Below are 57,547 nucleotides of genomic sequence, written 5' to 3'. Positions count from 1 at the left end.
GCTCGACCTCCTGCGCTTCCGGCGGCTGGCCGCCCACGCCCGGCAGGCCGCCGCGCGCGGCGACCACGACTCCGAGTCCGCGGCCCTGCGCCAGGCCCTGGCGCTGTGGAGCGTGCCCGTCCTGCCCGAGATCCGCTCCGAGGCGCTGCGGCGCGACCTCGTCGCGCGCGTCACCGAGGAGTGGCTGCCGGTGCGCGAGCGCGCCCACGAACTCGCCCTGGCCCGCGGCCGCCACGACCCCCTGATCGCCGAACTCCGCGACCTCGTGCGGCAGTTCCCCTTCCACGAGGGCTTCTGGCGCCAGTTGGTCCTGGCCCTCTACCGCGCCGGCCGGCGGGTCGAGGCGCTTGAGACCTACGCCGAACTCAGCGCGCGCCTGCGCGAGGAGACCGGCATGGACCCCTGCCCCGAGTCGCGCGACCTCCACCTCGCCGTGCTGCGCGGCGATCCCGGCCTCGCCACCGCGGCCGGCGCCCCGGCCACGGTCCCCGCCGCCCGAACCGGGCAGACCGGGGCACTGCCGGAGAAAAGCGGAATCGAGCAGTGAACCAATCGGGAGAATGGTGCTTTTCCGGGAATGCGGGTGGCCCTGCGATGCGGCAAATGAAAGAAGTAAGTAAGACGAATGAAAGGGTCCGGTGGCGGCCTTTCGTCTATGCTCCTATATGGCTGGAGCGGATCCGCGGAAAAACCAGTCGGCCGCCATGTCCGGGACCTCGTGGCGGGTCGCTCGAAACCGCACATCGCCTCCGCCGGATCTCCGCGGCCACGCTCGCACAGCCTCCCACGGGCCACTCCAGGAAGGTTCGCCGATGAGCGCAAAAGAACCGACCATTTACGAAGGCGTCGACACCATCCGCCGCATCCAGCAGTTGGTGGTCCTGTGCTCCCTGCTGCCGCCCGACGGCAAACTCCGCGAACTCCTCCAGACCGCCCTCGCCGTGCACGAGGAGCCCCTGCTGGCCCACGTCAAACCCGTCCCCGACCTCCACCCCCACGCCGTCAAGGGGTGGCTGGAGTCCTTCTGGCTCCGCGACGACATCACGCCCCAGGAGAGGCAGGTGGTCGACTGGCAGAGCGACAGCGACAACATGGGCGCCGCCATGCGGGAACTCGCCAACGTCGAGCAGCAGACCGGCATGCGTCTCACCGCCGAGAAGTCCGAGTGAACCACCGGGGCCCGCCGGGGCCGCCCGGTCCATCACCACCTCACGCAATCGGCACATCGCCACACCACCGAAGGAGAACACATGTCCACCACCACGCTGATGCACCAGGCCGCCGTTGACGCCGAGTTCCGCGCCGCGGTCCTCGCCGACCCCGCCGCCTTCGGCCTCACCGCCGACGCGCTTCCCACCGCGGTCGAGCAGGCCGACCAGGCGGCCGTCGACTCCTGGACCGACGGCATCGTCAGCAGCGAGATCTTCGCGTGCAGCACCAGTTGCAGTTGGGGCCCCTTCACCGTCGTGTGTGACGGCTCCACCAAGTAGCAGTCCCTGAGAGCGGCCGGGCGGGGCGGGTCCCCGCCCGGACCCGTGGCGGGCCGGCGCCGCCGGCCCGCCCGGCCACCGGCGGCCCCGCGCCGCCCCTTCGACGGCAGGAGCCGACTGGACCATGGGAAACCCCTACCCCGCCGACATCGCGGCCCGTGCGTGCAACCTCGCGGAGCGCATCCGGATCGTCGACGCGCTGGGCGACCCCCGTCCGGGCGCGGCCGCCGAACTCGACCCCTTCGACACCTGGAAGATCGAGCGCACCTCGGCCAAGCTCGCCGACCGGCTGCGGCGCCAGCCCCAACCCGGCTCCGCCGCCGCGCCCGCCGGCCTCGACCAGGCCGACTACACCCGCATCCTCACCGCCTACCGCCTGCACGAACTCCACCTGCCCCACGCCGACGACTCCGTCCGGCGGGTCTTCACCGACCTCCACGCCGACTGGCTGCCCACCTACCAGGCCGCCCTGGACACCTACGACCACGCCCCCGCCGCCGACCCCGACGCCCCCTGGCGCGCACCCGACACCTACTACGGCCGCCTGGCCACCGCCTGCGAACCCTTCCTCCTCGAACTCGGCCGCCGCCTGGAGTCCGCCCGCGACCGCAACCCCGCGGCCCGCTCCGGGCTCGTCGACCGCCGCGTCGTGGCCGACCTCCAGAACCACCTGCTCGACCGCTTCGACCTCCACCTCGCCTGGGCGGTCGAGGCCGAGGGCAACGTCCACTGTGCGCGGACCGGCCTCGACAAGGCCGCCGCCACCGAGGCCGACTACCTCGCCTTCCTCGACACCGCCTTCGCCGACGGCGCCGCCTACCACTCCTTCTACCTCCGCTACCCCGTGCTGGGCCGGTGGCTGGCCCACGTCACCCGCCTGCTCGCCGACTACGGCGCCCACCTCATCGACCGCCTCTGCGCCGACGCCGCCGACCTCTCCGCCGCGTTCTTCGAGAGCCCGATCACCCGGTTCCGCGCCCTCACCCTGGGGCACTCCGACCCCCACGCCGGCGCGCAGCAGGTGGCGTTCGTCCAGGTCGACCTCGACAACGGCCGCACCGGCAGCCTGGTCTACAAGCCCCGCAGCATCGCCGCCGAGGCCGCCGTCCAGGACCTGCTCACCCGCATCCGCGAATCCGGCGCCGTCGACTTCGCCACCCGCGCCGTCCTCGACCGCGGCGCCTACGGCTACGAGGCCGCCATCCCCGCCGGACGCAACCGCGTGGGCGCCACCGCCGACGTCGACCGCGTCTACCGCCAGCTCGGCGGCTACCTCGCCCTGTTCTACGTGCTGGGCGGCGGCGACCTCCACTTCGAGAACATCCTCGTCGCCGACGGCAACGCCTACGTCTGCGACTGCGAGACCGTGCTCGGCGCCCGCCCCGAGGGCCAGATCGAGGGCTCGGGCACCCTGTTGGACTCCGTCTTCAACACCGGCCTGCTCGAATGGCCCCGGCCCGCCGTGGGCGCCGACGGCGCCGCCGCCATGAACATCAGCGGCTACGCCGGCGGCACCGCCTACGAGATGCCCATCGCCGTCCCGCGCGTCAGCGGCCCCCGCATGACCTTCGCCGCCTCGGTCACCCACGAAGAAGGCGTCCGCGTCGCCCCCACCCCGGCCAACCGCGTCTTCCTGGGCGACCACCTGGTCGACCCCGGCGACCACGCCGACGCCATCACCACCGGGTTCAGCCGGGTCTACGACTGGTTCCGCCAGTGGCCCGACCGCACCGCCCAGCACGTCGCCGACGCCTTCTCCGGCGCCACCCTGCGGTTCATCAACCGGGCCACCCAGGTCTACGCCCAGGCCCTGCTGTCCGCCCGCCACCCCAAGGCGCTGGCCGACCCCCTCGAGGTCGACCTCCTCGCCCGGGTGGTGCGCGCCGCGCCCCGGGTGTGGGACACCCACGGCGTCCTGGCCGAATGCGAACTCCAGTCCCTGTGGCGCATGGACATCCCGCTGTTCACCGTGGGCGCCCACGACCGCCGCCTGGTCCACGACCACACCACCGCCGTGGCGTCCTACCTCGCGCAGTCGCCGGTGCAGGGCGCGGCCGAACGCATCCGCCGGCTCTCGCCCGAGAACCGCACCCAGCAGCGGCACTACATCGCCGCCGGGCTCTCCGCCGGCGAGATCTCCAGCCCCTCCTTCGTCACCGCCGCGCGCGGCCAGGCCGAACGCATCGGCCTGCGGCTCTGCGACCAGTTGCGCGACCCCGGCGCCCCCGCGCCCTGGACCTCCTACCGGCTCGACAACGGCACCCCCGTCGAAGCCGACATCGAGGCCGACCTCTACCTCGGCTCCGCGGGCATCGCGCTGTTCCTGGCCTACCTCGACCACCTCACCCCCGACCCCCGGGTCCGCGCCGCGGCCGAACGCGCGCTGCACCACGCCCTCGCCCACGCCGACGACCACCGGCGCATCGGCGCCTTCACCGGCACCGGCGGACTGGTCTACCTGCTCACCCACCTGCACCACCTCTGGGGCGACCCCGCGCTGCTCGACCGCGCGGTGCGGCTCACCGCCGGCCTGGGCGACCGCATCGAGGCCGACCCCCACCTCGACATCCTCGGCGGCGCCGCCGGGCTCATCCCGGTCCTGCTGGGGCTGGCCGCCGCGGCCGACGGCGCCGGCCTCACCGAGGCCGTGCGCTGCGCCGACCACCTGCTGCGCCGCGCCCGCGACAACGGCGACACCCTGAGCTGGCCCCAGCAGGGCGCCGACCCCACCCAGCTCGACCTCACCGGGTTCACCCACGGCGCCGCCGGCATGGGCTGGGCGCTCATCCAGTTGGGGGTGCGCATCGACCGCCCCGACTACATCGCCGCCGGCCGCCGGGCGTTCGCCTACGAGTCCTACCACTTCGACCCCACCGCCCAGGACTGGTACGACCTGCGCACCTTCGGCGGGGGAGTCGTCCGCGAGAACCGCCACTACGCCAACGCCTGGTGCAACGGCGCCGCCGGGATCGGGCTCAGCCGCATCAGCGCCTGGGACCTCCTCGGCCGCGACGACGACCTCCTGCTGCGCGAGGCCGGGATCGCCCTGGCCGCCACCGTGCGCAACTTCCCGCGCCTGATGAACGACACCCTCTGCCACGGCCGGTCCGGCAACGCCGAACTCCTGCTGCGCTACGGCCGCCTGCACGACGACCCCGCCTTCCAGTTGGAGGCCAACGTGCAGGTGCAGAACCAGTGGCGCACCTTCGACGAGGCCCGCCACGGCATCACCGGCGACAGCACCGACTTCTTCCCCGGGCTCATGCTCGGCATCTCCGGTATGGGCATGCACTTCCTGCGGCTGGCCGCCCCCGACCGCGTGCCCTCGGTGCTGCTCCTCGACCCGCCCGCCACCGACTCCGCGAAGGGGTAACGATGTCCATCGAGTCCTGCACGCAGTTCCTGCGCACGGTCTACTCCTCGCGGGAGCTGACCGCCCAACTCCGCGCCATGACCGCCGCCCGCGAGATGGTCGCGCTGGGCCGCCGGCACGGCTTCGACTTCCAGCTCACCGACCTCGCCGCGGCCTCCTCGGCGTTCGTGCCGCCCGAGGGCGAGGCCCCCGGCCCGCCGCCCGCCCCCGAGCCGGCCGCCGCCGACCCCGGCCGCACGTCCTTCTACCACCACGAGTACTCACTCACCGACCTCCCCGGGTTCGAGCCCGTGCTCAGCGAGATCCCGCGACTGGCCATCAAGCCGCCCACCGTCGACCTCGACGCCTTCGCCCGGCGCCACCGCTCCGACGACCTCCGCACCACCGACCTCGCCCCCGGGAGCCCCGAGTACCGCGCCTGGGAGGCCGGCGTCCAGCGCGCCGCCGAGGCCGAGGGCCGCCCCGGCCCTCCCGACAGCAACGAGCGCGAGTTCCACGTCATCAACCTGGACGAGCACGTGGACCACCCCGGCTACCTCGACTACCTCGCGGCCAAGGGGCGCACCATCGCCGCCCTCGAAGACCTCTTCGGCTGCGAGATCCGCTTCTCCGGCAGCATGTGGTACCCGCCCAACAGCTACCGGCTCTGGCACACCAACGAGAGCCAGCCCGGCTGGCGCATGTACATCATCGAGGTCGACCCGCCGTTCGCCTCCGCCGAGACCTCGTTCTTCCGGTACATGCACCCCGACACCGGCGAACTCGTCACCCTGACCGAGCGGCCCAAGATCGTGCGGTTCTTCAAGGTCGAGCAGGACCCCGACCGCCTCTTCTGGCACTGCATCGTCAACCCCACCGCCTCCGACCGCTGGAGTTTCGGGTTCGTCGTGCCCGACGGTTGGCAGCGGCGCCTCGGCCTGGACGGCTGACCCGCGCGCCGCTCCACCCCCGCCAGCGGCCAGCACCGCGGAAAGGACCCCGTTGTTCCCACTCCGGCTCCGCCCCGGGGCGCGGCCCGGCCCCGGGGCGTCCGGCCCCGATCCGGCCGCCGCCCCGGCCAGCCGCGCCGTCGGCGGGCCCACGTCCACGGGTGTGGTCGCGGCGGTGCGCGGCCTCGACCTCACCGTGGCCCAGGGCGAGATGTTCGGCTTCCTCGGCCCCAACGGCTGCGGCAAGACCACCACCATCGCCATGCTGTGCACGCTGGTGCCGCCCACCGCCGGCCGGGCCGAGGTCTGCGGCCACGACACCCGCACCGCGCCCGGCGCCGTGCGCCGCGGCATCGGCCTGGTGTTCCAGGAGTCCACCCTCGACCCCGAACTCACCGTCGAGGAGAACCTCCGCTTCCACGGCGACCTCTACGGCCTGCCCCGCGCCGGCCTGCCGCACCGCGTCGGGGAGGTCCTCGACCTCGTGGAGCTCTCCGGCCACCGCGCCCACCTCGTGCGCACCCTGTCCGGCGGCATGCGCCGCCGCCTGGAGATCGCCCGGGGCATCCTGCACCGGCCGCGCGTGCTGTTCCTGGACGAACCCGCCATCGGGCTCGACCCCCACGCCCGCGCGCGCGTCTGGGCGCACCTGCGCGACATCAGCCGGCACGAGGGCACCACCCTGTTCCTCACCACCCACTACCTGGACGAAGCCGACCACTGCGACCGCGTCGCCATCGTCGACTCCGGCCGGATCGTGACCCAGGGCGCCCCCGCCGAGCTGAAGGCGGTCCTGGGCGCCGACCGGGTCGAGCTGCGCACCGCCGACAACCCCGCCGCGGCCCGCGTCCTGCGCGACCGCTTCGGGCTGGCCGCCTCGGCGGCGGGCGACACCCTGACCCTGCGCGCCCGGAACGCCGCCGGCCTGGTGCCGCGCCTGTGCGCCGACCTCGGCGTGGCCGTCCACGCGGTCAGCGTCGCCCGCCCCACGCTGGACGACGTCTTCATGCACCACACCGGCCACCCCGCCACCGCCGCCGGCGGGGCCGCACCCGCGCCGGGCGGCGCGCCGTGACCCCCGCCGCGCCGGCCGCCCCCGCCGCGCCCACGGCCGGCGCCGCGCTGGAGTTGCGGGCCGGCGCCATGGTGTGGCGCCGCGAGATGCTGCACTACCTCCGCGACCCCGCCCGCGCCGCCGTGTCGCTGTTCCAGCCGATGCTGTTCCTGTTCATCCTGGGGGTGGGCCTGGCCCGCCTACTCGCGGAGTCCGGCGCCGACGGCTCGGCGGGCGACGCCTACCTGCGGTTCCTCTTCCCCGGGGTGCTGGTCATGGCCGCGCAGGCGCCGGCGGTCTCGGCGGGAGCCTCGATCGTCTGGGACCGCGAGAGCGGCTTCTTGCGCGAGATGCTGGTGGCGCCGGTGCGCCGCTCCACCCTGGTGCTGGCCAAGTGCCTGGGCGGCGCCACCGTGGCCACCTGCAACGCGGTGGTGGTGCTGGCCTGCGCGGGGCTGGTGGGGATCCCCTACCACCCGGGCCTGCTGGCCGCGCTGCTGGCCCAACTGGGCCTGACAGCCCTGGCCATGACCGCGCTGGGAGCGGCGGTGGCGGTGTCCATCCGCCGGATACAGACCTTCCACACCGTGCTGGGGGTGCTGATGACCCCGCTGCTGTTCCTGTCGGGGATGATGTTCCCGCTCAGCGCCATGCCCGGGTGGATGGCGGCGGTGGCCCTGGCCAACCCGCTGACCTACGCCGTCGATGCCCAGCGCCGCACCATCGCCGCCGTGGGCGGCGCCGACCCCGCCGAGTCCGCCGCCTTTCTGTCCACGGTGGAGTGGGGCGGCTGGCAGCCGCCGGTGGCCCTCGAACTCCTGCTGGTCGCCGCGTGCACCGCCGCCGCCCTGGCCTGGACCTCCCGCCGCTTCGCCCGCCCGCGGTGATCCGGCGCGCCGCGCGGCGGCTCGTCCCGGGCGGGACGGTGCGCCGGCGGCTACTTCTCCTCGCGCTCGGCGCGCTCGGCCAGCGCCGCCTCGTGCCGGGCGCCGGGGTCCCAACCGCGCTCCACCACCCGTTTCTGCACCATGATCGCCGCCGCCAGCAGCACGCCCGCCACCACCAGGGCGATCACCACGCCGATGCCGTCGCCGGCGCGGAACCCGTACCCGATCGCCATCCCGAACCACCCGAAGTCGGCGTCGCCGAAGGTGGTGTTGGCGCTGCCGAAGTCGCCCAGCACCCCCAGCAGCAGCGCGGGCAGCAGGGTGATCAGCACGCCGTTGACGAACGCCCCCGCCACCGCGCCCCGGCGCCCGCCGGTGGCGTTGCCGTAGACCCCGGCGGCGCCGCCGGTGAAGAAGTGGGGGACCAGGCCGGGCAGGATCAGCGCCAGCCCGAACACCGGGTTGATCGCCAGCGCCATCACCGCCAGGGTCGCCAGCCCGCCCACGAAGCTGGAGATGAACCCGATCAGCACGGCGTTCTGCGCGAAGGGGAACACGATGGGGGCGTCCAGCGCGGGCACCGCCCCGGGCACGATCCGTTCGGCGATCCCCTGGAACGCCGGTACCAGTTCGCCCAGGATGGTCCGCACGCCGTAGAGGATCACCGCCACGCCGATCCCGAACTGGAGGCCCTGCATCACCGACTGCATGAGGAAGTGGCCGATGGTGGGGTCGAGCCCCTGGGCCGGCTCGAACATCTCCAGCGCCGCCGCGGTGCCCTGGCGCGCCCAGTACACCAGCGCCACGACCAGGTAGATCAGCACCATCGACAGCGCCGTGGCCACCATGGAGTCGCGCAGGAAGCGCAGCCCCTCGGGCAGCTTCATCTCCTCGGTGCTGCGGCTGGTGCGCCCCACCAGTTGCCCGGTGGCGCCGGCCGCCACATAGCCCAGCGTGCCGAAGTGGCCGATGGCGATCTTGCCGTCGCCGCCCACCCGCCGGGTCCAGGGCTGGGCCAGCGCCGGCAGCGACACCATGACCACGGCCAGCAGCACCGCGCCCAGCGCCACCGTCACCACGGTGGGCAGGTCGGTGGTGGCCAGCACCATGGTCAGCAGGGTGGCCATGAACAGCGTGTGGTGGCCGGTGAGGAACACGTAGTGCAGCGGGGTGAACCGCGCCAGCACCAGGCTGAGCGCGAACCCGGCGATCATGATCCAGGCCACCTGGGCGCCGAACCTGTCCTGGGCGATGGCGACGATCGCCTCGTTGGTGGGCACCACGCCCTGGGCGCCGGCGGCGCCCTGGATCATCACGCCCAGCGGGTCGAGCGCGGCCACCACCAGGTCGGCGCCGGCGCCGATCAGCAGGAAGCCCAGCACGGCCTTGATCCCGCCGCCCACCACCTGCCCGACCGAGCGGCGCAGCGCGATCAGGCCGACCGCGGTGATCAGGCCCACCATGTAGGCGGGGATGCTCAGGATCTCGTTGACGACGAACTGCGCTACCGCGACGAGCCACTGCATGGGACCGCTCCTGCACTAACCGTGGGACCGACAACGACCAGGGCGGGGGAGGCGGCGCCGGGGGAAGGGCCGGGCCCCGGCGCGGGGTCAGCCGTTGACCGCCGCGGCGAGCTTGTCGCGCACCTCGGTGCCGTCCACGAAGTTGTCGATGACCACGACCGGCACGCTGAGGTCGCCCAGTTCGGCGGCCAGCTCGCCCGAGGTCAGCACGATGTCGGCCGTGGCGGCGGCGCCGCGCGCCGTGCCGATGTCGGCGACCTCCACGTCGGCGTCCAGCCCCAGCTCCTGGGCGGCGCGCTCGGCGTTGCTCTTGAGCAGGACGCTGGTACCGATACCCATTCCGCAAACCGCGAGGATCTTCATTCGTCGGCGCTCGATTCGTACTCGGAGATGGTGGTGTGGATCTCTTCGGCGCTGGTGGAGCGGGAGAGCCGGTCGAGCCGGGCGGGGTCGGCCAGCAGCCGCGCGAGCCGCGACAGCGCCGAGGAGTGGCCGTCGTGGTCCACCGCGGCGAGCCCGACCACCAGGCGCACGGGGTCGTTGGTGCTGTGGCCGAACTCCACGGGCTCTTGCAGGCCCGCCCACGACAGGCCGGTGCGCAGCACCGCCGGCGAGGGGCGGGCGTGGGCCAGGGCCAGGCCGGGGGCGATCACGATGTAGGGGCCGTACTCGTCGACGGCGCTCTGCATCTGCTCGATGTAGTCGGCGGTGGTGGCGCCCGTGGCGACCAGCAGTTCACCGGCGGCCCTGATGGCCGAGCGCCAGCCGTCGACCTGGATGCCGGTGACGATCGCGTCGACCGGCAGGAGTTGCGACAGGGACGGTTCGCGCATGCATGTCCTCCCGATGGTGCACCCGGCTCGCGGAGTTCGCGCACGTGGCTGGAGCCGCGTTATCACGCTAGGGCGTGATCGCACGAATGTAACGTAAGGTCCGGTCTGGTGTCGTGCCCGGTAGGGTCGCACGCGCCGCCCGGTGCGCGCCAGGGCGGTGGCGGCTTTGCCGGCGCCGCCACCGGGGAGAACGCCGACGACACACGGGGAGGCGCGGTGCCGCAGAACCTGATCTTCGACGCCGACGACACGCTGTGGGAGTGCACGGTGCTGTTCGAGCGCGCGGTCGAGACCTTCGTCGACTACGTGGACCACCCCACGCTGTCGCGGGCCGAAGTCCGGGCGGCGCTGACCGAGGTCGAACGCGAGAACACCGCCGCCCACGGCTACGGCGCCCGCGTCTTCGAGCGCAGCCTGGGCGACTGCCTGGCGCGGCTGCGCCCCGACCGGCCGGTGGGCCCCGCCGACCGCGCGTTCCTGCACCGGCTGTGCGCGGCACTGGTGGAGGGCGAGCTGGTGCTGCTGGAGGGCGCGCTGGAGACCCTGCACACGCTCCGCCGGCGGCACCGGCTGTACCTGCTGACCAAGGGCGACCCCGAGCACCAGCGGGCCAAGATCGCCGCCTCGGGCATGGCGCCGCTGTTCAAGGGCGTGGGCATCGTGCGCGAGAAGGACCCGGCCGCCTACGAGGCGTTCGGCCGCGACCACGGCCTCGACCCCGGCGCGACCTGGATGATCGGCAACTCGGTGCGCTCGGACATCCTGCCCGCGCTGGCGGCCGGCATGGGCGCGGTGCTGGTGCCCCACCCCGCCACCTGGGTCCTGGAGCACGCGGAACCGCCCGCCGGGCACGCCCGCTTCCGCGAGGTGGACCCGATCGGGCGGCTGGTCGAGATCTTCTAGTCCTTTGGTGCCGGAGCCCCGAGGGGGTCAGAAGACCCGCTTGGCCCCGGGGACGGCGCGCAGCAGCGCGGCGGCGCCCCAGCACAGCGGCAGGGACAGCGCCCCCACCACCGCGAACTTGGCGATCGCCGGCGCGTCCCACCAGGCGAACGCGTAGCCGAGGCCCACCAGCACCACCGCGTGCAGGAAGTAGACGGCGTAGGCGTTGGCGGAGAGGAACCGGCCGAGGGCGCGCTGGCTGTTGAAGCGGTGCTGGAACAGGCACAGCAGGACGATGATGACCGACACGGCGAACACGCCCTCGGCCGTGGTGTAGAGCAGCGACGACCAGTGCAGCGGGGCGGCCGCGGTGCCGCCGATGACGGCCCCGACCCCCACGCCGACGGCACCGGCGAGGGCGACCGGCAGGGCGGCCCACCCCGCGGCGGCGGGGATGCGGTCGAACCAGCCGCGCCGGTAGGCCAGGGCGCCGACCGCGAACAGCAGCACGTACTGCGGCATGTAGGCGGGCGTGGCCACGCCGATGATCGGCCAGTAGGAGCCGACGGGCACCAGCACGCGCCACAGGGCGGTCAGCACGATGAGCGCGGCGGTGAACCCGGCCACCGCGAGCGGGCCGGGCATGCGGCCGGCGGTCCGCGCGGTGGCGGCGGCGGGAGCGGCGCGGCGGTCGCCCACGCGCCGCAGGAGCGCGTAGACCAGGCAGAACACCAGCAGGGTCTCCACGAACCACAGCGGTCCGGGGTCCCAGGACACCAGGTAGAAGAGCCAGTAGGGCAGTTGGTCGGCGTAGTCCTGGAACACCCCCAGGGTGGCGACGGGCCGCAGGAGCAGCAGGAACGCCAGCAGCGGGATGCCCAGGCGCACCAGCCGGCCGCGCAGGAAGCCGCGCCCGCCCTTGCGGTCGTGGGAGCCGGGGACGAAGAACCCGGACACCAGGAAGAAGAACCCCATGAAGAACGCCTGGTTGAGCACTGCCAGGAGGTCGAGCAGGCCGCCGGTGGGGTCCTGGGCGGACTCGACGTAGTACCACACCGGGATGTTGCCGTAGGTGACCGCCACGTGGTGCAGCACCACCAGCACGGTCAGCGCCACGCGCAGGTTGTCGAGGTAGTGCAGCCGGGGGCGGGGGGCCGCGCCTGCGGCGTCCGCCGGGGCGGCGGGGGAGGCGGCGGAGGGCGAGGCGGAGGGCGGGGGAGCGTGGGGGGCCGAGCCGGCCGGGGGCGACTCCAGGGACATCAGGGACTCCGAGCGCGAAGGAGGAACCATACGGTTGGCCGGATTTTTGGCCACGTGGTCAGTTTTCAGGACGTGCGGACAGAACGCAATCCCGGTGGACCCTGAGATGCCACGGAGAAGCCCCCTGGAGGAACCCCGGGGAAGACCCGGAGCGGCGGGTGAATCCGCCGTTCAGCGCCCTAGAGGGCCCCCGGCGGGACCCGGGGGCGGCCGGAAGCGGACGCGTGTCACACGCCCCGCACGCCCCGCTGGGCGGGCGAACGGGCGGGCGCCGCTCGCGGGTGAGAGGGCCGGTTCGCGGTCCACGGGGCGGGCGGCCGCGCCGGTGCGGGACCGGCCGGGACCGGCTACGCCTGCGGCGGGTCGGCGCGGGTGGCGCGGTCCATGGCCTCGGCGAGTTCCTCGGCGTGCCGCTCCAGGTCGTGGTCGGGGTAGGCGGCCCAGTAGCCGAACATGCCGTCGATGGCGGCCTGGAGGTTCACCGCCATCATCCGGGGGTCGAACGCGCGGAACAGCCCTTCCCGCTGGCCGTCGCGGAAGAGGGCCTCGATGCCCTGGTAGATGGGCTCGGAGCCGGCCGCCCCGTACTTGGACCTGCCCTCGGGGGTGAGCGAGCCCGTGAAGATCGCGCCCAGGGCCAGCAGTTGCTCGCGGTGGCCGCGCATGTACTCGGCCACCGTGCGGATGTGGGTCCGCAGGCCGGCGCGGGCGTCGGGCTCGGCCATGATGCGCGGCCCCACGTACTCGGCGATCGCGGTGTAGACCTGGATGACCACCTGCTCCATCAGCTCGTCCTTGCTGGAGAAGTGGTAGGAGATCACGCCCTTGCTGATCCCGGCCCGCTGGGCGATGCGCGCCAGCGAGGAGTTGGCGAAGCCGGCCTCGGCGATGGTCTGGATGGCGGCCTCGATGATCTGCGCGCGGCGCGCCTCCTCGATGAAGGAGCGCTTCTTCCGACCGCCCTGACTGCTTTCTGGCCGCATGGACGAGAAATTACCAGCCGCCGCCGGAGCCCCCGCGAGCACCGGGCGGCCGGGTGATGTGCGCGGCCGTGCGCTCGCGGTGCGCCAGGGCGTCGCTGGTGGTGGGCGCCTGGGCGCGCATCAGCCGCCGGGCGTCGTCGGCGGCCGCCCGCGCGGTCTCGGGGGAGGCGGCGCGGCGGTGGTCGGCGGGCTCCTCGGCGGGCAGCCCCAGCCCCTCGGGCAGGCCGACGCGCCCCACGATGCGCAACTGGGCGCCCTCCTGCGACACCGAGGGCCGGATGTCCCCGCGCGGCGACTTCCACCCGCGCAGCCGGTGCTGGAGCCACTCGATGCCTTCATACCCCTCGCCGCGCGGCCACGGTGCGCCGTCGTAGCGGTTGGCCAGCGCGTGCAGCAGGTCGTTGACCGTCCACCCGGCCGAGAAGAACCGGGCGGCCTCGTCGCGCAGGTCGGCGAAGTCCACCCCGCGCAGCGACGGGTCGCTGCGGCGCAGGGTCTCGCACGCCCGGTGGACGTCGCTGCGGGTGTGCACGGGGACGTTCATCGGGTCGGGTCCGGCCGAGCGCGCGAGCAGCGCGTCGTCCACGGTGACGACGACGTCGCCGCCGCCCCGGTTCTCCCAGATGCCGACCTGGTCGCGCGGCCAGCCCTGGGACTCCACCAGGTCGGCGGCCAGCCGCTTCAGGTCCAGGACGCCGTCCTCGGAGGTGATCCGGAACTCCGCCATTGCCCCTCCTGTCGTGCTGCCCGCCCTCGCGGGAGCGCGCGTGCCGTGAGCCGGGCGGTCCCTCCCGCCTCCGGCTCCCCATGATGCCCGATGCCCCCGCCCGGCCGCCCTCGCCCCGCGCCCGCGCCGCCGGCCCGCGCGCCCGCGCCACCCCCTTTCACCAGCGGCGACGCCCCTCACGCCCGGGGCTGCGCGCGGCGGGCCGCAGGCGGTGATTTGTCCGATCGTGGCACTATGGTGGCGGTGATCACCGGTGCCGCGGCCTCCGCGCGCGCCGCCAGCGACAGCCGTGAGGTGCCACGTGACCGATACCGCTCCACCGCCCGGCGCGGCGGCCCCGAGCCCGCTGCCGCCGGACGCCGCCGTGTCCAACGCCGCGCTGCGGGCGCTGCTGCACGGCCTGCCCGGTGTCGACGAGGTCGGTGTCCAGGCGCGCGCGGCCGACCTCGCCACCCGCAGCGTCAAGACCACCGCCAAGGCGCGGGCCATCGACCTCGCCATCAGCATGGTCGACCTCACCACCCTTGAGGGCGCCGACACCCCCGGCAAGGTCCGCGCGCTGTGCGCCAAGGCCGTGCGCCCCGACCCCGCCGACCGCGCCGTCCCCTCGGTCGCCGCCGTCTGCGTCTACCCCGACCTCGCCCGTACCGCCGCCGACGCCCTGGCGGGCAGCGGCGTGGCGGTGGCGTCGGTGGCCACCGCGTTCCCCTCGGGCCGGGCGCCGCTGGAGGCCAAGCTGGCCGACACCCGCCGCGCCGTGGCCGACGGCGCCGCCGAGATCGACATGGTCATCGACCGGGGGGCGTTCCTGGCCGGCGACTACCGCGCCGTCTACGACCAGATCCTGGCGGTCAAGGAGGCGTGCGGGCCGGCCCACCTCAAGGTCATCCTCGAAACCGGCGAACTCGCCACCTACGACAACGTCCGCCGCGCCTCGTGGCTGGCCATCCACGCCGGCGCCGACTTCATCAAGACCTCCACCGGCAAGGTCGCGCCCGCCGCCACCCTGCCCGTCACGCTGATCATGCTGGAGGCCGTGCGCGACCACCACGCCGCCACCGGCCGCCGGGTCGGCGTCAAGCCCGCCGGCGGCATCCGCACCACCAAGGACGCGCTGCGCAACCTGGTCCTGGTCAACGAGGTCGCCGGCCCCGGCTGGCTCGACCCCGCCCACTTCCGCCTTGGCGCCTCCAGCCTGCTCAACGACCTGCTGATGCAGCGCACCCGGCTGTCCACCGGCAGCTACCCCGGCCCCGACTACTACACCCTGGACTGAAAGGCCGACCCGTGGCAGAACAGCCCGACCGGGCCGATCCCGCCGCCGGCACCGAGCGCGCCGCCCGCCCCGGCGGCCCGCACGGCACCGGCCCCGCACCCCTGGGCCTGGAGTACGCCCCCGCGCCGGAGTCGCGCGCGGTGGTGTCGCTGCGCCCCTCCTACGAGCTGTTCATCGACGGCGAGTTCACCCCCGCCGCCGGCGGCGGGGAGCTGACCACCCTCAACCCCGCCGACGAGGAGCCCCTGGCCCGGGTGGCGGTGGCCGGCGCCGCCGACATCGACCGCGCCGTGGCCGCCGCCCGCCGCGCCTACGAGGGCGTGTGGGGCCGCATGCCCGGAGCCGAACGCGGGCAGTACCTGTTCCGGATCGCCCGGATCATCCAGGAGCGCTCGCGCGAACTGGCCGTGCTGGAGACCCTCGACAACGGCAAGCCCATCAAGGAGACCCGCGACGTCGACCTCCCCCTGGTCGCCGCGCACTTCTTCTACCACGCCGGATGGGCCGACAAGCTCGCCCACGCCGGCCTGGGGCCGGCGCCGCGCCCGCTGGGGGTCGCCGCCCAGGTCATCCCGTGGAACTTCCCGCTGCTCATGCTGGCCTGGAAGATCGCGCCCGCGCTGGCCACCGGCAACACCGTGGTCCTCAAGCCCGCCGAGACCACCCCGCTGACCGCGCTGGCCTTCGCCGAGATCTGCCAGGAGGCCGACCTCCCGCCCGGGGTCGTCAACATCGTCACCGGCGCGGGCGACACCGGCCGCGCGCTGGTGGCCCACCCCGGCACCGACAAGGTCGCCTTCACCGGCTCCACCGAGGTCGGCCGCGAGATCGCCCGCGCGGTCGCCGGCACCCCCAAGCGCCTCACCCTCGAACTCGGCGGCAAGGGCGCCAACATCGTCTACGACGACGCCGCGCTGGACCAGGCCGTCGAGGGCGTCGTCTCCGGCATCTTCTTCAACCAGGGCCACGTCTGCTGCGCGGGCTCCCGGCTGCTGGTCCAGGAGTCGGTCGCCGACGACCTGCTGCCGCGCCTGCGCGCCCGCATCGAGCGGCTGCGCCTGGGCGACCCGCTCGACAAGAACACCGACATCGGCGCGATCAACTCCGCCGCCCAACTCGACCGCGTCCGCGAACTCGCCCGCGCCGGCGCCGACGAGGGCGCCGAGTCCTGGTCGCCCGCCTGCCCCCTGCCCGAACGCGGCTACTGGTTCCCGCCCACCGTCCTCACCGGTGTAACCCAGGCCCACCGGGTGGCCCGCGAGGAGATCTTCGGCCCGGTGCTGTCGGTGCTGACCTTCCGCACCCCCGAGGAGGCCGTGGCCAAGGCCAACAACACCCCCTACGGCCTGTCGGCCGGCATCTGGACCGAGAAGGGCTCGCGCATGCTGTGGACCGCCGAGCGGCTGCGCGCCGGGGTGGTGTGGTCCAACACGTTCAACAAGTTCGACCCGGCCAGTCCGTTCGGCGGGTACAAGGAATCCGGCTACGGCCGCGAGGGCGGCCGCCACGGACTGGAGGGCTACCTTGTCCACGCCTGAGCGGCCCGCCGCCGACACCCCCGACGCCCAGCCCCACCTGGCGGCCGCGCCCGAGCCCGGCGGCCCCGCGCCCGACCGCCTGCCCGCCGGCGCCGGCCCCGCCCGCCTGGCCGTCCGCAAGACCTACAAGCTCTACGTCGGCGGGGCCTTCCCCCGCTCGGAGTCAGGCAGGTGCTACCCCGTGACCGGTGCCCACGGCGGCCACCTCGCCAACGCCGCGCTCGCCTCACGCAAGGACGCCCGCGACGCGGTGGTGGCCGCGCGCGCGGCGTTCGCCGGCTGGGCGGGCCGCACCGCCTACAACCGCGGCCAAATCCTCTACCGCGTCGCCGAGATGATGGAGGGCCGCCGCGCCCAGTACGCCGCCGAGATCGCCGAGGCCGACGGCATCGCCGCCGACCACGCCGACCGGCTGGTCTGCGCCGCCGTGGACCGCTGGGTGCACTACGCCGGCTGGCCCGACAAGATCGCCCAGGTCGTGGGCGGGGCCAACCCGGTCTCGGGCCCCTACTTCAACCTCTCCACGCCCGAGCCCACCGGCGTGGTCGCCGTCCTGGCGCCCCAGCGCGCCCCGCTGCTGGGGCTGGTGTCGGTCATCGCGCCGGTCATCGCCACCGGCAACACCTGCGTGGTGGTGGCGGCCGAGCGCGCGCCGCTGCCCGCGCTCACCCTGGCCGAGGCGCTGGCGGTCTCCGACCTGCCCGGCGGGGTCGTCAACATCCTCACCGGCCGCACCGCCGAGATCGCGCCGCACCTGGCCGCCCACGCCGACGTCAACGGCCTCGACCTCACTGGCGCCGCGCCCGAGGAGGCCGCCGAACTGGAGCGGGCCGCCGCCGGCACCCTCAAGCGGGTGCTGCGCCCCCGCCCCGACGAGGACTGGACCGCCGACCCCGGCCTGGCGCGCATGACCGCGTTCCTGGAGACCAAGACCGTCTGGCATCCCGTCGGCAGGTGACCCCCACCGCGCCCCGGGCGTCCGGGGCGCCCTGTGCGATATTGGGCATTTGGGCGCGCGGTGCCCGCACCGCGCGCCCCGGTTCCGCACGGCGGGACCGGCCGGCAGAAAGGTGGCGCGAGGTGGCCGACCCCCCCGACGCTCCCGGCGCCGGCGATCCCGCCGCCGGAGTGCGGCTGCTGCGGCTGGACCTTCGCGGCGAAGGCGAGGTCGACCGGGTGCGCGCCGCCGTGCTGCGGCTGCGCGTGGCCCCGGGGCAGCGGCGGCTGGTCACCGAGGCCGTCGAGACCCTGCCGCGCGCCGACGCCGACCCCGACCGCTTCCCCTTCGCCGTCATGCGCGCCGACACCCCGGTGGGCTTCGGGATCATCGAGCGGGGCGGCGCCGTCAGCCGGCTGGCGCTGCTGCTGGGCGAGGCGGCCCCCACCGCCGTGGGCGACCCGCGCGCGGCCGTGCTGCTGCGCGCCTTCTACCTGGCGCCGGAGTGGCAGAACCGGCGGATCGGCCGCACCGCCTGCGCCCGCCTCGACGCCCTGGTGCGCGCGGTGCACCCCGGTGCCCGTGCCGTCCTCGTCGCCGTCGCCGAGACCAACCGCCCGGCCGTGCGCGCCTACCTCGCCGGCGGGTTCGCCCCCACCGGCCACCAGGTCCCCCTCACCGCGACCGCCGGCCCCCAGGCCCTGCTGCGCAGGCCGGTGCGGTGAGCCGCCGCGCCCCGCGCCCCCGCCCGGCCGCCGGCCCGGCCGCGAACCCGCGCGCCGCGCCGGGCGGTACGTCGTTGCCCGGACCCGCAGCGACGGGACAAGATCACTGAGCGGCCCCGTGTCCGCGCCGACCGCGTCCCCGTGCCAAAGGAGAGAGCACCCGTGACCACCGACCCCGTGATCACCGCCCGCAAGGCGGCCGACGAACTGCGCGCGCGCACCGGAGTGGACTCCTACGACGTGGCCCTGGTGATGGGCTCGGGATGGGTGCCCGCCGCCGACGCCCTCGGCGGGCCCGGCGGCGAGTTCGCCGTCAGCGAGTTGCCCGGGTTCGTCCCGCCGGGCGTGGAGGGCCACCGGGGCACGGTGCGCAGCCTCAGCGCCGGCGGGCGCGACCTGCTGGTCTTCCTGGGCCGCACCCACCTCTACGAGGGCCACGGCACCGACCCGGTCGTGCACGGCGTGCGCACCGCCGTCGCCGCCGGCGCCTCCACCGTCGTCCTCACCAACGCCGCCGGGTCGCTGCGCCCGGACATGCCCGTGGGCTCCCCGGTGCTCATCGCCGACCACATCAACCTCACCGCCCGCTCCCCGCTGCGAGGCGCCGCGTTCGTCGACCTCACCGACACCTACTCCCCGGTACTGCGGGCGCTGGCCAAGGAGGCCGACCCCGCGCTGCGCGAAGGCGTCTACGCCGCCATGCCCGGCCCCCACTTCGAGACCCCCGCCGAGATCCGGATGCTGCGCGCCATCGGCGCCGACCTGGTGGGCATGTCCACCGCGCTGGAGGCGATCGCCGCGCGCGAGGCCGGCGCCGCCGTCCTGGGGATCTCCCTGGTCACCAACGTCGCCGCCGGGCTCACCGGCCAGCCGCTGGACCACGAGGAGGTGCTGGCCACCGGCCGCGACGTCGCCGCCGACGTCGGCGCGCTGCTCGCCGCGATCGTGGCCCGCCTGGACACCCCGGCCGCCGACTCCCAGGGCGACTAGGGCGTGTTTTATGGATGCCGCCCGTAGCGAGCGGCGCACTCGCGTGCGCCCCGCGCCAGGCGCGAAGCGCCCCCGCGCGGGGCGCCGGATAGGGACCAGTGCCGCTCTCGCAAGGCCGAGGAGGGAGTCAGGGTGGTTCCCTGTCGACCGACGAGAACGCAGCGAGAGTGGTGCTGGGGCGCCGCGCAGTAGGGCGAGTATCCATAAAACACGCCCTAGCGGCCGAGGGCGGTGCGGCGCCGCCGGGCGGCGGGTTCGAAGCGACAACGGAAAGGGACGACGCGGACCATGGGCGACTCCTACCGCGCCCAGGCGCTGGCCTGGCGCGAGCACGACCCCGACCCTGCGACCCGGGCGGAGGTGACCGCGCTGCTGGAGGCCGGCGACGACGACGCGCTGGCCGACCGGTTCGGCGCCCGCCTGGAGTTCGGCACCGCCGGCCTGCGCGGCGAACTGGGCGCCGGCCCCAACCGGATGAACCGGGTGACCGTCATGCGCGCCGCCGCCGGGGTGGCGCGCTGGGCCGGCGCCGGGGCCACCGTGGTCATCGGCTACGACGCCCGCCACCGCTCCGCCGACTTCGCCCGCGACTCCGCCGCCGTGCTCACCGGCGCCGGGTGCACCGCCCTGCTGCTGCCCCGGCCGCTGCCCACGCCGGTGCTGGCCCACGCCGTGCGCGACCTGGCCGCCGACGCCGGGATCATGGTGACCGCCAGCCACAACCCGCCCCGCGACAACGGCTACAAGGTCTACGTCGGCGGGACCGGCCCCGACGCCGGCGCCCAGATCGTGCCGCCCGCCGACACCGAGATCTCCGCCGCCGTCGACGCCGTGCAGTACGCCGACACGCTGCCGCTGGGCACCGGCTGGCGGGTGCTGGGCGAGGAGGTGGTCGACCGCTACCTCACCGCCGTGGGCCGACTGCCGCTCGGCGGCGAGCGCGACGTCACCACCGCCTACACGCCGCTGCACGGGGTGGGCGGCGCCACCCTGGCCACCGCGTTCGCCCGCGCCGGGTTCCCCGCGCCCGCCGTCGTGCTGGAGCAGGCCGAGCCCGACCCCGACTTCCCCACGGTGGAGTTCCCCAACCCCGAGGAGCCCGGCGCGATGGACCTCGCGCTGGCGCTGGGCCGCGACGCCGGAACCGACATCGTGCTGGCCAACGACCCCGACGCCGACCGGCTGGCCGTGGGCGTGCCCGGCCACGGGCTGCTCACCGGAGACCAGGTGGGCGGCCTGCTCGCCGAGTACGTGCTGGAGCGCACCCGCGGCGCGGACCGGATGGTGGCCACCACGATCGTCTCGGCCGGGCTGCTGCCCAAGATCGCCGCCGCCCACGGGGTGCGCTGCGCCGAGACCCTGACCGGCTTCAAGTGGCTGGCGCGGGCCGCCGGGCCGGGGGAGCGGTGCGTGTTCGCCTACGAGGAGGCGCTGGGCTACTGCCTGGCCGGCGACGGCGGCCGCCCGGTCGCCGACAAGGACGGCATCGGCGCGGCGCTGGCCGTCGCCGCGATGGCGGCCGAGGCCAAGCGCGCCGGCCGCACCCTGCTGGACCTGCTCGACGACCAGGCCCGCCGCTGCGGCCTGCACGCCACCGCCCAGGAGTCGCTGCGGGTGGCCGACCTCGCGCTCATCGGCGAGGCCATGCGCGGGCTGCGCGCCCGCCCGCCCCGCGCCTTCGGCGACCTGGAGGTGGAGGGCGTCGAGGACTTCGCCGAGGGGCTGGGCGGGCTGCCCGCCACCGACGCCCTGCGCTACCGCCTCGGCGGACCGGCGCGCGGCCGGGTCACCCTGCGGCCCTCGGGCACCGAACCCAAGCTCAAGGCGTACCTGGAGATCGTGCTGCCGGTGGAGGCCGGCGGCCCCGCCGCCGCCCGCGCCCGCGCCGACGGCCACCTCGCCGGCCTGCGCGCGGCCGTGCGGGCGCTGTTCCCCGCCCCCGCCTGAGGACCCGCCCGACCCCCGCCCCTCCCGCCCGCCCCGCGTCCCCCGGGGCGGCGCTGGCCGGGCGGAGCGGACGGGACGGGCCGGCTCAGCCGACGCGGTCCAGCACCAGCGGCAGGCGCTCCTGTGGTCCGTCGACCGCGAACGCGTCGGCCAGAGCCTCGGCCGCGCGGTCGAACCGGGCGGGGTCGTCGGTGAGCAGCGTCAGCAGCGGGCGGCCCGCCCGCACCGGGTCGCCCGGCTTGGCGTGCAGCAGCACGCCCGCGCCGGGCGAGACACGGTCCTCCTTGCGGGCGCGCCCGGCGCCCAGCCGCCAGGCGGCCACGCCCACCGCGCGGGCGTCCAGCCGGGTGAGCGTGCCCGTGGCCGGCGCCAGCACGTCGCGGCTCTCGGCGGCGGCGGGCAGCGGCGCGTCGGGGTCGCCGCCCTGGGCGGCGACCATGCGCCGCCACACGTCCATGGCCGCGCCGCCGCGCAGCGCGGCGGCGGGGTCGGCCGCCACCCCGGCCGCCTCCAGCATCTCGCGGGCCAGCGCCAGGGTCAGCTCCACCACGTCGGGCGGGCCGCCGCCGGCCAGCACCTCCACCGCCTCGGCGACCTCGACGGCGTTGCCCACGGCGCGGCCCAGCGGGGCGTCCATCGCGGTGAGCAGGGCCCGGGTGCGCACCCCGTGGTCGGCGCCGATGGCCACCATGGTCTCGGCCAGCTCCCGGGCCGACGCGGCGTCCTTCATGAACGCGCCCGAGCCGACCTTGACGTCGAGCACCAGCGAGGCCGTGCCCTCGGCCAGCTTCTTGGACATGATCGAGGCCGCGATGAGCGGGATGGACTCCACGGTGCCGGTGACGTCGCGCAGCGCGTAGAGGCGGCGGTCGGCCGGCGCCAGGCCCGGCCCGGCCGCGCACACCACCGCGCCCGTCTCGGCCAGGACCTCGCGCATCCGCGCGGGGGAAAGGTCGCCCCGCCAGCCCGGCACGGCCTCCAGCTTGTCCAGCGTGCCGCCGGTGTGGCCCAGGCCGCGCCCCGAGAGCTGCGGAACGGCCGCACCGCAGGCCGCCACCAGCGGGGTGAGCACCAGGGTGATCTTGTCGCCGACCCCGCCGGTGGAGTGCTTGTCGGTGGTGGGCCGGCCCAGGCCGGTGAAGTCCAGCCGCTCGCCGGAGCGCAGCATCGCCTCGGTCCAGGCGCTGACCTCGGCGCGGGTCATGCCGCGCCAGACCACCGCCATGCACAGGGCGGACATCTGCTCCTCGGCGACCTCGCCCCGGGTGTAGGCGTCGACCACCCACGCGATCTGCGCGGCGCTCAGCTCGCGCCCGTCGCGCTTGGCGGCGATGACCTCGACGGCGTCCATACCGGTCCTCCTCGTCCGCGGGCCGGCCGCGCGGCGCGGCCGGCCCGGCTCCTCACCTCGGCGCCGGCGACCCGCCTACGCCGGACCGCGCGCCAGGTCGTCGGGCCCGAACGCCTGCGGCAGCACCGCGCTCAGCGGCAGGATCCCCTCGGGGGTGTCCACCAGCAGGCCGGGGCCGCCGTGCTCCAGCAGCAGTTGGCGGCAGCGCCCGCAGGGCATCAGCGCCCGCCCGGCGGCGTCCACGCAGGCGAACGCCGTCAGCCGGCCCCCGCCCGAGGCGTGCAGGGCCGACACCAGGCCGCACTCGGCGCACAGCGACAGCCCGTAGGAGGCGTTCTCCACGTTGCAGCCCGCCACCGTGCGGCCGTCGTCCACCAGCGCCGCCGCGCCCACCGCGAACCCCGAGTAGGGGGCGTAGGCCCGGCGCATGGCGGCCGCGGCCGCCGCGCGCAGCGCCGGCCAGTCCACCTCGGCGCCCGCCGCGCTCACGACCGGCTCCGGCGCCACTGCCGGCCCACGCCCGCCGGCGCCCGCAGCCGCTGCGAGGCCAGCGCCAGCACCAGCAGCGTCGCCATCTGCGGGCTGTAGGTGACCAACTGCCCCGGGAGGGTGTCGGTGCCCAGGAACCACACGAGCACCAGGACCCCGGCCACCACGGACACCACGGCCGCGACCGGGCCGCGCGCCGTCCACGCGCCCACGCCCACCGCGGCCGCCAGGCCCACCCCGGCCAGCGCCCACCACCACGCACCGCCCAGCGTCAGCGCCACCACGCCGGCGACCAGCGCCACCAGCGCCCCGGCGGCGAACACCACGACCGGCAGCCGCCGCGTGCGCCACAGCGCCCGCGCCAGCAGCACCAGCCCGGCGGCGATCAGCGCCACCGCGATGAGCAGCAGCAGCGCGTGCACCGCGCCGCCGCCCCCGCGCACCTGGAGCGCGTCGGTGAACCCGAACAGCCCGGCGCCCATGGCCAGGCCGCCCGGCCGCCAGTTGCCGAAGATCATCGCCGCCAGGCCGATGTAGCCGCGCCCGCCGGTCTGGCCCTCCTGGTAGACCGAGGACGCCACCATCGCCAGGAACACCCCGCCCATGCCGGCGAACCCGCCCGACAGCAGCACGGCGGTGAACTTGTAGGTGTAGACGGGCACGCCCAGCGACTCCGCGGCGTCGGGGTTCTCGCCGCACGAGCGCAGCCGCAGCCCGAAGGGGGTGCGCCACAGCACCACGAACGTCGCCGGCGCCAGCAGCAGCGCCAGCAGCGTCAGCACCGAGATCTGGGTGGTCAGCCCTACCACCAGCCCGGCCAGGTCGGCGGCCAGGAACACTCCCGACTCCTGCGCCGGCGCCAGCAGGTCGGCCACGAACGGCAGCCCCACCTGCGGGAACTCCGGCAGCGGCGGCGACTGCGAGGCGCCGCCGCCGGGGGTGTCCACGAAGAACAGCAGCGACAGGTAGCGCATGGCGCCCACCGCCAGGATGTTGATCGCCACACCCGAGATGATGTGGTCCACCCCGAACGTCACGGTGGCCAGCGCGTGCACCAGCCCCCCGGCCATGCCGCCCAGCACGCCGGCGACCAGGCCCGCCCACGGGCTGCCGGTGCTGAAGGCGAAGTAGGCGCCGAACCAGGTGCCCAGCACCATCATGCCTTCCAGGCCGATGTTGATGATCCCGGCCCGCTCGGCCCACAGCCCGCCCAGCCCGGCCAGGCCGATGGGCACCGCGAACGCCAGCGCCGCCTGGAACGTGCCCGAACTGGTGAGCATGGGCTGGCCGGTGATGGCGCGCACCCCGGCCAGCGCCACGAACGCCGCCACCACGATGCTGACGATCCGCAGCCGGTTCCAGGCGCGCGGGCGCCCCTCGGCGGCGGGCCGGCCCGGGGCCGGCGCGGCGAGTGTCATCTCCTGGCTCATCGCGCCTCCGCCCCCTCGCGCGCGAGTTCCCGGCCGACCTGCTGCTGCTGGTAGCGCAGACCCCAGCGGTGCACGACCTCGTACACCACGACCACGGTCAGCACGATGGTGGCCTGGGTGACCACGGCGATCTCCTTGGGGATGCCCTCGAAGTCGAGGATTTGGGCGGACTGGTCGAGGAAGGCCCAGAACAGGGCGGCGAACGCGATGCCCGCCGGGTGGTTGCGGCCCAGCAGCGCGATCGCGATACCGGTGAACCCGAGCCCGGCGGGGAAGTCCAGCGCGTAGTAGTGCGACTGGCCCAGCAGTTGCGGGATCCCGACCAGGCCGGCGACCATGCCCGAGAGCACCATCGACAGCAGCACCATGCGGCGGATGTTCACGCCGCTGGCCAGCGCCGCCGTGGGCGACTGCCCGGTGGCGCGCAGGTCGAACCCGAACCGGGTGCGGTTGAGCATCAGCCAGTAGCCCACGCCCACCGCCACGGCCAGCAGCACCAGCCCGTAGATGTCGCGGTCGGAGCCCATGAAGCCGGCGGGGATCCCCGGCACCCAGCCCGACTCGGGGATGGGGTGGGTGCCGATGTTGTTGGTGCTGATCTGCACCGCCAGCCGGTCGGTGTTGAGCAGGTAGGCGGTGATCCCGGTGGCCACCGCGTTGAGCATGATCGTGGAGATCACCTCGGAGACGCCGCGCGCGACCTTCAGGTAGCCCGCGATGCCCGCCCAGAACCCGCCGACCGCCACCGCCACCAGGATCACCACGACCTGGTGCACCACCGGCGGCAGCACCCACGCGCCGCCCACGGCCGCCGCCAGCAGCGCCGCGAGCCGGTACTGGCCGTCCACGCCGATGTTGAACAGCTTCATCTTGAAGCCGATCGCCACGGCCACGCCCGACAGGTACAGCGTGGTGGCGGAGTTGACCACGATGACCAGGCTGTTGGGCTGGAGGCCGAACTCCAGCATCTGCCCGAAGGCGTGCAGCGGCGCCACACCGCTGATGGCCAGCACCAGGCTGGTGGCGGCCAGCGCCAGCACGCCCGCCGCGGCCACCGCGCCGAAGGCCAGCGCCAGTTGCGTGCCCAGGCGGCGGTGCAGCAGGAACCCGGCGACGGCGCCGACCACGGCGCCCATCGCGTAGGCCGCCGGCTCGACGAACCACCAGTCCAGCACGCCGCCGACCACCACGCCGGCCAGCACCGACAGCACCAGCGCGGCCGGGACCACCACGAACCGGTGCACCCGGGTGCCGGCGTCCTCGGTGGCCGGGCGGCTGAGCAGCGCGGTCACCGCGAACGCCAGGGCCACCCCCAGCGCCGCCGCGGCGGGCGCCAGCAGGCCCATGTCGGCCAGCAGTGTCACCGCCGCCGCCAGCACGGCCGCGCCCGCCACCACTACCCAGGCGGGGAGGGAGGGGAGTCTGCTCGTCATGCGCCGTCCTCGCCTTCAGCGGCGCCCGGGGCGCCCTCCAGCCCGGCGCCGGTCATCGCCGAGCCCAGTTGCTCGGGGGTCACGGTCATCGGGTCGGCCTGGGCGACCAGCCGGCCGCGCAGGATCACGTGCAGGGTGTCCGACATCCCGATCAGCTCGTCCAGGTCGGCCGATACCAGCAGCACCGCCAGCCCCTCGCGGCGGGCGCGCCGCAGGTGCCCCCAGATGGCCGCCTGCGCGCCGACGTCCACGCCGCGCGTGGGGTGGGCGGCCACCAGGACCTTGGGCCGGCCGCTCATCTCGCGGCCCACGATCAGCTTCTGCTGGTTGCCGCCGCTCAGCGCGTCGGCGATGACGTCGATGCCGGGCGTGCGCACGTCGTACTCGGCGACGATGCGCTCGGTGTCGGCCCGCGCGCCCTTGCGGTCGATCCAGGGGCCGCGCGCGTTGGGCGGCCGCCCCTGGTGGCCCAGGATCCGGTTCTCCCACAGCGGCGACTCCAGCAGCACGCCGTGGCGGTGCCGGTCCTCGGGCACGTAGCCGACCCCGGCCTCGCGGATGGCCAGGGTGGGCCGGCCGGTGATGTCGGCGCCGTCCAGCTCCACGGTGCCCGACTCCACCGGGCGCATGCCCATGACGGCCTCGATCAGCTCCGACTGGCCGTTGCCCTCGACACCGGCGATGCCCACGATCTCGCCTTGGCGGATGGTCAGCGTCACGTCGTCCACCACCCGGCGCCCGCCCGGTTCGCGCACCGAGAGGCCGCGCACGGTCAGCATCGGGCGGTCGGTGACCGTGGACTCCCGCAGCTCGGGCACGGGCAGCTCGCCGCCGACCATGAGGGTGGCCAGCTCGCGGGCGGTGGTGGTGGCCGGGTCGACCGTGGCCACCGTGGTGCCGCGCCGGATCACCGTGATGGTGTCGGCCACCGACAGCACCTCGTCCAGCTTGTGGGAGATGAAGATGACCGTCAGGCCCTCACGCTTGAGTTCGCGCAGGTTGTCGAACAGCTCGTCGACCTCCTGGGGCACCAGCACGGCGGTGGGCTCGTCCAGGATGACGATGCGCGCGCCCCGGTAGAGGACCTTGAGGATCTCCACGCGCTGGCGCTGGCCCACCCCCAGCTCCTCCATGAGGCGGTCGGGCTCCACACCCAGGCCGTACTGCTCCGACAGGGCGGTGATGCGGGCGCGCGCGGCGCGGCCGATGCCCGCCTGCTTCTCGGCGCCCAGGACGACGTTCTCCAGCACCGTGAGGTTGTCGGCGAGCATGAAGTGCTGGTGCACCATGCCGATCCCGTGGGCGATGGCGTCGGAGGGCGAGTTCAGCCGCACCGGCTCGCCGTTGACGGCGATGGTGCCCTCGTCGGGCCGGTGCATGCCGTAGAGGGTCTTCATCAGGGTCGACTTGCCGGCGCCGTTCTCGCCCACGATGGCGTGGACGGTGCCCGGTGCCACCGTGATGTCGATGTCGTGGTTGGCCACGACCCCCGGAAACCTCTTGGTGATGCCACGCAGTTGGACGGCGGGAGGTGCCTCCCCGCCGTCCGGCGGTGCGCCGCTCATCGGACTCCTTGGTTGGGCGTAGGTCCGGCGTTGGTCCGCGCCGCCGGCGGGCGGCGGGCGGAAGGGGTGCGGGCGGAACACGGCACGGGACCCGGGGCACGCTCCCCGGGTCCCGGTGCGGTGGTCACAGCGGGTCCGCTCCGCTCTAGGGCTCGGTGGGGACCTCGATCTCGCCGTCGATGATCCGCTGCTTCAGCTCGTCCAGTTGGTCCTGGATGTCGCTGATCTCCTCCTCGTTGGCGGTGGAGTAGTCCACACCGCCGCTCTCCAGGTCGAAGCGCTGGATGCCCGACTGGGCGTCACCCTCCTGGACCGACTGCACGAAGTCGAACACCGCGGTGTCGACCTGCTTGATGGCGGAGGTCAGCACGTACTGCCGCTGGTCCTCGGGCGCGGTCTGGTACTGGTCGCTGTCGACGCCGATGAACAGCCGCTCGGCCTCGGCGGCGGCCTCCAGCACGCCGTTGCCCGAGGCGCCCGCCGCGTGGTAGACGACGTCGGCGCCGCTGTCGAACTGGCCCTCGGCGGTGGAGCGGCCGGTGGCGGGGTCGGAGAACCCGCTCATGTCCGGCGGCTGGCTGAGGTAGGCGATCTCGATCTCGATGTCGGGGTTGATCTCCCGGGCGCCGGCCACATAGCCCGCCTCGAACTTCTTGATCAGCGGGTTCTCGACACCGCCGACGAAGCCGATGTGGTCCTCCTCGGTCTTCAGCGCGGCGGCGGCGCCGGCCAGGAAGGACGCCTGCTCCTCGGTGAAGACCAGGCTGGTGACGTTGTCCAGGTCCTCGATCTCGGAGTCCACGATGGCGAAGTGGACGTCGGAGTAGGCTTCGTCGGAGGCGACGTTGCGCATCGGCTCGGTGTAGGCGTAGCCCACCCCGATGATGACGTTGAAGCCCTGGTCGGCCATGTTCTTCAGGCGCTCCTCCTTGTCGACGTCGGACTCGTCCTCGCTGGGCTCGAAGTCCTGCACGTCGTCGGCGCTGACGCCCAGTTCCTCCTGGACGCGCTGGAGGCCGCGGTAGGCGGAGTCGTTGAACGACCGGTCGCCCCGCCCGCCGACGTCGTAGGCGAGTCCGACGCGGATCTCGTCGCTCCCGCCGCCCTCGCCCCCGTCGCCGCCGGCGTTTTCGCCTTCGGGACTGTCACAGGCCGTCATGGCCAGGGTCAGCGCGCCGACCGCGGTGGCGGCGGCGAGCTTGACGGCATGCTTGCGCTTCACTCTGCACTCCTCTTCGCACCTGGACACCAGGCCGCGTCGGTAACGGACTCACCAGGTTTCGCGGAAGGGACGATATCCGTTCGGTGAAATGTCACCAATGACCAGGGAAAAGTTGTTATGAAGGCGAGAGCGGAGCGAAACGGAGTCCGGCGCCGCGCCTTTCCCCGCCGCCGCGTGTGTCCAACACCACCCCGGTGACCTGGCCGGTCGTCTTCCGCCCGGCAATTCTCCTCCGCCGGGCCGCGCCCGCCGAGTAACGGCGCGGTGACGGCGCGGCGCCTCTTTCGGAAAGCACGAAATTTCCGCGCCGTGCGGCCCCGAATTGCGGGTCAGGCGGTGCGGGCCGCCCCGTCGGCGCCGGGGGAGCCCCCGTGCGCCGCCCGCCCGCCGGGCGTCTCGTCCCCGGCCGCCAGGAACTGCGCGGCGGCCCTCTTCATGGCCTGGGCCGCCACCGCCGTGCGGTGGTCGCGGCCGGGCACCCGCGCCAGCGTCCCGCCGGTGCGCGCGGCCAGCACCGCCGCGCCCTGGGCGAGGTCGTCGCGGTCGCCGGCCGCGAACAGCAGCGGTACCCCGCGCGGCGCCGGATCGGGCCGGAACGGGTGGGCGGCCTGCCCGCGCGCGCACGCCTCCAGCGCGGCGAGGTCGGCCCCCGGAAGCGCCGCGCCCGCGCGGAACACCGGGCCGAACGGCGAGCCCTCATCGGCCCCCAGGCGGTCCAGGTCGGCGCCGGCGAACGCGTCGGCCGGGCCGAAACCGCCCAGCACCGCCCGGCGCACCCGCCCGGGGTGCGCCAGCGCCAGCTCCCAGGCCAGGCGGGCGCCCATGGAGTAGCCCACGACGTCCACCCGCTCGGCGCCCACCGCGTCCAGCAGCCGCACCAGGTCGGCCACCATCGCCTCGGGGGTGTAGGCGGCGGGGTCGTGCGGCTTGCCGCTGCGGCCGTGGCCGCGCAGGTCGCAGCCGATGACGGGGCGGTCGGCCAGCGCGCGCACCCACCCGGTGCGCTCCCAGTTCATGGCGAAGTCCGATCCGAACCCGTGCACCAGCAGCACGGGGGTGCCCGAACCGGGCGCGGCGGTGTAGGCCAGCGGAACCTCGCCGGCCAGGACGCTGTCGGTCATCGCGGTCGCCTTTCCGAAGTCGCCGGTGCCGCGCGCGGCGGCCGGGACGCTCACTCCTGCGGCGGGCGCAGCCGCACCCGGCGCCGGGCCGGCTCGTCGGCCGGGACGGTGCCGACGATCCCGGGCGCGGCGCCGGGCTCGCCCTCCAGTTCGAAGGTCACCAGCGGCGCGCCGACCGCCACCACCGCGCCCGCCTCGGCGTGCAGCCGGGCGACCACGCCGGTGGCCGGCGAGGGGATCTCCGCCGCCGACTTGGTGGTCTCGACCTCCACCAGCGGGTCGTTGCGCGCGATCCGGTCGCCCGGTGCCACCAGCCACTCCAGCACCGTGGCCTCGACCAGGCCCTCGCCCAGGTCGGGCAGGTGGAACGTGGACCCCCGCGCGGGGGCGTCGTCGCTCATGCTCAGTACTCCAGAGTGCGCTGGACCGCGAACAGGATGCGGTCGACGGTGGGCAGGTACTGGGGCTCCAGCGGGCCGGCCGGGTAGGGGACGTCGAACCCGGTGACCCGCTGCACCGGCGCCGCCAGGTCGCGGAAGGCGCGCTCGGTGACCAGCGCGGCGACCTCGCCGCCCAGCCCGGCGGTCAGCGGCGCCTCGTGCACCACCACCGCGCGGCGGGTGCGGGCCGCCGAGGCCGCCACCGCGTCGGCGTCCAGCGGCTTGAGCCAGCGCAGGTCCACCACCTCCAGCTCCACGCCGTCCTCGGCGGCGAGGTCGGCCGCAGCCAGGCAGCGGCGCACCATCGCGCCCCAGGCCACCAGCGTGGCGTGCCGGCCCGGGCGCACCACCCGGCTCGCCCCCACCGGCAGCTCCGGCGCCGCCGCCAGGCCGCCCTCGGGCAGCGGCGCGCGGTCCCAGTAGCGCGACTTGGGCTCCAGGAACACCACCGGGTCGTCGCCGCGGATCGACTGGAGCAGCAGGTGGTAGGCGTCCAGCGGGTCGGCGGGCGCGGCCACCCGCAGCCCGGGGACGTGGGCGAACAGCGCCTCCAGGCTCTCGCCGTGGTGCTCGGGCGCCTGGATGCCGCCGAAGCTGGGCACCCGCAGCGTGATGGGCATCGGAGCGGTCCCGCGCGAGCGGTAGTGCATGCGCGCCATCTGGTTGACGATCTGGTCGACCGCCGGGTAGGCGAACCCGTCGAACTGGATCTCGGGCACCGGCCGCCACCCGTTCATGGCCAGGCCCACCGCCAGGCCCACGATCCCCGACTCGGCGATGGGGGTGTCGAACACCCGGTCGGCGCCGTGGCGGCGCTGGAGGCCGTCGGTGACGCGGAAGACCCCGCCGAGGCGGCCGACGTCCTCGCCGAACACCAGCGTTGCGGGGTCCTCGGCCAGCGCGGTGTCCAGGGCGCGGTTCAGCGCGTCGCGCATCGTGAGGTGGGCGGGCGGCGCCGCCGCGCGGCCGCGCTCCGCGGCGGTTGCGGCGGTTGCGGCGGCGGCGGTGCCGGCGGTCGCGGTCGGGCTCATCGGACCTCCTCCTCCCACACCCGGCGCTGGGCGGCCAGGTGCGGTGCGGGCTCGCGGAAGACGTGGTCGAACAGGTCGGTGCCCGGCGGCTCGGGCGCGGCGCTGACACCGTCGCGGATCCGCTCGGCCTCGGCGCGGCACTCGGCCTCGGCCGCCGCGAAGAACGCGGCGTCGGCGGCGCCGGCGGCCTCCAGCGCCGCGCGCGTGCGCACCAGCGGGTCGCGGTCGGCCCAGGCGCGCTCCTCGGCGGGGTCGCGGTAGCGGGAGGTGTCGTCGGAGGTGGAGTGCGGGCCGGCGCGGTAGGTCAGCGCCTCGATCAGGGTGGGGCCGCCGCCCGAGCGGGCGCGCTCCAGGGCGGCGCGCGTGGCGTCGTGGACGGCGGCGAGGTCGTCGCCGTCCACGGTGACACCGGCCATGCCGTAGCCGGCGGCGCGCGCCGCCACCGAGCCGCCGGCGATCTGGCGCTCGTTGGGCACCGACAGCGCCCACCGGTTGTTCTGGCAGACGAACACCACCGGCGCGGTCAGCACCCCGGCCAGGTTCATGGCCTCGTGCACGTCGCCCTCCGAACTCGCGCCGTCGCCGAAGTAGGACACCGCCACCCCGGTGCGCCCGGCCAGCCGCTCACCCAGCGCCCAGCCCACCGCGTGCGGCACCGGGCCGCCCACCACGGCGTTGATCGGCGCGAACCGCGACGCCATCGGGTCGTAGAGGCCGCCGTGCCACAGCGCGCGGTGGCTGGCCAGGTAGCCGACCATGTCCACGCCCAGGGTCAGCGCCACCGCCAGTTCGCGGTAGGTGGGGAACGCGAAGTCGCGCTCGGGGTCCATGGCGGCGGCGCTGCCCACCTGGGCGGCCTCCTGGCCGCGCAGCGACACGTAGGCGGGGAAGACGCCCTGGCGCTGGAGGGCGACGGCCTCGGTGTCGATCATGCGGGCGGTCAGCATCAGGCGGTACAGGCGGCGCGCCAGGTCGGGGGGCAGCGGGCGGGCGCGGTGGGGCCGGGGGTCGGGCGGCTCGCGGGTCGGCATGGTGGGCTCAGCTCCCTCGGCGGTGGGCGGAGGCGGACGGCGGTGCGCGAGCGCGCCGACCGCTGCCTCGATTGTGCGCTCGGGGTCGACACATGTGCCAGATCTTGCGAAAAAGTCGATACACCCGAGAACTCGTGCCGGAGGAGCGTTCCCGATCGTCTAATATCGGCGGTGTCCGGCGGGGCCTGTCGTGGACACACCGCGACGCCGCCGGGCGCGGGGTCCGCGCCCGGCGGCGGTACGGCTGGGGGCTGGGGGAGGCGCGGCGCCTACAGGTCGGGCAGCGGGTCGGGCGGCAGCGACGCCCGGCCCAGCAGTTCGGCGTCGCAGGCGTTGACCACCGACACGTACTCGTCGTCGACCTCGAAGGTGTGGCCGCCCAGGTGGAAGGTGGGGATCAGGTGGGTGTCGACCGGACCCAGGCGCACGCCGCGCGGGAACACGTGCCAGATCCGCTTGGGCCGGGTGCGGCTCCAGAACCGGTTCAGCAGCACGGTGATGGCGGAGTCGGTCACCACGAACACGAAGAACATCGACTCGTTCCACGACGCCGGGAAGATGTAGCGGATCTCGGCCCCGGCCGGCAGGAAGCCGCGGGCCCGCTCGCGGACCTTCGGGGGGACGGGCATCGGGCCTCCTAGCGGTAGCCGCACGTGTGCGCCGCGCGCCTGGCCCCATGCTAGGGCGGCGCCGCCGCCGCGCTAGGGGCGCGGTCCGCCCGACCGGGTGGCGCACCCGCCGCCGGTTTCTCGATAATCAATGACAAAGCAGGCGAAGCCGATGGTCGTCCCGCCCGACCGTCCTTCGACCGAGACCCCCGGGGAGCAACGGGTATGGCCGACGGGCAGTGGCAGGACACCGACCGCAGGCAGGGCGCGGCCGAGGCCGAGCGCCGACGGCCCGGGCGGCCCCCGGGCGACGACACCGACCGCCCGCGCGCACGCGGCGCTCGGCTGCCCGACGCGGTGGACGAGGTGATCATCGGCGCGCTGGCCGAGGACGCCCGCACCGGCATCACCGAGATCGCGGCCATGGCCAACGTCTCGCGGGCCACCGCCTACAACCGCATCAAGCGGCTGACCGACGACGGCGTCATCCGCGGCTACTCGGTGGTCACCGACCACTCCCGCATGGGGCTGGGCGTGACCGCGCTGGTGCTGATCTCGGGCAGCCAGCCCGACTGGCGGGCCAACCGCGAGATCCTGTCTTCCTACCCCGAGATCGAGTACTGCTGGTACGTGGTGGGCTCGGCCGACATCGTGCTGCTGGTCCGCGTGGCCGACACCAACCAGTTGCGCGACCTCATCCTCACCCGGCTCCAGGCGCTGCCGGGCGTCACCGCCACCCAGACCCTGACCGTCATCGACGAGGTCGTGCACCGCCCGGTCGTGCGCCCCACCGAGTGACGCCGCGCCGCGTCCGGGCGGTGACGCGGCGCCCGGACGTGCTCTAGCATGCCCCTGACGCCGGGTGGCCGGGGCCTGCTCCCGCACCATCCGGCCAGGAGTCGCGGGCGGACCGGGGGGCGGTGCCGACATGGAGACCAGGGCACCGGCCAGAGAGCCGCAGCAGCGGCGCAGCCGCGCCACCCGCCAGCGGCTGCTGGAGGCGGCCGTGGAGTGCCTGGCCGAGACCGGCGTGGCCGCCAGCACGCTGGGCGCGGTGGCCGAGCGCGCCGGGGTCTCGCGCGGCGCCGCCCAGCACCACTTCGGCACCCGCGAGCACCTGCTCACCGAGGCGCTGCGCTACATGAGCGGCGCCCGGCTGGAGGAGCTGCGCCGGTGCGGTGCCCGCCTGCCCGAGGGGCCCGGGCGGATCGAGGCCGCGGTGACCATGCTGATCGACACCTACAACGGTACCGAGTTCGACGCCGCCGTGCAGTTGTGGGCCGCCGCGGCGGGCGACCCCGCGCTGCGCGAGCACGTGCTGCCGCTGGAGGACCACGTCGGGCGCGAGGCCCACCGGGTGGCGGTGGAGCTGCTGGGCGCCGACGAGTCGCGGCCCGGGGTGCGCGAGACCGTCCAGGCCACCCTGGACCTCGCGCGCGGACTGGGGCTGGCCGACCTGCTGACCGACGACAGCGCCCGGCGCGGGCGCATCGTCCGGCAGTGGGCGCGCATGGTGGCCAAGGAGCTGGGATAGGCGGTAAGCGCTTACCCGGAGGGCGCGGGCGCGCCGCGCCCTCCGGGCCGGGGGAGGGGTGGGGGACCCTACAGGGTCGGGCCCGCTCCGCCCGAGACGATGCCGGGGACGTTCGCGGCGTTGTCCAGGTCGTAGGAGTAGGGCGGCTCGGGCACCGAGCCGGCGGTCTCCAGCGCCCCGGAGTTGTCCAGGACGTTGCCGCGCGCCTCGATGCGGCCGGGGTCGGAGTCGGCGTAGCCCACGTGGGTGGGGTTGTCGACGTTCTCGAAGTAGTTGTTCTCGACCAGCACCCCGGCGTCCATGGTGGAGGCCACGCCGTACTCGGCGTTGTCGCGGTAGTAGTTGTTGTAGACGTGCACGCCGTCGCCGAACCGCACGCGCGGGTGGCGGCTGCCCGAGCCGTCGAAGTAGTTGTGGTGGTAGGTCACCCGCAGGTTGCCCTCGTCGGCGGTGTGGCCGTCGGAGTGGCCCAGCAGCATGGACTTCTCGTGGTCGAACACGTGGTTCCACGAGATGGTCACGTAGTCGGACTCCCGCTTGACGTCCACGGCGCCGTCGTTGCCGTTGGTGAAGCTGTTGTGGTCGATCCAGATGTTGGTCGACCCCTCCTGGATGTTGATGGCGTCGTCGCCCCAGTCGGAGAACGCGATGTTCTGCACGATGACGTTGTGCGCCTCGTCGATGTCCAGGCCGCCGCCGGTGATCTCGGCGCCGTCGAGGCCGATCACGGTCTTGTCGCTGGTGACGTCGTTCATGCCGTCGAGTTCGATGGTGCCCTGCACCTGGATGGTGAGCGGGCCGTCGCTGGACATGGCGTCGACCAGGGCGTTCGCGCTGCTGACGGTCACCGTGTCGCCGTTGGCGCCGCCGGTCGTGCCGCCGTTCATGCTGGCCCAGCCTTCGGGCGAGCCCACGGCCTGCGCGGAGGCGGGGGTGGCGGCCAGCGTGCCGGCGACGAGCACGGCGCCGGCGCCGAAGGCGACGAAGGCGGCCGCGGACCGGCGGGAGGGGGCTTTCTCACTGTTCGTACGCATCGGATCTCCTCTGTGGGGGACCGGCGGAGGGCCGGCGAGTCAGGGAGTCGTGGCCGCGGGGGGGGGGGGGGGGGGGGGGGGGGCCGGGGGGGGGCCGCCGGGTGTGGGGGCGGCGGGGGGGGGGGCCGGGGGGGGGGCGGGGGGGGGGGGGGGGGGGCCCGGGGGGGGGGGGGGGGGTGGGGGGGGCGACCGGGGGCGTCCCGCCGTGGTGGGCCGCGGGTACCGGCGGCTGCCCGAGGGCACCCGCCGATGTGGGGAAACGCCGCGGCCGGCGGTGCGCGACCTCTGGGAGAGGTCGGGGGGAAACAGTCTTGGGAAGCGCTTTCCAGTGGTCCGAAACTTACGTGACCGTTACGGCGGTGTCAACGGGGTGTCATGATCCAATGACGCCGTGCTGTTTCACGGCCGAATTCGCGACCTGCGCCTTTGTCGGAGGCCAATGTGCGCACCTGCGGAAATGCGGAATTTCGTTCAGCGGACCGGAATTCCACCCGCTTGTGCGGGGGGTGGCCCGTGTTCTAAATTCTGTACCGTCCCCCGCTCCCGCCGCGCCGCCGCAGCGGGCCTTCCCCCACGGAACAGGTGGCCCGTGCTGCGCCCCAGCGTCCCCGGGGCCGCGCGGCCCCCTTACGCGGGCGCCGCCCCGAACCCGGTCGGCGGGGTGCGGCGGCGAAGACGCGCCCAGGAAATCGACTCCGATCAGTTCGTCGCGTGGATGACCGTGGCGATGGCGCTTGGTCTCCTGCTCCTCCCGCTGCTGCTCATCACCATGTCCGTCCTCTTGCGCGATGTCATTCCTTATGCGCCCATCGGCTACGTGCTCGCTTTCCTTTCGATGGCCGCGTTCCCGCTGTGCGGCCTGCGTGCGATGCGCAGGGAGCGCGAGGGCGCGGGGATCGAGCAGGACCGGGTGCTGATGGTCGGCTCCGCGTTCTTCTTCATGCTGCTGGGAGCCGTCTACGGCGCGGTCCTCGGCCACCTGTTGTTCGGAATCGTGCTGTCCCTCCGCTGGGACGCGGGAATCCCCTGGCGGGAATTGGCGGAGGTGGCCCAGTGGGTGGGTCGCAACGGCGTTCCGCTCTCCCTCGGCGTCGTCGGCCCCGTGCTCTGGGGCGCGCACACGCTCCGCGGCGTCCTGCGCCGATTCGCCTGAGTCTCCCCGCCGCCGCCCCCATAACCCGCCGCCTCCCGGGTAGGGGAGCAGCGGCCCGGTCGCTGCCGTGGGCCGGGCCGGCGCCATGCGAGGGGGAAGCTCATGACGGACACCACCCACACGACCGGACTCGCGACCGTGCCCGCGCTCAGCGACGTGGAGCTGCGGCGGGTGGACCAGTACTGGCGGGCCGCCAACTACCTCTCCGTGGGGCAGATCTACCTGCTGGACAACCCGCTGCTGCGCGAACCGCTGCGGCCCGACCACATCAAGCCCCGGCTGCTCGGGCACTGGGGCACCACGCCGGGGCTGAACTTCGTCTACGCCCACCTCTCCCGGCAGGTGCGGCGGCGCGGCACCGAGATGATGTGGATCGTGGGTCCGGGCCACGGCGGGCCGGCCGCCGTGGCGACCGCGTGGCTGGACGGCACCTACTCCGAGGTCTACCCCGAGATCACCCAGGACGCCGAGGGCATGCGGCGGCTGTTCCGGCAGTTCTCCTTCCCCGGCGGCGTGCCCAGCCACGTCGCGCCCGAGACCCCCGGCTCCATCCACGAGGGCGGTGAACTCGGCTACGCCCTCTCCCACGCCTACGGGGCCGCATTCGACAACCCCGACCTGGTCGTGGCCGCCGTCGTCGGCGACGGCGAGGCCGAGACCGGTCCGCTGGCCGGGAGCTGGATGGCCCACCGGTTCGCCGACCCCCGCCGCGACGGCGCGGTGCTGCCCATCCTGCACCTCAACGGCTACAAGATCGCCGGCCCCACCGTGCTCGCCCGCATGCCCGAGGCCGACCTGGTGGCGATGCTGGAGGGCTTCGGCCACCGCCCCCACATCGTCTCCGGCGACGACCCCGCCACCATGCACCAGCACATGGCCCACGCCCTGGAGCGCTGCCTGGACGAGATCTCCGAGATCCGCCGCCGCGCCCGCTCCGGCGGCGGCCCCGACGGCGACCGGCGGCACATCGAGGCCCGCTGGCCCATGATCGTGCTGCGCAGCCCCAAGGGCTGGACCGGGCCGCGCGAGGTCGACGGCACGCCTGTGGAGAACACCTGGCGCGCCCACCAGGTGCCGCTCTCCGAGGTCCGCGCCAACCCCGCCCACCTGCGCCAACTGGAGGAGTGGCTGCGCTCCTACCGCCCCGAGGAGCTGTTCGACCAGCTCGGCGCCCCCGTGCGCGAGACCACCGCGATCGTGCCCGCCGGGGACCGCCGCATCAGCGCCAGCCCGCACGCCAACGGCGGGCTGCTGCTCAAGGACCTCACCCTGCCCGACTTCCGCGACTACGCCGTGGAGGTGGAGGCGCCCGGCGCGGCCGCGAGCGAGGCGACGCGGGTGCTGGGCGGCTACCTGCGCGACGTCATCCGGCGCAACCCGCGCACGTTCCGCATCATGGGCCCCGACGAGACCGCGTCCAACCGGCTGGGCTCGGTGTTCGAGGCCACCGGCCGCGCCTGGGACATGGCCCGGCTGCCCACCGACGACGGCGTCGCCCCCGACGGCCGCGTGATGGAGGCGCTCAGCGAGCACCTGTGCCAGGGCTGGCTGGAGGGCTACCTGCTCACCGGCCGCCACGGGCTGTTCAACAGCTACGAGGCGTTCATCCACATCGTGGACTCGATGTTCAACCAGCACGCCAAGTGGCTCAAGGTCTCGCGCGCCCTGCCGTGGCGGCGCCCGATCGCGTCGCTGAACTACCTGCTCAGCTCGCACGTCTGGCGCCAGGACCACAACGGCTTCAGCCACCAGGACCCCGGCTTCATCGACCACGTGGTCAACAAGAAGCCGGAGATCATCCGCGTCTACCTGCCGCCGGACACCAACACCCTGCTGTCGGTGGCCGACCACTGCCTGCGCTCCCGCGACTACGTCAACGTGGTGATCGCGGGCAAGCAGCCCAACCTCAACTACCTGGCCATGGACGAGGCCATCGCGCACAACACCCGCGGCCTGGGCATCTGGGAGTGGGCCAGCACCGACGCCGGTGTGGAGCCCGACGTGGTGCTGGCCTGCGCCGGCGACGTGCCCACGGCCGAGACCCTGGCCGCCGCCAAGCTGCTGCGCGAGCACCTGCCGGAGCTGCGGGTGCGGGTGGTCAACGTCGTGGACCTCATGCGGCTGCAACCGGCCGAGGAGCACCCGCACGGCCTGCCGCACAGCGCGTTCGACGCGCTGTTCACCGTCGACAAGCCGGTGATCTTCGCGTTCCACGGCTACCCGTGGCTGATCCACCGGCTGACCTACCGCCGCAACGGCCACGCCAACCTGCACGTGCGCGGCTACAAGGAGGAGGGCACCACCACGACCCCCTTCGACATGGTGATGCTCAACGACCTCGACCGGTTCCACCTGGTCATGGACGTCATCGACCACGTCCCCGGGCTGGACGTCCGGGCCGCCCACCTGCGCCAGCGCATGCAGAACGAGCGGCTGCGCTGCCGCTCCCACACCCGCGAACACGGCGACGACGCCCCCGACATCCGCGAGTGGCGCTGGTCGTCCTGACACCCGAAGAAGGGTGGTGGCGGGGGCGTGCGGTCCGGTGACCGCCCGCCCCGACCCACCCGCCGCCGCTACCGGGCCCGAGCCTGAGCCTCCTCGCCCTCACTCGCGCCCGCGTCGTCGGACTCGGCCGCCGCCCCGGCGGCCTCGGCCTCGTGGGTGCGCTGCGTCTCCTGCCGGGCGGCCTCGGCGCCCAGGGCGATCGGGGCCGCCAGCCACTCGTCGGGCAGGCCGAACGCGTCCACCAGCGTCATGGCGTGCGGCCGCAGCTCCCGGCACAGCCGGTTGACCTCCTGGGTGACCGTCTTGGCGCGCGTGGCGGTCAGCCGCTCGTGCTCCAGGAACCACGCCCGGTGCTCCTCCACCACCGACAGGGCGTACAGGTCGCACACCTTGTCCAGCAGGTCCTTGGCGGCGCCCTCCGGGCAGCGGTCGATCGCGGCGACGAACGCCTCCAGCACCACGCGGTCGATGTGCGCCCGCCCCGCCGCCAGCACGTGGTCCTGGGCGTCGTTGAACACCTCGAAGGCGTCCCCGCCCCCCGAGGCCGCCCGGCGCAGCCGCCGCGCCAGGCCGTCCAGGACATGGCGCTCGCGGTCCTCCAGCACCTTCAGCTGCCAGCCCCGGTCGCGCAGGTCGGAGGCGTCGCCGCGCCCCGGCGCCGCCGCCACCAGCCGCTCGATGAGCGACCGCGCCGCCGTGCGCTCGATGACCGCGCCGAGGAACTGCCCGGCCGCGAACCGGGCCATGCCCATCGGGTCCAGGTCGCCGAACTCCTGGCGGTAGTTGGTCAGCAGCCCCTTGGCCACCAGTTGCAGCAGCACCGTGTTGTCGCCCTCGAAGGTGGTGAACACGTCGGTGTCGGCCTTGAGCTGGGGCAGCCGGTTCTCGGCGAGGTAGCCCGCGCCGCCGCACGCCTCCCGGCAGGTCTGGATGGTGCGGGTGGCGTGCCAGGTGGCCACGGCCTTGAGGCCGGCGGCGCGCGCCTCCAGTTCGCGCTGGCCGTGCTCGTCGTGCAGGCCCTCGCCGCTGTGCCGCTCGTGCAGGGTCGTGACCAGCTCCTCCTGGGCGAAGTGCAGGGCGTAGGTCCGGGCGAGGGCGGGCAGCAGCCGCCGCTGGTGGGCGCGGTAGTCCAGCAGCCGCACCTCCTCGCCGGAGTCGGGGTGGTCGAACTGGCGGCGCGCCTCGGCGTACTTCACGGCGATGGCCAGCGCCGCCTTGGTGGCGCTGCCCGCGCCGCCGGCCACGCTGATGCGCCCGCGCACCAGCGTGCCCAGCATGGTGAAGAACCGCCGGTTGGGGCTTTCGATGGGGCTGCTGTAGGTGCCGTCGGGGGCGACGTCGCCGTAGCGGTTGAGCAGGGCCTCGCGCGGCACCCGGACCCGGTCGAACCACAGCCGGCCGTTGTCCACCCCGTTGAGCCCGGCCTTGGGCCCGCAGTCCTCGATCCGCACGCCGGGGGCGGGGCGGCCCCGCGCGTCGCGGATGGGCACCAGCAGCGCGTGCACGCCGTGGCCCTCGCCCCGGGTGCGCAGTTGGGCGAACACCACCGCGTAGCGGCCGTCTCGGGCGGCGTTGCCGATGTAGTCCTTGCGGGCGGCGTCGTCGGGAGTGGTGATCACGAACTCGCCGGTGCCGGGGTCGTAGTCGGCGGTGGTGCGCAGCCGCTGCACGTCCGAGCCGTGCCCGGTCTCGGTCATGGCGAAGCAGCCGGGGATCTCCAGCGACATGATGCCCGGCAGGAACTCGGCGTGGTGGCGCTCGGTGCCCAGGGCCTGCACGGTGCCGCCGAACAGCCCCCACTGCACGCCCACCTTCACCATCAGCGACAGGTCGCACACCAGCATCTCGAAGGCCACCACCGAGCCGCCGACGTCGTCGGCGCCGCCGTGGTCGCCGGAGAACCCGTAGGCGGACATCTCGGTGGCCGCGATCGCCTTGAGCTGGCCGAGCACGCGCTCGCGGTGCTCCTCCACGCCCAGGCCGTACACGGGGCGGAACATGTCGCCCCGCAGGTGGCGGCGGGCCAGGTCGCGGATGTGCGCCCAGCGGCCGTCCAGCAGCGTGCGCAGCTCGGCCGGATCAGCGGACGGGCGGTCGGGTGACGTCATGCCGGTACCCCCTTGTGTGGTTTCCTGCACCGTCGTATCACTTGCATCGGGTCCGGGCGCACCGGGGCACGCGGACCCCGCCAGGGGAGCGGGCGCCCTGAGTCCGCGCGTGCGCCGCTGCCCCGGCGCAGGTCGGTCTATTCGCGCAGGGCCGGGCGCCGGAGCGCGCCGGGGTCCGGGAAGAGGGCGAAATGGCAGCTCAGGAGCGGCCCGAGGTGCGCGAGGCGCACGCCGGCGACGTCGAGGCGATCGTGGCGCTGGCCGAGGAGCGGCGCGCCGCCTACCGGCCGCACGCGCCCGGGTTCTGGGACCCCGCGCCCGACGCCCGCGACCGCCACCGCGCCCGGGTCGCCCGCCTGGCGGCCGACCCGCGCGCGCTGGTCCTGGCGGCGCGGCGCGGCCCCCGGCTCAGCGGCTGCCTGATGGCGGTCCTGGGGCCCTCCGCCGAGGTCTACGCGCCCGGCGGCCCGCTGGCCTACGTCGAGGACTTCTGGGTGGCCGACCCCGGCGACTGGTGGGGCAGCGGCGCGGCGCTGATCGAGGCGGCCCGCCCGCGCCTGGCCGCGCTGGGCGCGGTGCGCATGGTGGTGGAGAGCGGCGGCCACGACGCCGCCAAGCGGGCGTTCCTGTGGCGCTCGGGGCTGTCGTTGGCCGCGGAGTGGTACCACGCGCCGCTGCGCTGAGGCGCCGCCCTCGGGGGCCGGGCGCTGTCACCGTGCAACGGCCCGCGGTCTGGGCCGACCCCGGCCCGCCCCGGTAAGGCGCGGCCCACGGCCGCCCCGCGTTCGCGTCGGCGACGGGTGAATTTCTCGCCGGGTCAGCGGACCCGCGCCGCCCCGGAAGTTCGGGCGCGGCCGGTACCGGGCAGGGGTAGAGCTACGTCAGCTCCGCCGAGCGAGGAGACGGCCTTGAGCTACCTCACCGAGTCCGACGTGCACGACTACATCAACGGTGTCTGCTTCAAGACCGGCCCTCCGGGCCGCGTGGGCGCCGAAGCCGAATGGCTGGTCACCGATCCCGCCCGCCCGGGGGCACCCGTTCCCATCCGCTCCGTGTCGGCCGCCGTGGCCCAGGCCGGGCCGCTGCCCGGCGGGAGCGCCGTCACCTACGAACCCGGAGGGCAGCTTGAGCTGAGCTCGCCGCCCCTCCCCGGCCCGGGGGCCGCCCACGCCGCCCTCGCCGCCGACACCGACCACATCGGCCGCCGCCTCCGTGCCGCCGGACTGCGCCTGGAGGGGGTGGGCCTGGATCCCCGGCGCCCGCCCGTGCGCCAGCTCGCCCAGCCGCGCTACGCGGCCATGGAGCGTTACTTCGACTCCGCCGGATGCGCCACCGGCCGCCTGATGATGTGCAGCACCGCGTCGCTCCAGGTGTGCCTGGACATCGGCGCCGACGCCGCCGACGCCGCCCGGCGCTGGCGGCTCGCCCACCGGCTGGGGCCGGTCCTGGTGGCCGCCTTCGCCAACTCCCCGGTCCACCGGGGCCGCGCCACCGGCTGGCGCTCCAGCCGGTGGGCCGTGTGGGAGGGCATCGACCCCTCCCGCACCCGCGCGCCCGGGCGCGGCGACCCGGTCGCCGCCTGGACCGCCTACGCGCTGCGGGCGCGGCTGATGACCATCCGCGCCGACGACGGCCCCTGGGAGGTCGACCCCGGGATCGCGTTCGGCGACTGGCTGGCGTGCCGCCACCGCCGCCGGCCCACCCGCGACGACCTCGCCTACCACCTCAGCACCCTGTTCCCGCCGGTGCGCCCGCGCGGGTGGCTGGAGCTGCGGATGATCGACGCGCTGCCCGCGCGCTGGCTGGCGGTGCCCATCGCCGTGGCCGCCGCGCTGCTCGACGACCCGGCGGCGGCCGACACCGCCGCCGAGGCCACCGAGCGCCTGGGCGGCGGCGCCGACCCCGGACCGGGGCTGTGGCGGCGCGCCGCGGCCCGCTCCCTGGCCGACCCCGACCTGGCCGCCTGCGCCCGCACCTGCTTCGCCGCCGCCGGCGCGGCGCTGGAGCGGATGGGCGAGGCCGGCCTGGCGGGCGTGGTGGAGGACTACCGGGAGTGCTTCGTGGAGCGCGGGCGCTGCCCCGCCGACCTGCACCACCTGGCGCCGGCCGCCTGACCGGCGCCCGCCGCGCCACCGCTCACCGCACCGCGACCCACCGCACCGCCGAACCGCCGCACCCAGCGCCCGGACGCGCCGCCCGCGCGCCCGGCGCCCGCCACCCGGCGCCACCGACCCGCCACCGCCGCGGCGCGCCCGCCCAGGGGCGCGCCGCGGGTGAAGGAGGACCCACGCCATGACCCGCCCGACGCACCGGCCCGCCCGGCCGCCCGCCGCCGGCACCCGCCCCGACCCCGACCGCCTGCGCGCCCGCATCGCCGCCGAACTCGACCAGGGCCGCCGCCGCAGCGTCGGCCTCACCGTGGAGGCCCTGGACGAGGCCGAGCTGCTGGCCCAGCACTCGCCGCTGATGTCGCCGCTGGTGTGGGACCTCGCCCACGTCGGCAACTACGAGGAGCAGTGGCTGGTGCGCGCCGCCGCCGGGGGCGAGGCGCTGCGGCCCGACATCGACGTCCTCTACGACGCCTTCGAGAACCCGCGCGCCGAGCGCGTCAGCCTCCCCCTGCTGACCCCCCGCGAGGCCCGCGACTACAACGCGCGGGTGCGCGCCCGCGTGCTCGACGCCCTGGAGCGCGCCCGGTTCGACTCCGGTACCCCGCTGCTGGCCGACGGGTTCGTCTACCACATGGTCATCCAGCACGAGCACCAGCACGACGAGACCATGCTGGCCACCCACCAGTTGCGGCGCGGGCGGCCGGTGCTGCCCGGCCTGGCCGCGCCGCCGCCCCGGCCCGCCCCCGGCCACCGCCTCCCGGCCGAGGTGCTGGTGGCGGCCGGCCCCTTCACCATGGGCACCGACGACGACCCCTGGGCCTACGACAACGAGCGGCCCGCCCACACCGTCGACCTGCCCGCCTTCTACATCGACACCGCCGCCGTCACCAACGCCGCCCACCTGGACTTCATGGCCGACGGCGGCTACGACGACCCCCGCTGGTGGAGCCCGCAGGGCTGGGAGTGGCGCACCCGCTCGGGCAAGCGCGCCCCCGCCTTCTGGGTCCGCGACACCGGCGGCGGCTGGCTGCGCCGCCGCCTGGGCCGCGTGGAGCCGCTGCCGCCCGAGGAGCCTGTGCAGCACGTGTGCTTCTACGAGGCCCAGGCGCACGCCCGCTGGGCGGGCAAGCGCCTGCCCACCGAGGCCGAGTGGGAGAAGGCCGCCCGCCACGACCCCGCCACCGGCGCCTCGCTGCGCCACCCCTGGGGCGACACCGACCCCGGACCGCGCCACGCCAACCTCGGCCAGCGCCTCCTGCGCCCGGCGCCCGCCGGGGCCTTCCCCGAGGGCGCCGCGCCCTGCGGCGCCGTGCAGATGCTCGGCGACGTCTGGGAGTGGACCGCCACCGACTTCACCGGCTACCCCGGTTTCACGGCGTTCCCCTACCGGGAGTACTCCGAGGTGTTCTTCGGCGGCGGCTACAAGGTGCTGCGCGGGGGGTCGTGGGCCACCCACCCCACCGCCGCGCGCGCCACCTTCCGCAACTGGGACTACCCCATCCGCCGGCAGATCTTCGCCGGGTTCCGGTGCGCCCGCGACGCCGACCCCGACGAGGGCGGGCGCGGCGGGGGCCGCCGGTGAGCGCCGCGCGCCGCGCGGGCGGCGGGGAGGCGGCCGGCTGATGTGCCGCCACCTCGCCTACCTCGGCGCCCCCCGCACCGTGCACGACCTGGTCTACGCCGCGCCGTTCTCGCTGCTCACCCAGTCCTACGCGCCGCGCGAGCAGAGCCACGGCACCGTCAACGCCGACGGCTTCGGGGTCGGCTGGTACATCCCGGGCCGCCCGGCCCCGCTGCGCTACCGGCGCGCCATGCCGATCTGGGCCGACGCCTCCTTCGCCGACGCCGCCCAGGCGCTCACCACCACCTGCCTGGTCGCCGCCGTGCGCGACGCCACCCCCGGGTTCGGCACCGACGAGTCCTGCGCCCAGCCCTTCCGCGCCGACACCCGGCTGTTCTCCCACAACGGCGCGGCACACGATCACGAGGAACTCGCCGCGCGGCTGGGCCACCCCCTGCCGCGCGGGGTCCTCGACGCCCGCACCCCCGTGGACTCCGCGCCGCTGTTCGCCGCCGCCGTGCGGCTGTGGCGGGCGGGGGCGCCCACGGGCGCGGCGCTGGCGCGGGTGGCGTGCGAGGCCCGCGCCTGCTCCGCCGGGCGCTACAACCTGCTGGCCGCCGACGGCCGCGGCCTGGCCGCCACCGCCGCCGGCGACACCCTCTACGTGCGCCACGGCGCCGGCGGGGTGTGGCTGGCCTCCGAACCCCTCGACGACGACCCCGCCTGGCGGCGGGTGCCCGACCGGACCCTGGTCACCGCCGACCAGCACGGATACCGCCTGACCGGCATCAGCGCGGTCGACTGAGCAAACGGGGGAGCCGATGCCGCGCATCGACCACTACCTGACACCCGACGACCTGGCCAAAGCCCTGCGCCGCGACGCCGCCGAGGGCCTGGGCGCGCGACCGCGGTCGCTGCCGCCCAAGTGGTTCTACGACGAGCGCGGCAGCGCGCTGTTCGAGGAGATCACCACGCTGGCGGAGTACTACCCCACGCGCGCCGAGCGGGCCATCCTGCGCCGCAGTGCCCCCGAGATCGCCCGCGCCTGCGGCGCCGACACCCTGGTGGAGCTGGGCGCGGGCTCCGGCGAGAAGACCCGGCTGCTGCTGGACGCCCTGCGCGCTCGGGGCACCCTGCGCCGGTTCGTGCCCGTCGACGTCAGCGGCGCCTTCCTGCGGGAGTCGGCCGCCGCGATCGGCGCCGCCTACCCCGGCCTGGAGGTGCACGCGGTGGTCGCCGACTTCGAGCGCCACCTGCACCTGCTGCCCGCCGGGGGCCGCCGCGCCGTCGCGGTGCTGGGCTCCACCCTGGGCAACCAGCCCCCCGACCGGCGGGTGTCCTTCCTCGCCGACCTGCGCGAGGGGTTCGCCCCCGGCGACACCCTGCTGCTGGGGCTGGACCTGGTGAAGGACCCGGCGCGGCTGGTGGCCGCCTACGACGACGCGCGCGGCGTCACCGCCGAGTTCAACCGCAACGTGCTGCGCGTCCTCAACCGGGAACTCGACGCCGACTTCGCCCCCGAGGACTTCGACCACGTGGCGCTGTGGGACCCCCGCGCGGAGTGGATCGAGATGCGGCTGCGCGCGCGCACGGCGCAGCGGGCGGCCGTGCGCGCCATCGGCCTGACCGTCGACTTCGCGGCGGGGGAGGAGGTGCGCACCGAGATTTCCGCGAAGTTCCGCCGCGCGGGGGTCGAGGCGGAGCTGGGCCGGGCCGGCTTCCGCCTTGAGCACTGGTGGACCGACCCCGCCGGGGACTTCGCCGTGCTGCTCGCGCGGCCCTGACCCCGCGCCCGGCCGGGCGGGCACGCACCGCCCGGCCGGGGGCGCGCCTCCGGTACGGTAATCCCCGTGATCAAGGTAGGAGTGTTCGGCGCCCAGGGGCGCATGGGGTCCGAAGTCGTCAAGGCCGTCGAGGGCGCGGCCGACACCGAGCTGGTGGCCGGGGTCGACACCGCCGAGGAGCGCGAGGCCGTGCGCGGCGCCGACGTCGTCGTGGACTTCACCCACCCCGACGCCGTCATGGACAACCTGCGCTGGCTCATCGAGAACCGGGTGCACGCCGTGGTGGGCACCACCGGCTTCGACGACGCCCGCCTGGCGCGGGTGCGCGAGCTGCTGGCCGCCAACCCCGGCGCCAACGTCCTCATCGCGCCCAACTTCGGCATCGCGGCCGTGCTGATGATGTCCTTCGCCGCCAAGGCCGCGCCCTACTTCGAGTCCGCCGAGATCATCGAGCTGCACCACCCCAACAAGGCCGACGCCCCCAGCGGCACCGCCTCGCGCACCGCCGAGCTGGTGGCCGCCGCCCGCGAGCGCGCGGGATCGGCGCCGATGCCCGACGCCACCACCGCCGAGGTGCCCGGCGCGCGGGGCGCCGAGGTGGCCGGGGTGCGGGTGCACGCCCTGCGCATCACCGGGATGATCGCCCACCAGGAGGTCGTGTTCGGCACCCACGGCGAGACCCTGCGCATCCGCCACGACTCCATGAACCGGGAGTCGTTCATGCCCGGGGTGCTGCTGGGGGTGCGCCGCGTGGCCGACCTGCCCGACCGCCTCACGCTGGGGCTGGAGCCGCTGCTCGGATTGGACTGAGCCGGCCTGATGCCGCCCGGGCCGGCCCGGCTCGGGTCGGCTCAGTACGGCCCGACCCGGCCCGACCGGGCCGGGGGCGCCGGCGGCCCCGCCCGGCCCGCCGGCGCCCTCGACCTCAGACCTCGAAGCCCAGCAGCACGTAGACCTGCGCCGCCAGGACCGCGCCGACGATCGGCGCCACGATCGGCACCCAGGAGTAGGCCCAGTCCGAGGACCCCTTGCCGGGGATCGGCAGCACCGCGTGGGCGATGCGCGGGCCGAGGTCGCGCGCCGGGTTGATGGCGTAGCCGGTGGGCCCGCCCAGCGACAGGCCGATCGCCAGCACCAAAAAGCCCACCAGCAGCGGGGCGAACCCGGTGCCGAACAGGTCCTCCAGGCCGCCCCCGCCGCTGCCGATCGGGTTCATGTTGGCGTTGATGCCCAGAATGCCGAAGATCAGCAGGAACGTGCCGATGACCTCGGTGGCGAAGTTGGCGGCGATGCTGCGCACGGCCGGGATGGTGCTGAAGACCCCCAGCTTGACCACCGGGTCCTCGGTGACCCGCCAGTGCGGCAGGTAGACCACCCAGGCCAGCACCGCGCCGAGGAACGCGCCCAGCAGTTGGGCGGCGATGTAGCCGGGCACCTGCGCCCAGCCGAGTTCGCCGATGGAGGCCATGGCGAAGGTGACCGCCGGGTTGATGTGCGCGCCGCTGTACTGGCCGACCACGTAGACGGCGACGGTCACGGCCAGGCCCCAGCCGAACGTGATGACGATCCAGCCGCTGCCCTCGGCCTTGGAGCGGGCGAGGGTGACGCCGGCGACGACGCCGCAGCCCAGCAGCGTCAGGATCGCCGTTCCGACGAACTCGGCCAGGTAAACCATGGGACCTCCACCGTGACGAGTGCTTCCGGCCTCGGGTGTGTCCCGACGCGCGGCGCCGAGACGGGGGGATTGCGTCGGTGTACGGCGATATGCGTAGTGCAGGAAGTGTGATCCAGCTCTCTGATCGCTGTCAACCGCGTAGGCGACGATGCTTGGGTCAATCCGACCCCCTGCACATTTCCGAACATCACAGCCGCCAAACCGACGGCATCCGCCCGCCCGCGCCCGCCGACCCCCGCGATCCGCACCGGCCGACCCTCGGACGCGGCGAAGGCCGGGGTCGCCGACCCCGGCCCTCGCCGCCGTGCGCGCCGCGCGCGGCTACCCCAGCGCCCCCAGCGCCAGGCCCGCCGTGAACAGCACGCCGAAGGCCAGTTGCAGCTTGCCGGTCTCGCCCAGGCCCAGGACCAGGTCGCGGCCCACCTGCCCGGAGAGCACCCGGCGCACCGGCGGCACGGCCAGCGGCGCCGCCAGCAGCACCAGGGCGGCCCACCAGGTGGCCGCCGCCGCGGCCAGCGCGGACACGAAGGCGGCCGCCACGCAGCCGACGTAGAGGCGGCGGGTGCCCCGCTCGCCCAGGCGCACCGCCAGGGTGTTCTTGCCGGTGGAGGCGTCGGTGTGGATGTCGCGCAGGTTGTTGATCACCAGGACCGAGCACGACAGCAGGCCCACCGGCACGGCGGCCACCCACCCCTGCCAGGGCACGGTCCCCATCTGGACGAACACCGTGCCCGCCACGGCCACCAGGCCGAAGAACACGAACACCGCGACCTCGCCCAGGCCGTGGTAGCCGTAGGGGCGGCTGCCGCCGGTGTAGAACCAGGCGGCGACGATCGCCACCGCGCCCACCAGCACCAGCCACAGCGCGGTGGTGACAGCCAGCACCAGGCCCAGCACCGCGGCCACCGCGAAGCACGCCCACGCCGCCGTGAACACCCGGCGCGGCGCCGCCAGGCGGGCCGCCGTCAGCCGGGTGGGGCCAACGCGCCGCTCGTTGTCGGTGCCGCGCACGCCGTCGCTGTAGTCGTTGGCGTAGTTGACGCCGACTTGGAGGGCCAGCGCCACGCCCATCGCCAGCAGCGCCTTCCACCACACGGCGGATCCCGCACCCAGGGCGACCCCGGTGCCCACCGCAACCGGGACGATCGAATTAGGCAGGGTCCGGGGGCGCGCCCCCGCGACCCACTCGCTGACCGTGGCCACGCGCTGGTCCTCTTTCCTTGCCCGCTCGCCCCGGGCCGGCTGCCCGGGACCGCCCTCAACGGTAGCGCCGCCCGGGGCCGCGACCGGGACCAGACCCGCCGCCCACCGCGCGGCGCGGCCGCCCGCCGGTCCTTACGCTTCCCGCGCGCCTCACCCGCTGATGGCGGCGTGCAGGCGCACCATGGGCAGCGGCGCGCCCAGGTCGAGTTCGCGGGTGGCGCCGTCGGGCCGCCACCCGGCCGCCTCGGCGAAGGAGCGCAGCGGGTTGGCCGGCTCCAGCACCCACAGCACCGCCAGCGAGAACCCGTCGTCCACCAGGTGGTCCACGGCCGCGTTGAGCAGCCGGCTGCCGTGCCCGGCGCCGACGTGGTCGGGGTGCACGTGCAGGGCGTAGACCTCGGCGTCGGTGGCCGGCCAGCGGTCGGGATCCTCGGCCGGGCCGACGGCCGCGAACCCCACGACCGCGCGGTGGTCGGTGGCCACCAGCAGCCGGTGCCGCGACGTCGGCGGGGTGCGCACCGCCGCCAGCCACTGCTCGCGGAACCGCGCCGCCGCCTCCTCGCCGCCGATCTCGGCCAGGACCGCCTCGGGCAGCAGCGGCCCGTACATCGACCGCCAGGCCGCGACCTGCACCTCCACGACGGTGGCGATGTCCGCCTCGCGGGCGGACCTGACAAAGCGATCTGTCGACACGGGACGGCCCTTATCCGCTCGATCCGCTGTTCATCCGGCTGCTCGACCTGCTGCCCCCGCGCGCCGGGCGCGGTGTGGTGCCCCGCATACTCCCAGGCGCGGCCGGTTGCGCCAAACGCCGCGCCGCGCGCCCCGGTCCCGCGCCGGCCCGCCGCGCGCCCGCGCCGCGCCCCCGCCCCTGACCCGGCATCGGTGAGGACCCGGGAAATACCCGCAATGCGCCGGTGCGGCATGCGCGCGGCGCCCGGGTCGTGGCAGCATCGGGGGAGTGAGCATCATCCTGAGAATCCTCATCAACGCCGTCGCCATCTGGGCGGCCGTCTTCCTGATCGAGGGGCTCGACGTCCAGACCGAGTCGCCCGCCCAGACGATCCTCGTCTACGTCGCCCTCGGTGCGATCTTCGGCCTGGTCAACGCGGTCATCAAGCCGATCGTCAAAACGGTCGGCTGCGCGTTCTACGTCCTCACCCTCGGCCTGATCGCCCTGGTCGTCAACGCGCTGCTGCTCCTGCTCACCGCGTGGATCGCCGGTGCGCTGGACCTGCCGTTCACCATCGACGGGTTCTGGCCGGCGCTGTTCGGCGCGGTCGTGGTGGCGATCGTGAGCTGGCTGCTCAGCCTCCTGCTGCCCGGCGACGGCGACGACTAGCCCCCTGCCGGCCCCAGTCCCGAGCGCGTCCGCGCGGCGGAGCGGCACCCCGCTCCGCCGCGCCGGTCGCGCCGCCGGGACTGAGAGGTCGCGCACAGCGCGGCCGGGGTGACGGCGAGGCCGCCACCGCCCCGCGCGGCGCCCGCCGAGACACGCCCGAACGGCCGGAAGGTCGCCCATATCCCGGAAAATCCGCTTCGACGGGGCCGCATGGGCGCAGGTGGGGTCCTGGCGCGGTACGTTTTCCCTATGTCAGGCAGCACTACACCGAGCGCTCCTTTCGGCCGGATGCTGACCGCAATGGTCACGCCGATGCGCGAGAACGGCGACGTCGACTACGACGGCGCCGCCCGCCTCGCCACCTATCTGGTCGACGAGCAGCGCAATGACGGCCTCATCATCAGCGGCACCACGGGCGAGTCGCCGACCACCAGCGACGACGAGAAGGACCGGCTGCTGCGCGCCGTGCTGGAGGCGGTCGGCGACCGCGCCGTCGTCGTCGCCGGTGTGGGCACCAACGACACCCGGCACAGCATGCACCTCGCCGAGTCGGCCGAGCGCGCGGGCGCCCACGGCCTGCTCCTGGTGACCCCGTACTACAACAAGCCGCCCCAGGAGGGGCTGATCCGCCACTTCACGGCGATCGCCGACTCCACGGACCTGCCGGTGATGCTCTACGACATCCCCGGCCGCACCGGCACCCCGATCGCCTCGGAGACCCTGGTCCGGCTGGCCGAGCACCCGCGCATCGTGGCCAACAAGGACGCCAAGGACGACCTCGGCGCCAGCTCCTGGGTGATGGAGCGCACCGACCTCGCCTACTACTGCGGCACCGACATCCTCAACCTGCCGCTGCTGTCGGTGGGCGCCTCGGGGTTCGTCAGCGTCGTGGGCCACATCGTCGGCGCCGACCTGCACGACATGATCGACGCCTACGAGTCCGGCGACGTCCACCGCGCGCTCGCCATCCACCGCCGCCTCACCCCTGTCTACACGGGCATCTTCCGCACCCAGGGGGTCATCACCACCAAGGCGGTGCTGAACATGTTCGGCCTGCCCGGCGGCCCCGTGCGCACGCCGCTGGCCGACGCCTCCATCGAACTCCAGGCGCTGCTGCGCGAAGACCTCGCCGCGGCCGGCGTCAAGGGACCCATCGGCCTCGCCCCCCACCAGGCCGTGCCCGCCAGCGTGGTGGGCGTGGAACGCCTGACGGAGGGATCCGCATGAGCCACCCGCACCCCGAACTCGGCCCGCCGCCGCCGCTGACCGCCGACACCCTGCGCGTGGTGCCGCTGGGCGGCCTCGGCGAGATCGGCCGCAACATGACGGTGTTCGAGTACGCCGGCAAGCTGCTGATCGTCGACTGCGGCGTGCTCTTCCCCGAGGAGGAGCAGCCCGGCGTCGACCTCATCCTGCCCGACTTCGACCACATCCGGGACCGGCTCGACGACGTTGCGGCCCTCGTGCTCACCCACGGCCACGAGGACCACATCGGGGCTGTGCCGTTCCTGCTGCGCGAGCGCGCCGACATCCCGCTGGTGGGCTCGCGGCTGACCCTGGCGCTGATCTCGGCCAAGCTCGGCGAGCACCGCATCAAGCCCGAGACCGTCCAGGTCGAGGAGGGCGACCGCCGCACCTTCGGCCCCTTCGACCTGGAGTTCCTGGCGGTCAACCACTCCATCCCCGACGCGCTGGCCGTGGCCGTGCGCACCGGGGCGGGCACCCTGCTGCACACCGGCGACTTCAAAATGGACCAGCTTCCGCTGGACGGCCGCCTCACCGACCTGGCCGGGTTCGCCCGCCTGGGCGCCGAAGGCGTCGACCTGCTGCTGGCCGACTCCACCAACGCCGAGGTCCCCGGGTTCGTCACCAGCGAGCGCGACATCTCGCCGGTCATCGACAAGGTCTTCGACGACGCCGGCCAGCGCATCATCGTGGCCTGCTTCGCCTCCCACGTGCACCGGGTCCAGCAGGTCCTGGACGCCGCCAAGGCCCACGGCCGCAAGGTCGCCTTCGTGGGACGCTCGATGGTGCGCAACATGAACATCGCGCGCGACCTGGGCTACCTCACCGTGCCCGGCGACCTGCTGGTCGACGTCAAGAACCTCGACGACCTGCGCCCCGAGGAGGCCGTGCTGGTCTCCACGGGCTCCCAGGGCGAGCCGATGTCGGCGCTGACCCGCATGGCCAACCGCGACCACCAGATCCGCATCGAGGAGGGCGACACCGTCCTGCTGGCGTCCTCGCTGATCCCCGGCAACGAGAACTCCGTCAACCGGGTGATCAACGGGCTGACCCGGTGGGGCGCCAAGGTCGTGCACAAGGGCAACGCCCTGGTGCACGTCTCGGGCCACGCCTCGGCCGGCGAGCTGCTCTACGTCCACAACATGGTGCGCCCGCGCAACTTCATGCCGGTGCACGGCGAGTGGCGGCACATGCGCGCCCACGCCAACATCGCCGCGCTCACCGGCCTGGAGCGCGACCGCATCGTGCTGGCCGAGGACGGCGTGGTGGTCGACCTGCACAAGGGCCGCGCCCGCATCACCGGCAAGGTCCAGGCCGGCTACGTCTACGTCGACGGCGCCTCGGTGGGCGACGTCACCGAGTCCGCGCTCAAGGACCGCCGCATCCTCGGCGAGGAGGGGTTCATCTCGGTCATCGTGGCCGTGGACTCCACCTCCGGCAAGATCGTGGGCGAGCCCGAGATCCACACCCGGGGCGCCGGCATCGGCGCCGACGCCTACGACGAGGTCATCCCCAAGATCCAGGAGTCCCTGGAGCGGGCGGCCGCCGACGGCATCACCGACCCCACCCAGTTGCGCCAGCTCGTGCGGCGCGGGGTGGGCCGCTGGGTCAACGAGACCTACCGGCGCCGGCCGATGATCGTCCCGGTCATCGTGGAGATCTAGGCCCGCACCCGCCGGCGTCCGCGCCGCCGGGGGTCCGACCCCCGGCGGCGCGCCCGTGCGCCCGACACGCCGGGCGGCCCTGCGCGGCCGCCGCGCCCGCCCCTAGTAGGGTGCCCACCATGGCCACCCGTGCGCCCAAGACCCCTCAAGGATCCGGCGGCGGCACCTCCCGGGGCGGCGGCTCCGGCCGGAAGAAGGCGCCGGCCCGCCGTAGCTCCGGCTCCTCCGCCCAGCGCGGCCGCGCCCCCGCGGCCCGGCGCCCCGCGCCCAAGGCCGGCGCCGCCTCCGAGGGCCCCATCGCGCTGCTGTTCGTGTGGACCGGCCGCATGCTGCTGCTGGTGTGGCGGCTGCTGGCGCACACCGTGGGCGGCCTGGCGCGCGCCGCCGGCCGCAGCGCCCGCGACCTCGACCCCGATCTGCGCCGCGACGGCTTCGGCCTGGTGCTGCTCGCGCTGGGCCTGCTGATCGCCGCCGCCGTGTGGTGGGACACCGAGGGACCGCTGCCGCGCATCACCCGCCTCGTGGTGGTCGGGGCGTTCGGCACGTTCTCGCCGGTGCTGCCGCTGCTGTTCCTGCCGTTCGCCTGGCGGCTGATGCGCACCCCCGGCACCGGCCAGACCGATGTCGGCCGGCTGTTCATCGGCGCCACCTCGCTGCTGGTGGGCCTGCTCGGGCTCATCCACATCGGCCACGGGATCCCCTGGCCCGCCGAGGACCCCCAGGCGGTGCGCGAGGCCGGCGGGATCATCGGGTTCGCCGCCTCCGGGCCGCTGAGCCTGCTGGTCACCCCCTGGGTCACCGGTGCGCTGCTGGCCATGCTGCTGGTCTTCGGGCTGCTGGTGGTCACCGCCACCCCCGTCTACCGCATCCCCGAGCGGCTGCGCCAGCTCTTCGGCGGGCTGATGGAGCCCGACTCCGGCCCCCACTCAGGCGTGGACATCCTCGACCCGCCCGCCGAGGAGGAGCGGCCCAAGCCCAAGCGGCGCCGCAAGCCCCGCCCGGCGCCCGAGGACGCCGAGGCCGACACCGGTGTGGCCGGCGACCACGAGCGCCCCTACGACACCCCCGTGGTGGCCGCCGCCGAGGCCGCGCCCGCGCCGCCCCCGCCCGACCCCACCCCGCCGCCGGAGTCGGCCGAGCAGCTCTCGATCCCCCCGCGCGTGGTCGACGGCGACTACGAGCTGCCCGCCTCCACCATGCTCAAGCCCGGCACCCCGCCCAAGCCGCGCACCAAGGCCAACGACACCGTGGTCGAGGCGCTCACCGGCGTGCTGGAGCAGTTCAACATCGACGCCGAGGTCACCGGGTTCACCCGCGGGCCCACGGTCACCCGCTACGAGATCGAGCTGGGCCCGGCCGTGAAGGTCGAGAAGGTCACCGCGCTCACCAAGAACATCTCGCTGGCGGTCAAGAGCGCCGACGTGCGCATCCAGTCGCCCATCCCCGGCAAGTCCGCGATCGGCGTGGAGATCCCCAACGCCGACAAGGACATCGTCAGCCTCGGCGACGTCCTGCGGTCCTCCCCGGCCACCTCCGACGACCACCCCATGCTCGTGGGCCTGGGCAAGGACATCGAGGGCCTGACCGTGGTGGCCAACCTCGCCAAGATGCCGCACGTGCTGGTGGCCGGCGCCACCGGCGCGGGCAAGTCCACCTGCATCAACGGGCTCATCACCTCGATCATGATGCGGGCCACCCCCGACGAGGTCCGGCTGATCCTGGTCGACCCCAAGCGGGTCGAGCTGACCATGTACGAGGGCATCCCGCACCTCATCACGCCGATCATCACCAGCCCCAAGAAGGCCGCCGACGCCCTCCAGTGGGTCGTGGGCGAGATGGACCGCCGCTACGACGACCTCGCGGCCTCGGGCTTCCGCCACATCGACGACTTCAACGCGGCCGTGCGCGCCGGCGAGCTGAAGGCGCCGCCCGGCAGCGAGCGCGTCTACGAGCCCTACCCCTACCTGCTGGTCATCGTGGACGAGCTGGCCGACCTGATGATGGTGGCGCCGCGCGACGTCGAGGACGCGATCGTGCGCATCACCCAGTTGGCGCGCGCGGCGGGCATCCACCTGGTGCTGGCCACCCAGCGCCCCAGCGTCGACGTGGTCACCGGCCTGATCAAGGCCAACGTGCCCTCGCGGCTGGCCTTCGCCACCTCCAGCCTCTCCGACAGCCGCGTGATCCTCGACCAGCCCGGCGCCGAGAAGCTGGTCGGCAAGGGCGACGCGCTGTTCCTGCCGATGGGCGCGGGCAAGCCCATCCGGCTCCAGAACGCCTGGGTCACCGAGAAGGAGATCCGGGCGATCGTGGAGCACTGCAAGAAGCAGGCCGAGCCCACCTACCGCGAGGACGTCGGCACCGCCGAGGCCAAGAAGAAGGAGATCGACGAGGAGGTCGGCGAGGACCTGGACCTGCTGCTCCAGGCCATCGAGCTGGTGGTCACCACCCAGTTCGGCTCCACGTCGATGCTCCAGCGCAAGCTGCGCGTGGGCTTCGCCAAGGCCGGGCGGCTGATGGACCTCATGGAGAGCCGCGACGTGGTGGGGCCCAGCGAGGGCTCCAAGGCGCGCGACGTGCTGGTCAAGCCCGAGGACCTGCCCGGCGTGCTCGCCGAGGTGCGCGGGTCCCAGGGCTGAGGCCGGTGGCGCGCGCGGACCCGCTGGTGCCGCGCCGCAGGCGCCGCCGCCGCGCCCGGTTTGCCGGGGGCCGGACCGGATCGGCCGGGTTGGCCGGGTCGGCCGTGGTGACGGGGTTGGCCGACCTGGTCGGGTTGACCGAGTTTTCACCGGTTCATGGGGTGTGGCGCGGTGCCGTTTTCGGCAGAGGCACCCACAGTGGTTGAAGACCTACTCTGCGGTGCCAGCGGCGGAGGTCCGCGCGCCGGGGTTCCCCCGGCCGTGCCTGCGGCGCCCGGCCCCGCGGCCTACCCCCACCCTGGGAAGGGGCGGATATGACGACGATCGGCCAGACCCTCGCCGCTGCCCGCGAAGACCTCGGGTACTCCCTCGCCGATCTGAGCGCGCGGACCTGCATCCGGCAGCCCGTGCTCGCGGGGATGGAGGGCGACGACTTCCGCGTCTGCGGCGGCGACTTCTACGCGCGCGGGCACATCCGGTCGGTGTGCCGCGAACTCGGGCTCGACCCCGCCCCCCTGGTCGAGGAGTTCGACCGCGAGCACGCGCGCGGCTCCATGGCCCCCGCGTTCACCGGGGCGCCGGTGACCGGCACGGTGACCCCCGCCCGGCCGCGCCAGGGCGCCCCGGACCGCGCCGAGGAGGCCGCCCCCCAGGCGGCCCCCGAGCGGGCCGCCCCGCGCGCCGAGGGCGCGCCCGAGGTGGCGGTGCCCGCCCCCCGCGGCGCCCGCGACGCCCAGGCCGCCGAAGCCGCCGTGGCGGCCGCCGGCGCCGGGCGCCCCCGGCCGGCGCCGGCCGGGGGAGCGGGGGGCACCGGGGGCAGCGGAGGCGCTGAGGGGCCGTTCGGGGCGGGCACCGCCCGCCCCGCCGGGCAGCGGCCGGCCGCCGCCGGGACCGACGAGACCGGCGAG

At 74.8% G+C, this 57,547-nt stretch carries 51 protein-coding genes (1 of these 51 cut by a window edge); 29 read left to right on the top strand and 22 right to left on the bottom strand.

Annotated features, from left to right (window positions below; translation table 11 throughout):
• From LG943_RS21615 to LG943_RS21585, 7 genes are all read left to right on the top strand, one after another.
• On the top strand, positions 1–547 hold the 3' portion of the coding sequence (locus LG943_RS21615; RefSeq protein ID WP_270074165.1) for an AfsR/SARP family transcriptional regulator. It extends 296 nt beyond the left edge of the window; 547 of the gene's 843 nt are visible here — the last part of the coding sequence; the start codon falls outside the window, past its left edge; the stop codon is at positions 545–547.
• A 265-nt stretch (positions 548–812) separates the two neighbouring features.
• Entirely contained in the window at positions 813–1,169 is a 357-nt protein-coding gene (locus tag LG943_RS21610) for a DurN family substrate-assisted peptide maturase (protein ID WP_270074164.1), read from the top strand.
• 81 nt (positions 1,170–1,250) lie between these two features.
• Positions 1,251–1,490 carry a cinnamycin family lantibiotic gene (locus tag LG943_RS21605; protein ID WP_270074163.1) on the top strand — a complete coding sequence of 80 codons (240 nt, stop codon included), beginning with the start codon at positions 1,251–1,253 and terminating at the stop codon, positions 1,488–1,490.
• Between the two features lie 124 nt (positions 1,491–1,614).
• Positions 1,615–4,863 (top strand): type 2 lanthipeptide synthetase LanM family protein, encoded by a 3,249-nt coding sequence (locus tag LG943_RS21600; RefSeq protein ID WP_270074162.1) that lies wholly within the window; start codon positions 1,615–1,617, stop codon positions 4,861–4,863.
• 2 nt (positions 4,864–4,865) lie between these two features.
• Positions 4,866–5,792, top strand: a complete 927-nt coding sequence (locus LG943_RS21595; RefSeq protein ID WP_270074161.1) for a Nif11-like leader peptide family natural product precursor — start codon at positions 4,866–4,868, stop codon at positions 5,790–5,792.
• A gap of 175 nt (positions 5,793–5,967) precedes the next feature.
• Positions 5,968–6,867: an ATP-binding cassette domain-containing protein gene (locus tag LG943_RS21590; protein ID WP_270074160.1), complete on the top strand. Its 900-nt coding sequence runs from the start codon at positions 5,968–5,970 to the stop codon at positions 6,865–6,867.
• The gene (locus LG943_RS21585) at positions 6,864–7,733 is read left to right on the top strand and encodes an ABC transporter permease (RefSeq protein ID WP_270074159.1); all 870 of its coding nucleotides are present in this window, start codon (positions 6,864–6,866) and stop codon (positions 7,731–7,733) included. The genes LG943_RS21590 and LG943_RS21585 overlap by 4 nt, the downstream gene beginning before the upstream one ends.
• 50 nt (positions 7,734–7,783) lie before the next feature.
• Here the strand turns inward: LG943_RS21585 and LG943_RS21580 are convergent, their stop codons facing one another.
• From LG943_RS21580 to LG943_RS21570, 3 genes are all read right to left on the bottom strand, one after another.
• Positions 7,784–9,259, bottom strand: coding sequence for a PTS ascorbate transporter subunit IIC (locus LG943_RS21580; protein ID WP_270074158.1), 1,476 nt, complete (start codon positions 9,257–9,259; stop codon positions 7,784–7,786).
• Between the two features lie 87 nt (positions 9,260–9,346).
• Positions 9,347–9,622: a PTS sugar transporter subunit IIB gene (locus LG943_RS21575; RefSeq protein WP_270074157.1), complete on the bottom strand. Its 276-nt coding sequence runs from the start codon at positions 9,620–9,622 to the stop codon at positions 9,347–9,349.
• Positions 9,619–10,092: a PTS sugar transporter subunit IIA gene (locus LG943_RS21570; RefSeq protein ID WP_270074156.1), complete on the bottom strand. Its 474-nt coding sequence runs from the start codon at positions 10,090–10,092 to the stop codon at positions 9,619–9,621. Before LG943_RS21570 ends, LG943_RS21575 begins: the two co-directional genes overlap by 4 nt.
• 216 nt (positions 10,093–10,308) lie before the next feature.
• On the opposite strand from LG943_RS21570, the gene LG943_RS21565 reads away from it, so the two are divergent.
• Positions 10,309–10,995, top strand: a complete 687-nt coding sequence (locus LG943_RS21565) for an HAD family hydrolase (protein ID WP_270074155.1) — start codon at positions 10,309–10,311, stop codon at positions 10,993–10,995.
• Between the two features lie 27 nt (positions 10,996–11,022).
• On the opposite strand, the gene LG943_RS21560 is transcribed toward LG943_RS21565, so the two are convergent.
• From LG943_RS21560 to LG943_RS21550, 3 genes are all read right to left on the bottom strand, one after another.
• Positions 11,023–12,264, bottom strand: a complete 1,242-nt coding sequence (locus tag LG943_RS21560; RefSeq protein WP_270074154.1) for an acyltransferase family protein — start codon at positions 12,262–12,264, stop codon at positions 11,023–11,025.
• A gap of 317 nt (positions 12,265–12,581) precedes the next feature.
• Complete coding sequence (locus LG943_RS21555; protein WP_270074153.1) at positions 12,582–13,217, bottom strand: TetR/AcrR family transcriptional regulator; 636 nt, start codon at positions 13,215–13,217, stop codon at positions 12,582–12,584.
• A gap of 10 nt (positions 13,218–13,227) precedes the next feature.
• Positions 13,228–13,944 carry a hypothetical protein gene (locus tag LG943_RS21550; RefSeq protein ID WP_270074152.1) on the bottom strand — a complete coding sequence of 239 codons (717 nt, stop codon included), beginning with the start codon at positions 13,942–13,944 and terminating at the stop codon, positions 13,228–13,230.
• Positions 13,945–14,290: 346 nt separating this feature from the next.
• Here LG943_RS21550 and deoC point away from each other — a divergent pair, with 346 nt between their 5' ends.
• From deoC to LG943_RS21520, 6 genes are all read left to right on the top strand, one after another.
• Positions 14,291–15,220 (top strand): deoxyribose-phosphate aldolase, encoded by a 930-nt coding sequence (gene deoC / locus LG943_RS21545; RefSeq protein ID WP_270074173.1) that lies wholly within the window; start codon positions 14,291–14,293, stop codon positions 15,218–15,220.
• Between the two features lie 101 nt (positions 15,221–15,321).
• Positions 15,322–16,758, top strand: coding sequence for an aldehyde dehydrogenase family protein (locus LG943_RS21540; protein ID WP_270074172.1), 1,437 nt, complete (start codon positions 15,322–15,324; stop codon positions 16,756–16,758).
• 79 nt (positions 16,759–16,837) lie between these two features.
• Complete coding sequence (locus LG943_RS21535) at positions 16,838–17,716, top strand: aldehyde dehydrogenase family protein (RefSeq protein ID WP_270074171.1); 879 nt, start codon at positions 16,838–16,840, stop codon at positions 17,714–17,716.
• 122 nt (positions 17,717–17,838) lie between these two features.
• Positions 17,839–18,420: a GNAT family N-acetyltransferase gene (locus LG943_RS21530; protein ID WP_270074151.1), complete on the top strand. Its 582-nt coding sequence runs from the start codon at positions 17,839–17,841 to the stop codon at positions 18,418–18,420.
• A gap of 162 nt (positions 18,421–18,582) precedes the next feature.
• The gene (locus LG943_RS21525) at positions 18,583–19,410 is read left to right on the top strand and encodes a purine-nucleoside phosphorylase (RefSeq protein ID WP_270074150.1); all 828 of its coding nucleotides are present in this window, start codon (positions 18,583–18,585) and stop codon (positions 19,408–19,410) included.
• A gap of 288 nt (positions 19,411–19,698) precedes the next feature.
• Positions 19,699–21,357 (top strand): phospho-sugar mutase, encoded by a 1,659-nt coding sequence (locus LG943_RS21520; RefSeq protein WP_270074149.1) that lies wholly within the window; start codon positions 19,699–19,701, stop codon positions 21,355–21,357.
• An 85-nt stretch (positions 21,358–21,442) separates the two neighbouring features.
• Here the strand turns inward: LG943_RS21520 and LG943_RS21515 are convergent, their stop codons facing one another.
• The 11 genes from LG943_RS21515 to LG943_RS21465 all read right to left on the bottom strand — a co-directional run bounded on the left by LG943_RS21515 (position 21,443) and on the right by LG943_RS21465 (position 33,099).
• Positions 21,443–22,708, bottom strand: coding sequence for a thymidine phosphorylase (locus tag LG943_RS21515; protein ID WP_270074148.1), 1,266 nt, complete (start codon positions 22,706–22,708; stop codon positions 21,443–21,445).
• 75 nt (positions 22,709–22,783) lie between these two features.
• On the bottom strand, positions 22,784–23,215 hold the full coding sequence (locus LG943_RS21510; protein WP_270074147.1) for a cytidine deaminase: 432 nt from the start codon (positions 23,213–23,215) through the stop codon (positions 22,784–22,786).
• Positions 23,194–24,627: an ABC transporter permease gene (locus LG943_RS21505; protein ID WP_270074146.1), complete on the bottom strand. Its 1,434-nt coding sequence runs from the start codon at positions 24,625–24,627 to the stop codon at positions 23,194–23,196. The genes LG943_RS21510 and LG943_RS21505 overlap by 22 nt, the downstream gene beginning before the upstream one ends.
• Positions 24,624–26,060, bottom strand: a complete 1,437-nt coding sequence (locus LG943_RS21500) for an ABC transporter permease (RefSeq protein WP_270074145.1) — start codon at positions 26,058–26,060, stop codon at positions 24,624–24,626. The genes LG943_RS21505 and LG943_RS21500 overlap by 4 nt, the downstream gene beginning before the upstream one ends.
• Positions 26,057–27,625, bottom strand: a complete 1,569-nt coding sequence (locus LG943_RS21495; RefSeq protein ID WP_270074144.1) for an ABC transporter ATP-binding protein — start codon at positions 27,623–27,625, stop codon at positions 26,057–26,059. The genes LG943_RS21500 and LG943_RS21495 overlap by 4 nt, the downstream gene beginning before the upstream one ends.
• 145 nt (positions 27,626–27,770) lie before the next feature.
• Positions 27,771–28,847, bottom strand: a complete 1,077-nt coding sequence (locus tag LG943_RS21490) for a BMP family lipoprotein (protein WP_270074143.1) — start codon at positions 28,845–28,847, stop codon at positions 27,771–27,773.
• 329 nt (positions 28,848–29,176) lie between these two features.
• Positions 29,177–29,968 carry an alpha/beta fold hydrolase gene (locus LG943_RS21485; RefSeq protein ID WP_270074142.1) on the bottom strand — a complete coding sequence of 264 codons (792 nt, stop codon included), beginning with the start codon at positions 29,966–29,968 and terminating at the stop codon, positions 29,177–29,179.
• A 50-nt stretch (positions 29,969–30,018) separates the two neighbouring features.
• Positions 30,019–30,369, bottom strand: coding sequence for a biotin/lipoyl-containing protein (locus tag LG943_RS21480; RefSeq protein ID WP_270074141.1), 351 nt, complete (start codon positions 30,367–30,369; stop codon positions 30,019–30,021).
• 2 nt (positions 30,370–30,371) lie between these two features.
• Entirely contained in the window at positions 30,372–31,343 is a 972-nt protein-coding gene (locus LG943_RS21475) for an alpha-ketoacid dehydrogenase subunit beta (RefSeq protein WP_270074170.1), read from the bottom strand.
• A 92-nt stretch (positions 31,344–31,435) separates the two neighbouring features.
• On the bottom strand, positions 31,436–32,470 hold the full coding sequence (locus tag LG943_RS21470; RefSeq protein WP_270074140.1) for a thiamine pyrophosphate-dependent enzyme: 1,035 nt from the start codon (positions 32,468–32,470) through the stop codon (positions 31,436–31,438).
• A 269-nt stretch (positions 32,471–32,739) separates the two neighbouring features.
• On the bottom strand, positions 32,740–33,099 hold the full coding sequence (locus LG943_RS21465; RefSeq protein ID WP_270074139.1) for a hypothetical protein: 360 nt from the start codon (positions 33,097–33,099) through the stop codon (positions 32,740–32,742).
• A 204-nt stretch (positions 33,100–33,303) separates the two neighbouring features.
• On the opposite strand from LG943_RS21465, the gene LG943_RS21460 reads away from it, so the two are divergent.
• Positions 33,304–33,876 (top strand): Lrp/AsnC family transcriptional regulator, encoded by a 573-nt coding sequence (locus tag LG943_RS21460; protein ID WP_270074138.1) that lies wholly within the window; start codon positions 33,304–33,306, stop codon positions 33,874–33,876.
• 130 nt (positions 33,877–34,006) lie between these two features.
• Positions 34,007–34,612: a TetR/AcrR family transcriptional regulator gene (locus LG943_RS21455; protein ID WP_270074137.1), complete on the top strand. Its 606-nt coding sequence runs from the start codon at positions 34,007–34,009 to the stop codon at positions 34,610–34,612.
• A 68-nt stretch (positions 34,613–34,680) separates the two neighbouring features.
• Here LG943_RS21455 and LG943_RS21450 read toward each other — a convergent pair whose 3' ends face one another.
• Positions 34,681–35,646 (bottom strand): pectate lyase family protein, encoded by a 966-nt coding sequence (locus tag LG943_RS21450; RefSeq protein WP_270074136.1) that lies wholly within the window; start codon positions 35,644–35,646, stop codon positions 34,681–34,683.
• 589 nt (positions 35,647–36,235) lie between these two features.
• Here LG943_RS21450 and LG943_RS21445 point away from each other — a divergent pair.
• Together LG943_RS21445 and LG943_RS21440 are read left to right on the top strand one after the other, a co-directional pair.
• Complete coding sequence (locus LG943_RS21445; RefSeq protein ID WP_270074135.1) at positions 36,236–36,799, top strand: hypothetical protein; 564 nt, start codon at positions 36,236–36,238, stop codon at positions 36,797–36,799.
• 102 nt (positions 36,800–36,901) lie between these two features.
• Complete coding sequence (locus LG943_RS21440) at positions 36,902–39,307, top strand: phosphoketolase family protein (protein WP_270074134.1); 2,406 nt, start codon at positions 36,902–36,904, stop codon at positions 39,305–39,307.
• A gap of 68 nt (positions 39,308–39,375) precedes the next feature.
• Here LG943_RS21440 and LG943_RS21435 read toward each other — a convergent pair whose 3' ends face one another.
• Positions 39,376–41,415 carry an acyl-CoA dehydrogenase family protein gene (locus LG943_RS21435; RefSeq protein ID WP_270074133.1) on the bottom strand — a complete coding sequence of 680 codons (2,040 nt, stop codon included), beginning with the start codon at positions 41,413–41,415 and terminating at the stop codon, positions 39,376–39,378.
• Between the two features lie 191 nt (positions 41,416–41,606).
• On the opposite strand from LG943_RS21435, the gene LG943_RS21430 reads away from it, so the two are divergent.
• From LG943_RS21430 to dapB, 6 genes are all read left to right on the top strand, one after another.
• The gene (locus LG943_RS21430; RefSeq protein WP_270074132.1) at positions 41,607–42,098 is read left to right on the top strand and encodes a GNAT family N-acetyltransferase; all 492 of its coding nucleotides are present in this window, start codon (positions 41,607–41,609) and stop codon (positions 42,096–42,098) included.
• A gap of 225 nt (positions 42,099–42,323) precedes the next feature.
• On the top strand, positions 42,324–43,529 hold the full coding sequence (gene egtA, locus LG943_RS21425) for an ergothioneine biosynthesis glutamate--cysteine ligase EgtA (protein ID WP_270074131.1): 1,206 nt from the start codon (positions 42,324–42,326) through the stop codon (positions 43,527–43,529).
• A 178-nt stretch (positions 43,530–43,707) separates the two neighbouring features.
• Positions 43,708–45,108 (top strand): ergothioneine biosynthesis protein EgtB, encoded by a 1,401-nt coding sequence (gene egtB / locus LG943_RS21420; protein ID WP_270074130.1) that lies wholly within the window; start codon positions 43,708–43,710, stop codon positions 45,106–45,108.
• A gap of 40 nt (positions 45,109–45,148) precedes the next feature.
• Positions 45,149–45,892: an ergothioneine biosynthesis protein EgtC gene (gene egtC / locus LG943_RS21415; RefSeq protein ID WP_270074129.1), complete on the top strand. Its 744-nt coding sequence runs from the start codon at positions 45,149–45,151 to the stop codon at positions 45,890–45,892.
• Between the two features lie 16 nt (positions 45,893–45,908).
• Positions 45,909–46,871: an L-histidine N(alpha)-methyltransferase gene (egtD, locus tag LG943_RS21410; protein WP_270074128.1), complete on the top strand. Its 963-nt coding sequence runs from the start codon at positions 45,909–45,911 to the stop codon at positions 46,869–46,871.
• Positions 46,872–46,937: 66 nt separating this feature from the next.
• Positions 46,938–47,681: a 4-hydroxy-tetrahydrodipicolinate reductase gene (gene dapB, locus LG943_RS21405; protein WP_270074127.1), complete on the top strand. Its 744-nt coding sequence runs from the start codon at positions 46,938–46,940 to the stop codon at positions 47,679–47,681.
• 115 nt (positions 47,682–47,796) lie between these two features.
• Here the strand turns inward: dapB and LG943_RS21400 are convergent, their stop codons facing one another.
• From LG943_RS21400 to LG943_RS21390, 3 genes are all read right to left on the bottom strand, one after another.
• Entirely contained in the window at positions 47,797–48,546 is a 750-nt protein-coding gene (locus LG943_RS21400) for an MIP/aquaporin family protein (RefSeq protein ID WP_270074126.1), read from the bottom strand.
• Between the two features lie 321 nt (positions 48,547–48,867).
• Complete coding sequence (locus LG943_RS21395; protein WP_270074125.1) at positions 48,868–49,749, bottom strand: 1,4-dihydroxy-2-naphthoate polyprenyltransferase; 882 nt, start codon at positions 49,747–49,749, stop codon at positions 48,868–48,870.
• A gap of 150 nt (positions 49,750–49,899) precedes the next feature.
• Entirely contained in the window at positions 49,900–50,442 is a 543-nt protein-coding gene (locus tag LG943_RS21390) for a GNAT family N-acetyltransferase (protein WP_270074124.1), read from the bottom strand.
• Positions 50,443–50,710: 268 nt separating this feature from the next.
• Here LG943_RS21390 and LG943_RS21385 point away from each other — a divergent pair, with 268 nt between their 5' ends.
• The 5 genes from LG943_RS21385 to LG943_RS21365 form a co-directional block, all read left to right on the top strand.
• A complete protein-coding gene (locus LG943_RS21385) occupies positions 50,711–51,091 on the top strand; it encodes a phage holin family protein (protein WP_270074123.1) in 381 nt (126 codons plus the stop codon).
• 249 nt (positions 51,092–51,340) lie between these two features.
• The gene (dapA, locus tag LG943_RS21380; RefSeq protein WP_270074122.1) at positions 51,341–52,318 is read left to right on the top strand and encodes a 4-hydroxy-tetrahydrodipicolinate synthase; all 978 of its coding nucleotides are present in this window, start codon (positions 51,341–51,343) and stop codon (positions 52,316–52,318) included.
• A complete protein-coding gene (locus tag LG943_RS21375; protein ID WP_270074121.1) occupies positions 52,315–54,000 on the top strand; it encodes a ribonuclease J in 1,686 nt (561 codons plus the stop codon). The genes dapA and LG943_RS21375 overlap by 4 nt, the downstream gene beginning before the upstream one ends.
• Positions 54,001–54,119: 119 nt before the next feature.
• A complete protein-coding gene (locus tag LG943_RS21370) occupies positions 54,120–56,639 on the top strand; it encodes a DNA translocase FtsK (RefSeq protein WP_270074120.1) in 2,520 nt (839 codons plus the stop codon).
• 314 nt (positions 56,640–56,953) lie between these two features.
• The coding region (locus LG943_RS21365; protein WP_270074119.1) for a helix-turn-helix domain-containing protein at positions 56,954–57,547 on the top strand (594 nt) is incomplete at its 3' end.

It is taken from the genome of Streptomonospora mangrovi (genome assembly GCF_027604915.1).
In the GTDB taxonomy this organism is placed as follows: Bacteria; Actinomycetota; Actinomycetes; order Streptosporangiales; family Streptosporangiaceae; genus Streptomonospora; species Streptomonospora mangrovi.
The sequence above is the reverse complement of the archived record's forward strand: the minus strand, read 5'-3'. Positions and strand labels throughout refer to the sequence as shown.

Bases quoted from the DNA above. Each gene is read 5' to 3' on its own strand.
- egtD (WP_270074128.1), top strand. From the start codon at position 45,909: ATGCCGCGCATCGACCACTACCTGACACCCGACGACCTGGCCAAAGCC.
- LG943_RS21440 (WP_270074134.1), top strand. From the start codon at position 36,902: ATGACGGACACCACCCACACGACCGGACTCGCGACCGTGCCCGCGCTC.
- LG943_RS21430 (WP_270074132.1), top strand. From the start codon at position 41,607: ATGGCAGCTCAGGAGCGGCCCGAGGTGCGCGAGGCGCACGCCGGCGAC.
- LG943_RS21435 (WP_270074133.1), bottom strand. From the start codon at position 41,415: ATGACGTCACCCGACCGCCCGTCCGCTGATCCGGCCGAGCTGCGCACG.
- egtB (WP_270074130.1), top strand. From the start codon at position 43,708: ATGACCCGCCCGACGCACCGGCCCGCCCGGCCGCCCGCCGCCGGCACC.
- LG943_RS21580 (WP_270074158.1), bottom strand. From the start codon at position 9,259: ATGCAGTGGCTCGTCGCGGTAGCGCAGTTCGTCGTCAACGAGATCCTG.
- LG943_RS21515 (WP_270074148.1), bottom strand. From the start codon at position 22,708: ATGGACGCCGTCGAGGTCATCGCCGCCAAGCGCGACGGGCGCGAGCTG.
- LG943_RS21595 (WP_270074161.1), top strand. From the start codon at position 4,866: ATGTCCATCGAGTCCTGCACGCAGTTCCTGCGCACGGTCTACTCCTCG.
- LG943_RS21495 (WP_270074144.1), bottom strand. From the start codon at position 27,625: ATGAGCGGCGCACCGCCGGACGGCGGGGAGGCACCTCCCGCCGTCCAA.
- LG943_RS21600 (WP_270074162.1), top strand. From the start codon at position 1,615: ATGGGAAACCCCTACCCCGCCGACATCGCGGCCCGTGCGTGCAACCTC.
- LG943_RS21370 (WP_270074120.1), top strand. From the start codon at position 54,120: ATGGCCACCCGTGCGCCCAAGACCCCTCAAGGATCCGGCGGCGGCACC.
- egtC (WP_270074129.1), top strand. From the start codon at position 45,149: ATGTGCCGCCACCTCGCCTACCTCGGCGCCCCCCGCACCGTGCACGAC.
- dapA (WP_270074122.1), top strand. From the start codon at position 51,341: ATGTCAGGCAGCACTACACCGAGCGCTCCTTTCGGCCGGATGCTGACC.
- LG943_RS21480 (WP_270074141.1), bottom strand. From the start codon at position 30,369: ATGAGCGACGACGCCCCCGCGCGGGGGTCCACGTTCCACCTGCCCGAC.
- LG943_RS21485 (WP_270074142.1), bottom strand. From the start codon at position 29,968: ATGACCGACAGCGTCCTGGCCGGCGAGGTTCCGCTGGCCTACACCGCC.
- LG943_RS21455 (WP_270074137.1), top strand. From the start codon at position 34,007: ATGGAGACCAGGGCACCGGCCAGAGAGCCGCAGCAGCGGCGCAGCCGC.
- LG943_RS21550 (WP_270074152.1), bottom strand. From the start codon at position 13,944: ATGGCGGAGTTCCGGATCACCTCCGAGGACGGCGTCCTGGACCTGAAG.
- LG943_RS21570 (WP_270074156.1), bottom strand. From the start codon at position 10,092: ATGCGCGAACCGTCCCTGTCGCAACTCCTGCCGGTCGACGCGATCGTC.
- LG943_RS21605 (WP_270074163.1), top strand. From the start codon at position 1,251: ATGTCCACCACCACGCTGATGCACCAGGCCGCCGTTGACGCCGAGTTC.
- LG943_RS21575 (WP_270074157.1), bottom strand. From the start codon at position 9,622: ATGAAGATCCTCGCGGTTTGCGGAATGGGTATCGGTACCAGCGTCCTG.
- LG943_RS21500 (WP_270074145.1), bottom strand. From the start codon at position 26,060: ATGACGAGCAGACTCCCCTCCCTCCCCGCCTGGGTAGTGGTGGCGGGC.
- LG943_RS21520 (WP_270074149.1), top strand. From the start codon at position 19,699: ATGGGCGACTCCTACCGCGCCCAGGCGCTGGCCTGGCGCGAGCACGAC.
- LG943_RS21465 (WP_270074139.1), bottom strand. From the start codon at position 33,099: ATGCCCGTCCCCCCGAAGGTCCGCGAGCGGGCCCGCGGCTTCCTGCCG.
- LG943_RS21470 (WP_270074140.1), bottom strand. From the start codon at position 32,470: ATGCCGACCCGCGAGCCGCCCGACCCCCGGCCCCACCGCGCCCGCCCG.
- LG943_RS21375 (WP_270074121.1), top strand. From the start codon at position 52,315: ATGAGCCACCCGCACCCCGAACTCGGCCCGCCGCCGCCGCTGACCGCC.
- LG943_RS21460 (WP_270074138.1), top strand. From the start codon at position 33,304: ATGGCCGACGGGCAGTGGCAGGACACCGACCGCAGGCAGGGCGCGGCC.
- LG943_RS21400 (WP_270074126.1), bottom strand. From the start codon at position 48,546: ATGGTTTACCTGGCCGAGTTCGTCGGAACGGCGATCCTGACGCTGCTG.
- LG943_RS21450 (WP_270074136.1), bottom strand. From the start codon at position 35,646: ATGCGTACGAACAGTGAGAAAGCCCCCTCCCGCCGGTCCGCGGCCGCC.
- LG943_RS21560 (WP_270074154.1), bottom strand. From the start codon at position 12,264: ATGGTTCCTCCTTCGCGCTCGGAGTCCCTGATGTCCCTGGAGTCGCCC.
- LG943_RS21555 (WP_270074153.1), bottom strand. From the start codon at position 13,217: ATGCGGCCAGAAAGCAGTCAGGGCGGTCGGAAGAAGCGCTCCTTCATC.
- LG943_RS21475 (WP_270074170.1), bottom strand. From the start codon at position 31,343: ATGCGCGACGCGCTGAACCGCGCCCTGGACACCGCGCTGGCCGAGGAC.
- LG943_RS21610 (WP_270074164.1), top strand. From the start codon at position 813: ATGAGCGCAAAAGAACCGACCATTTACGAAGGCGTCGACACCATCCGC.
- LG943_RS21505 (WP_270074146.1), bottom strand. From the start codon at position 24,627: ATGAGCCAGGAGATGACACTCGCCGCGCCGGCCCCGGGCCGGCCCGCC.